Origin of the sequence: Streptomyces sp. BK208 (assembly GCF_004364245.1) — a bacterium.
In the GTDB taxonomy this organism is placed as follows: Bacteria; Actinomycetota; Actinomycetes; order Streptomycetales; family Streptomycetaceae; genus Streptomyces.
This window is the reverse complement of the sequence record NZ_SOAV01000015.1, coordinates 1-57671: the sequence shown is the minus strand read 5'-3', so window position 1 is coordinate 57671 and position 57671 is coordinate 1. Positions and strand designations below refer to the sequence as shown.

Annotated in this window: 48 protein-coding genes, 1 tRNA gene and 1 rRNA gene (1 of these 50 running past the window's edge); 18 read left to right on the top strand and 32 right to left on the bottom strand. The window is 72.4% G+C overall.

Features of this window, described 5'->3' with window-relative positions; translation table 11 throughout:
• The 5 genes from EV562_RS30660 to miaA form a co-directional block, all read right to left on the bottom strand.
• A protein-coding gene (locus tag EV562_RS30660) for a M1 family metallopeptidase (RefSeq protein WP_243860266.1) crosses the window boundary here: on the bottom strand, positions 1–796 show its 5' portion. 764 nt of this gene lie to the left of the window's left edge; only the first 796 of its 1560 coding nucleotides appear in the window; it begins with the start codon at positions 794–796; its stop codon lies off the left edge, out of view.
• A gap of 84 nt (positions 797–880) precedes the next feature.
• Positions 881–3052, bottom strand: coding sequence for an HD domain-containing protein (locus EV562_RS30655; RefSeq protein WP_133890211.1), 2172 nt, complete (start codon positions 3050–3052; stop codon positions 881–883).
• Between the two features lie 231 nt (positions 3053–3283).
• Positions 3284–4189 carry a diaminopimelate epimerase gene (gene dapF / locus EV562_RS30650; protein WP_133890111.1) on the bottom strand — a complete coding sequence of 302 codons (906 nt, stop codon included), beginning with the start codon at positions 4187–4189 and terminating at the stop codon, positions 3284–3286.
• 86 nt (positions 4190–4275) lie between these two features.
• Positions 4276–4776: a hypothetical protein gene (locus EV562_RS30645; RefSeq protein ID WP_166662082.1), complete on the bottom strand. Its 501-nt coding sequence runs from the start codon at positions 4774–4776 to the stop codon at positions 4276–4278.
• Between the two features lie 107 nt (positions 4777–4883).
• The gene (gene miaA / locus EV562_RS30640; protein WP_133890109.1) at positions 4884–5822 is read right to left on the bottom strand and encodes a tRNA (adenosine(37)-N6)-dimethylallyltransferase MiaA; all 939 of its coding nucleotides are present in this window, start codon (positions 5820–5822) and stop codon (positions 4884–4886) included.
• Positions 5823–6004: 182 nt separating this feature from the next.
• Here miaA and EV562_RS30635 point away from each other — a divergent pair, with 182 nt between their 5' ends.
• Together EV562_RS30635 and EV562_RS30630 are read left to right on the top strand one after the other, a co-directional pair.
• Complete coding sequence (locus tag EV562_RS30635) at positions 6005–6289, top strand: hypothetical protein (RefSeq protein WP_133890108.1); 285 nt, start codon at positions 6005–6007, stop codon at positions 6287–6289.
• 24 nt (positions 6290–6313) lie between these two features.
• Positions 6314–6631 (top strand): antitoxin, encoded by a 318-nt coding sequence (locus EV562_RS30630; protein ID WP_133890107.1) that lies wholly within the window; start codon positions 6314–6316, stop codon positions 6629–6631.
• Positions 6632–6761: 130 nt separating this feature from the next.
• Here the strand turns inward: EV562_RS30630 and EV562_RS30625 are convergent, their stop codons facing one another.
• Positions 6762–7478, bottom strand: coding sequence for a class III extradiol dioxygenase subunit B-like domain-containing protein (locus EV562_RS30625; protein WP_133890106.1), 717 nt, complete (start codon positions 7476–7478; stop codon positions 6762–6764).
• Positions 7479–7528: 50 nt separating this feature from the next.
• Positions 7529–9046 carry a tRNA (N6-isopentenyl adenosine(37)-C2)-methylthiotransferase MiaB gene (gene miaB, locus EV562_RS30620; RefSeq protein ID WP_133890105.1) on the bottom strand — a complete coding sequence of 506 codons (1518 nt, stop codon included), beginning with the start codon at positions 9044–9046 and terminating at the stop codon, positions 7529–7531.
• 138 nt (positions 9047–9184) lie between these two features.
• On the opposite strand from miaB, the gene EV562_RS30615 reads away from it, so the two are divergent.
• Positions 9185–10357 carry a cellulose-binding domain-containing protein gene (locus EV562_RS30615; RefSeq protein WP_133890104.1) on the top strand — a complete coding sequence of 391 codons (1173 nt, stop codon included), beginning with the start codon at positions 9185–9187 and terminating at the stop codon, positions 10355–10357.
• A 248-nt stretch (positions 10358–10605) separates the two neighbouring features.
• Here the strand turns inward: EV562_RS30615 and EV562_RS30610 are convergent, their stop codons facing one another.
• Complete coding sequence (locus EV562_RS30610) at positions 10606–11265, bottom strand: response regulator transcription factor (protein WP_133890103.1); 660 nt, start codon at positions 11263–11265, stop codon at positions 10606–10608.
• Complete coding sequence (locus tag EV562_RS30605) at positions 11265–12347, bottom strand: HAMP domain-containing sensor histidine kinase (RefSeq protein ID WP_133890102.1); 1083 nt, start codon at positions 12345–12347, stop codon at positions 11265–11267. The genes EV562_RS30610 and EV562_RS30605 overlap by 1 nt, the downstream gene beginning before the upstream one ends.
• A gap of 102 nt (positions 12348–12449) precedes the next feature.
• On the opposite strand from EV562_RS30605, the gene EV562_RS30600 reads away from it, so the two are divergent.
• From EV562_RS30600 to EV562_RS30590, 3 genes are all read left to right on the top strand, one after another.
• Positions 12450–12935, top strand: coding sequence for a TrkA C-terminal domain-containing protein (locus tag EV562_RS30600; protein WP_133890101.1), 486 nt, complete (start codon positions 12450–12452; stop codon positions 12933–12935).
• 4 nt (positions 12936–12939) lie between these two features.
• Positions 12940–14166 carry a cation:proton antiporter gene (locus EV562_RS30595; RefSeq protein WP_133890100.1) on the top strand — a complete coding sequence of 409 codons (1227 nt, stop codon included), beginning with the start codon at positions 12940–12942 and terminating at the stop codon, positions 14164–14166.
• Between the two features lie 345 nt (positions 14167–14511).
• The gene (locus EV562_RS30590) at positions 14512–15507 is read left to right on the top strand and encodes a TAXI family TRAP transporter solute-binding subunit (RefSeq protein ID WP_133890099.1); all 996 of its coding nucleotides are present in this window, start codon (positions 14512–14514) and stop codon (positions 15505–15507) included.
• Here EV562_RS30590 and EV562_RS30585 read toward each other — a convergent pair.
• Positions 15486–16931 carry a HAMP domain-containing sensor histidine kinase gene (locus tag EV562_RS30585; RefSeq protein WP_133890098.1) on the bottom strand — a complete coding sequence of 482 codons (1446 nt, stop codon included), beginning with the start codon at positions 16929–16931 and terminating at the stop codon, positions 15486–15488. The genes EV562_RS30590 and EV562_RS30585 overlap by 22 nt on opposite strands.
• 9 nt (positions 16932–16940) lie before the next feature.
• Positions 16941–17627 carry a response regulator transcription factor gene (locus EV562_RS30580; protein ID WP_133890097.1) on the bottom strand — a complete coding sequence of 229 codons (687 nt, stop codon included), beginning with the start codon at positions 17625–17627 and terminating at the stop codon, positions 16941–16943.
• A 302-nt stretch (positions 17628–17929) separates the two neighbouring features.
• On the opposite strand from EV562_RS30580, the gene EV562_RS30575 reads away from it, so the two are divergent.
• The 8 genes from EV562_RS30575 to EV562_RS30545 all read left to right on the top strand — a co-directional run bounded on the left by EV562_RS30575 (position 17930) and on the right by EV562_RS30545 (position 24405).
• Positions 17930–18706, top strand: coding sequence for an amino acid ABC transporter ATP-binding protein (locus EV562_RS30575; protein WP_133890096.1), 777 nt, complete (start codon positions 17930–17932; stop codon positions 18704–18706).
• 143 nt (positions 18707–18849) lie between these two features.
• The gene (locus EV562_RS30570) at positions 18850–19686 is read left to right on the top strand and encodes a glutamate ABC transporter substrate-binding protein (protein WP_133890095.1); all 837 of its coding nucleotides are present in this window, start codon (positions 18850–18852) and stop codon (positions 19684–19686) included.
• A gap of 84 nt (positions 19687–19770) precedes the next feature.
• Positions 19771–20439 carry an amino acid ABC transporter permease gene (locus tag EV562_RS30565; protein WP_133890094.1) on the top strand — a complete coding sequence of 223 codons (669 nt, stop codon included), beginning with the start codon at positions 19771–19773 and terminating at the stop codon, positions 20437–20439.
• On the top strand, positions 20436–21323 hold the full coding sequence (locus EV562_RS30560) for an amino acid ABC transporter permease (protein ID WP_133890093.1): 888 nt from the start codon (positions 20436–20438) through the stop codon (positions 21321–21323). Before EV562_RS30565 ends, EV562_RS30560 begins: the two co-directional genes overlap by 4 nt.
• Before the next feature lie 196 nt (positions 21324–21519).
• Positions 21520–23136 carry an FAD-dependent monooxygenase gene (locus tag EV562_RS30555; protein WP_133890092.1) on the top strand — a complete coding sequence of 539 codons (1617 nt, stop codon included), beginning with the start codon at positions 21520–21522 and terminating at the stop codon, positions 23134–23136.
• Between the two features lie 160 nt (positions 23137–23296).
• Positions 23297–23383, top strand: a complete 87-nt coding sequence (locus tag EV562_RS36030) for a putative leader peptide (RefSeq protein WP_313960178.1) — start codon at positions 23297–23299, stop codon at positions 23381–23383.
• Positions 23384–23464: 81 nt separating this feature from the next.
• Positions 23465–24010: a cysteine dioxygenase gene (locus EV562_RS30550; protein WP_133890091.1), complete on the top strand. Its 546-nt coding sequence runs from the start codon at positions 23465–23467 to the stop codon at positions 24008–24010.
• A complete protein-coding gene (locus tag EV562_RS30545) occupies positions 24007–24405 on the top strand; it encodes a rhodanese-like domain-containing protein (protein ID WP_133890090.1) in 399 nt (132 codons plus the stop codon). The genes EV562_RS30550 and EV562_RS30545 overlap by 4 nt, the downstream gene beginning before the upstream one ends.
• 148 nt (positions 24406–24553) lie before the next feature.
• On the opposite strand, the gene recX is transcribed toward EV562_RS30545, so the two are convergent.
• The 4 genes from recX to EV562_RS30525 form a co-directional block, all read right to left on the bottom strand.
• Positions 24554–25336, bottom strand: coding sequence for a recombination regulator RecX (recX, locus tag EV562_RS30540; protein WP_133890089.1), 783 nt, complete (start codon positions 25334–25336; stop codon positions 24554–24556).
• A gap of 3 nt (positions 25337–25339) precedes the next feature.
• Positions 25340–26464 (bottom strand): recombinase RecA, encoded by a 1125-nt coding sequence (gene recA, locus EV562_RS30535; RefSeq protein WP_133890088.1) that lies wholly within the window; start codon positions 26462–26464, stop codon positions 25340–25342.
• A gap of 378 nt (positions 26465–26842) precedes the next feature.
• Positions 26843–28126 (bottom strand): AI-2E family transporter, encoded by a 1284-nt coding sequence (locus tag EV562_RS30530; RefSeq protein ID WP_208298462.1) that lies wholly within the window; start codon positions 28124–28126, stop codon positions 26843–26845.
• A gap of 60 nt (positions 28127–28186) precedes the next feature.
• Entirely contained in the window at positions 28187–28381 is a 195-nt protein-coding gene (locus tag EV562_RS30525) for a DUF3046 domain-containing protein (RefSeq protein ID WP_007445009.1), read from the bottom strand.
• Positions 28382–28461: 80 nt separating this feature from the next.
• On the opposite strand from EV562_RS30525, the gene EV562_RS30520 reads away from it, so the two are divergent.
• Entirely contained in the window at positions 28462–29475 is a 1014-nt protein-coding gene (locus tag EV562_RS30520; protein ID WP_166662073.1) for a hypothetical protein, read from the top strand.
• Positions 29476–29496: 21 nt separating this feature from the next.
• On the opposite strand, the gene EV562_RS30515 is transcribed toward EV562_RS30520, so the two are convergent.
• From EV562_RS30515 to EV562_RS30505, 3 genes are read right to left on the bottom strand one after another with little or no spacing between them, the layout of a single operon-like run.
• Entirely contained in the window at positions 29497–29805 is a 309-nt protein-coding gene (locus EV562_RS30515) for an AzlD domain-containing protein (RefSeq protein ID WP_133890086.1), read from the bottom strand.
• Positions 29802–30572 carry an AzlC family ABC transporter permease gene (locus tag EV562_RS30510; RefSeq protein WP_133890085.1) on the bottom strand — a complete coding sequence of 257 codons (771 nt, stop codon included), beginning with the start codon at positions 30570–30572 and terminating at the stop codon, positions 29802–29804. Before EV562_RS30510 ends, EV562_RS30515 begins: the two co-directional genes overlap by 4 nt.
• Complete coding sequence (locus tag EV562_RS30505) at positions 30569–31435, bottom strand: AraC family transcriptional regulator (protein ID WP_133890084.1); 867 nt, start codon at positions 31433–31435, stop codon at positions 30569–30571. Before EV562_RS30505 ends, EV562_RS30510 begins: the two co-directional genes overlap by 4 nt.
• Positions 31436–31703: 268 nt before the next feature.
• Between EV562_RS30505 and EV562_RS30500 the strand changes: the two genes are divergently transcribed.
• Positions 31704–36734 (top strand): ATP-dependent helicase, encoded by a 5031-nt coding sequence (locus EV562_RS30500; protein WP_133890083.1) that lies wholly within the window; start codon positions 31704–31706, stop codon positions 36732–36734.
• An 18-nt stretch (positions 36735–36752) separates the two neighbouring features.
• Positions 36753–37598 carry a DNA-formamidopyrimidine glycosylase family protein gene (locus tag EV562_RS30495; RefSeq protein WP_133890082.1) on the top strand — a complete coding sequence of 282 codons (846 nt, stop codon included), beginning with the start codon at positions 36753–36755 and terminating at the stop codon, positions 37596–37598.
• Between the two features lie 164 nt (positions 37599–37762).
• Here the strand turns inward: EV562_RS30495 and EV562_RS30490 are convergent, their stop codons facing one another.
• The 11 genes from EV562_RS30490 to EV562_RS30435 all read right to left on the bottom strand — a co-directional run bounded on the left by EV562_RS30490 (position 37763) and on the right by EV562_RS30435 (position 53391).
• Positions 37763–38251 carry an SRPBCC domain-containing protein gene (locus tag EV562_RS30490; protein ID WP_133890081.1) on the bottom strand — a complete coding sequence of 163 codons (489 nt, stop codon included), beginning with the start codon at positions 38249–38251 and terminating at the stop codon, positions 37763–37765.
• A complete protein-coding gene (locus EV562_RS30485; RefSeq protein ID WP_243860265.1) occupies positions 38248–38559 on the bottom strand; it encodes a hypothetical protein in 312 nt (103 codons plus the stop codon). Before EV562_RS30485 ends, EV562_RS30490 begins: the two co-directional genes overlap by 4 nt.
• 6 nt (positions 38560–38565) lie before the next feature.
• Positions 38566–39036 (bottom strand): DNA starvation/stationary phase protection protein, encoded by a 471-nt coding sequence (locus EV562_RS30480; RefSeq protein WP_133890080.1) that lies wholly within the window; start codon positions 39034–39036, stop codon positions 38566–38568.
• A gap of 228 nt (positions 39037–39264) precedes the next feature.
• Positions 39265–39645, bottom strand: a complete 381-nt coding sequence (locus EV562_RS30475) for a helix-turn-helix transcriptional regulator (protein WP_031037941.1) — start codon at positions 39643–39645, stop codon at positions 39265–39267.
• Between the two features lie 109 nt (positions 39646–39754).
• Complete coding sequence (locus tag EV562_RS30470; RefSeq protein ID WP_133890079.1) at positions 39755–40300, bottom strand: CinA family protein; 546 nt, start codon at positions 40298–40300, stop codon at positions 39755–39757.
• Positions 40297–41130: a CDP-diacylglycerol--glycerol-3-phosphate 3-phosphatidyltransferase gene (gene pgsA / locus EV562_RS30465; protein ID WP_133890078.1), complete on the bottom strand. Its 834-nt coding sequence runs from the start codon at positions 41128–41130 to the stop codon at positions 40297–40299. Before pgsA ends, EV562_RS30470 begins: the two co-directional genes overlap by 4 nt.
• Positions 41127–42608: a 30S ribosomal protein S12 methylthiotransferase RimO gene (gene rimO / locus EV562_RS30460; RefSeq protein WP_133890077.1), complete on the bottom strand. Its 1482-nt coding sequence runs from the start codon at positions 42606–42608 to the stop codon at positions 41127–41129. Before rimO ends, pgsA begins: the two co-directional genes overlap by 4 nt.
• Positions 42609–42699: 91 nt before the next feature.
• A complete protein-coding gene (locus EV562_RS30455) occupies positions 42700–43557 on the bottom strand; it encodes a helix-turn-helix domain-containing protein (RefSeq protein ID WP_133890076.1) in 858 nt (285 codons plus the stop codon).
• Positions 43558–43816: 259 nt separating this feature from the next.
• The gene (locus tag EV562_RS30450) at positions 43817–46582 is read right to left on the bottom strand and encodes a DNA translocase FtsK (protein ID WP_208298461.1); all 2766 of its coding nucleotides are present in this window, start codon (positions 46580–46582) and stop codon (positions 43817–43819) included.
• 191 nt (positions 46583–46773) lie between these two features.
• Positions 46774–47448: a response regulator gene (locus EV562_RS30445; protein WP_133890074.1), complete on the bottom strand. Its 675-nt coding sequence runs from the start codon at positions 47446–47448 to the stop codon at positions 46774–46776.
• 450 nt (positions 47449–47898) lie between these two features.
• A complete protein-coding gene (locus EV562_RS30435; protein WP_133890072.1) occupies positions 47899–53391 on the bottom strand; it encodes a HAMP domain-containing protein in 5493 nt (1830 codons plus the stop codon).
• Positions 53392–53781: 390 nt separating this feature from the next.
• Here EV562_RS30435 and EV562_RS30425 point away from each other — a divergent pair, with 390 nt between their 5' ends.
• Positions 53782–56532 carry a SpoIIE family protein phosphatase gene (locus EV562_RS30425; RefSeq protein WP_133890071.1) on the top strand — a complete coding sequence of 917 codons (2751 nt, stop codon included), beginning with the start codon at positions 53782–53784 and terminating at the stop codon, positions 56530–56532.
• 120 nt (positions 56533–56652) lie between these two features.
• Here the strand turns inward: EV562_RS30425 and EV562_RS30420 are convergent.
• From EV562_RS30420 to rrf, 3 genes are all read right to left on the bottom strand, one after another.
• A tRNA-Thr gene (locus EV562_RS30420) sits at positions 56653–56725 on the bottom strand.
• 82 nt (positions 56726–56807) lie between these two features.
• Positions 56808–57470: a DegT/DnrJ/EryC1/StrS family aminotransferase gene (locus EV562_RS30415; RefSeq protein WP_166662081.1), complete on the bottom strand. Its 663-nt coding sequence runs from the start codon at positions 57468–57470 to the stop codon at positions 56808–56810.
• Positions 57471–57583: 113 nt separating this feature from the next.
• Positions 57584–57671 (bottom strand): 5S ribosomal RNA (gene rrf, locus EV562_RS30410); the annotation flags it as partial.

Here is a 57671-nt window from a genome sequence, read left to right as displayed (position 1 = left end):
ACGGTTCGAGCGCCGCGCGGTGCTGGGTCGGCACGACGTCCCGGACGGGGAGCCCGTGCGGTCCCGCGCGGTGCAGGACCGTGGAACGGCCGATGGACACCTGGGCCAGTTCGGTGGCCATGGGGTGCCCTCTCCGGTAGGTCCAGGTGGTCGCTCCGGCCTCCCGCTCCACGTCCGTCGGCAGGCCGTTCGCGACGGCCGTGAGCCCGTCGGGGGCCGTGATGCGGAAGGTGAACCGCGCCTTGTCGGAGGGGTGGTCGTTGCAGGGGAAGACCAGGTGGGCGACGTCGGCCTGGTTGGCCATGGCGAGGCCGTCGGCGGTGCGCACCCAGCCGCCCTGGCGGTCCTCGGGATACACGGGGTCGCTGCTGTGCCGCACCGTGATCCGCGTCCACTCGCCCTCGTCCAGCGCGTCCTCCGGCGTGACGACGAGGTCCTCGCCGGCCGCGGTGAAGCCCGCGGGGTCGCCGTCGACCTCGACGGAGTCGACCTTGCCGTGGGCGAAGTCGAGGTTGATCCGGTCCAGGTCGGTCGTTGTGCGGGCGTCGATGGTGGTGACGGCCTTCAGCGGCTTGCCGTTGTCGCCGGAGTAGGTGAAGGAAAGGTCGTACGCCGCCACGTCGTAGCCGGGGTTGCCCAGGTGCGGGAAGAGGCGGTCGCCGAGCCCAAGCGGGGCCGGCGGGGCGCTCGCCGCGACCAGGCAGACGGAGACGGCGCAGGCGAGCAGCGCCGCGGCTCTGAGCCGCCGGGGGCGTGCGCGGGGGCGTGGCGGCGGGAGGTGAGGGGAGTGCAGCATCCCTCACCGCTATCAGCGCGCGCGTGTCCCGCGACGACGGCGCGCGCCCGGGGCACCCGAACGGGTTCGGTGCGGCGCGCCGGGTCAGGCGCCGGTCGGCTGCGGCTGGGCGCGGCTGACGTCGTACACGCCGGCCACGTCGCGCATGGCCCGCATGAGGGCGGGCAGCCGGGCCGCGTCCGGGAGCACGACGGTGTAGCTGTGCCGGACCCGCTGGCGGTCCGGGGGTTCGACGGTCGCGGAGACGATCTCGGCGCCTTCGAGGGCCATGGCCTCGGTGAGGTCGGCCAGCAGGTGCGGGCGGCCGAACGATTCGGCGAGCAGGGTCACCCGGCACCCGGTGCTCTCGCCCCAGCGCACCCCTACCTCCGCGCGTCCGGTGCTCTTCATGCGCGCCACCACGGCGCACTGGGCGCGGTGCACGGTCACCACTCCGCCGCGCACGGCGAATCCGGTGATCTCGTCCGGCGGTACGGGGGTGCAGCAGCCCGCCAGCCGCACCGTCGCGCCCGGCGGGTCGACGAGCACGTCGGCGGAGGCGGGGCGCACGGGCGGAGCGTCGGCGGCCGGACGCGGGGCGTCGGGGTGGGCGTCGGGTGCGGCGGCGCCGCGGGCCGGCTCCGCCGCTTCGGGCGCCGGTTGCGGGGAGGCCGCCAGCCGGCGCTGGATGGCGATCCGCGCGGCGGGGGTGTGGGCGTGCTCCAGCCACTCCCTGGAGGGCTCGGAGGCGGGGTCCTGTCCCATCAGCAGCTGCACGGTGTCGCCGTCCCGCAGCACCGTGCTCATGGTCGCCAGCCGGCCGTTGACCCGCGCGCCCATGGTCGCGTGCGCGTCCTCGCCGTACTGGGCGTATGCGGCGTCGACGCACGTCGCGCCCTCGGGGAGGCCGAGGGTGCCGCCGTCGGGGCGGAAGACGGTGATCTCGCGGTCCTGGGCGAGGTCCTCGCGGAGGGTAGACCAGAAGGTGTCGGGGTCGGGGGCGCCGCGCTGCCAGTCGAGCAGCCGGGACAGCCAGCCGGGGCGGGTCGGGTCGGCGCGCTCGCCGTCGCCCGCGCTCTGCTCCTCGGACGGCTGGGCGTACGGGTTGCCGAGCGCGACGACGCCGGCCTCGGCGACCTTGTGCATCTGGTGGGTGCGGATGAGGACCTCGACGACCTGGCCGTCCTGCGCGCGGGCCACCGCCGTGTGCAGCGACTGGTACAGGTTGAACTTGGGGACGGCGATGAAGTCCTTGAACTCCGAGACGACGGGGGTCATACAGGTGTGCAGTTCACCGAGGACGGCGTAGCAGTCGGCGTCCTCCTGCACGAGCACCAGGAGGCGGCCGAAGTCCGCGCCGCGGAGCGTGCCGCGCTTGCGGGAGACACGGTGCACGGAGACGTAGTGCCGGGGGCGGATCAGGATCTCGGCCTGGATGTCGGCCTCGCGCAGCACTCCCCGTACCTCGTCGGCGACGGCGGTGAGCGGGTCGTCCGCGCGGGCGGCGTTCTCCTGGACCAGCTCCCGCGTGTGCGCGTACTCCTCGGGGTGCATGACCGCGAAGACGAGGTCCTCCAGCTCGGACTTGAGCGCCTGGACGCCGAGCCGTTCGGCGAGCGGGATGAGGACGTCGCGGGTGACCTTGGCGATGCGTTCCTGTTTCTCGCGGCGCATGACGCCGAGGGTGCGCATGTTGTGCAGCCGGTCGGCGAGTTTGATCGACATCACCCGGACGTCGTTGCCGGTGGCGAGGAGCATCTTCCGGAAGGTCTCGGGTTCGGCGGCGGCCCCGTAGTCGACCTTCTCCAGCTTGGTGACGCCGTCGACGAGGTAGCGGACCTCGGCGCCGAACTCCTCGCCGACCTGGTCGAGCGTCACGTCGGTGTCCTCGACGGTGTCGTGGAGGAGCGAGGCGGTCAGCGTGGTGGTCTCCGCGCCGAGTTCGGCGAGGATCAGGGTGACGGCGAGGGGGTGGGTGATGTACGGCTCGCCGCTCTTGCGCATCTGGCCGCGGTGCGAGGACTCCGCCAGTACGTAGGCGCGGCGCAGCGGGTCGAGGTCGGCGTCGGGGTGGTGGGCGCGGTGGGCCTCGACGACGTGGCCGATGGCGTCGGGCAGGCCCCGGCTGCGGGTGGTGGCGCCGAGCAGGGCGGCGCGGCCGAGCCGGCGCAGGTCGATCCGGGGGCGGGCCTTCCTGCGGGGTGCCGGCGCGACGGCACCGGTGGCCGCGGGCGGCACAGGGCCCGGGGTCGCTGGGTTCACGGCCTCCGCGTTCATGGGCACCTCCGGCTGCGCGGACCGGCGGACGGGGAATCCCAGGGCGGACACGGCTCAGGGGATGGTGTCGGTCCCCCGTCCGGGCCGGTGCTTGATGCTATCGAGCCCATCACGTGCGGCCGACCGCCTCTCGCCGAGCGTGAAACGGATCACCCATTCGAGCGATGGTCCGAGGGTTTACGTTTTCGCACTGAGTGTCTTGGACCGGGCTGTGGTTCACCGCGGCCGTGCTCACCGGGTCGTGATGCAGCCGAGCACCCCCTCCAGCCAGGCGGAGTCGAACTCGCCCTCCGCGACGATCACGGCGGGTCCCGTCATCTCGATCTCGCCGTCGGGGTGCTCGGTGATCACCAGGGTGCCGCCGGGCACGTCGACGGTGTAGGTGGCCGGGGTGCCGGTGACCGCCGGGTCGGCGCCGTCCCGGCGGGCGGTGGCCACGGCGACGGCGCACGCGCCGGTACCGCAGGAGCGGGTCTCACCGGAGCCGCGCTCGTGCACGCGCATCGCGACGTGACGCGGGCCCCGGTCGACCACGAACTCGACGTTGACCCCGTCGGGGTAGACGTCGGCGGGCTCGTACGGCGGCGGACTGTAGAGGTGGCCCGCGTGGGCCAGGTCGGCGACGAAGGCGACCGCGTGCGGGTTGCCCATGTTCACGTTCCGCGCGGGCCAGGTGCGCTCGCCCACGCTCACCTCGACCTCGCCTTCGGGGAGCCGCGCGCGTCCCATCCCGACGGTGACGTCACCCGGCGCGGAGCTGCCGGAGACCGGCTTGGCGATGTGCACGCGCTTCACGCCGCCGCGTGTGGCGATGGCGAGGTCGCCCTCCGCGACGTGCCCGGCGTGCTGGAGGTAGCGCGCGAAGACCCGCACGCCGTTGCCGCACATCTCCGCGACCGAGCCGTCGCCGTTGCGGTAGTCCATGAACCACTCCGCCTCCGGGGCCATGTCCCTGGCCTCGGGGTGCGCCTCGGACCGCACCACGTGCAGCAGTCCGTCCCCGCCGACACCCGCGCGGCGGTCGCACAGGACGGCGACGGCGGCGGGGCTCAGGTCGAGGGCGTTGTCCGGGTCGGGAACGATCACGAAGTCGTTCTCGGTGCCGTGTCCCTTGAGGAAGGCGATCCGCGTGCTCATTCCTCGATCGTACGGGGTGGGCGCACGGTGCCGACGGGGGGCGGAGGCGGGAAGGGCGTGGACCCGGAGGTCACCGGGGCGCTCCGTCAGCCCCGCAGGCGGGCGACCCGCCACACGGCCAGCACGACGACCGCGGCGACCGCGATCACGTACACCAGGACCGTCCGCCAGTCGGGGCGACGCCCCGACCCGCGCTGCGGCAGGCCCGGCCACGTGTAACCGACCCGGCGGGCGGCCATCATGCCCCAGCCGGCCGCGCAGGAGCAGATCAGCAGGCCCAGCATCGCGATCACGGCGCCGCTGTCGCCGAAGTCGAAGGCGAGCGGGAAGGCGAACATCAGGGAGCCGAGCGCGGCCAGGCACACGATGGGCGCGAGCTGCCAGATGCGCAGCCGGCGCTGGGGACGCAGCTCGACCTCGACCTCGTCCCCGTACATCTCCTCGGGCTCGGGCCCGTCCGCTGCGACACCGTCCGGCGTCGCGTCGGGCCCGTCGGAGCTGAGGGAACCGTCCTCCGGGTCCGGTCCGCCGCGGTCGGCGGTGCCGTGCTCGGTGCTCGGTGCGGTGTCGCGAGGGCCGGCCTCCATCGCCACGCGCCCTCCCAACTAGGACTCACTCGGTCGATCGAAGCTCGATGATGGCACGCCACCGGAGGCCCGGATGACGGGCGGGGCGTCCCGATGCCATCACGTGATCAGGCTGTAACCGGTCGTTCGACCAACGACAGAGCGAGCCGCGGAAGTTCCGTGCGGTCCGCCACGCCCCCACTCAGCCAGTGCACCCGTGGGTCGCGCCTGAACCACGAATCCTGGCGGCGCGCGAAGCGTTTGGTGGCACGGACGGTCTCGGCGCGCGCCTCGTCCAGGGTGCACTCGCCGGCCAGCGCCGCGAGGACCTGCTGGTAGCCGAGCGCACGGGACGCCGTACGCCCCTCGCGCAGCCCCTGCGCCTCCAGTGCCCGCACTTCTTCGACCAGTCCGGCCTCCCACATCCGGTCGACCCGCAGGGCGATGCGCTCGTCCAGTTCCGGGCGGGCGACGTCGACGCCGATCTGCACGGTGTCGTAGACGGAGTCGTGACCGGGGAGGTTGGCGGTGAAGGGCCGGCCGGTGATCTCGATCACCTCGAGGGCGCGCACGATCCGGCGTCCGTTGCTGGGGAGGATGGCCCGCCCCGCCTCCGGGTCGGCGGCGGCCAGGCGGGCGTGCAGCGCGCCGGGACCGTGCCGTTCGAGTTCGTCCTCCAACCGGGCCCTGACCTCGGGGTCGGTGCCGGGGAACTCCAGGTTGTCGACGGCCCCGCGGACGTAGAGGCCGGAGCCGCCGACGAGGACCGGCCAGCGCCCCTGGGCGAGCAGGGCGTCGATGCGCTCCCGCGCGAGGCGCTGGTACTCGGCGACGGACGCCGTGACGGTCACGTCCCAGATGTCCAGCAGATGGTGCGGGACGCCGCCGCGCTCCTCGGGCGTCAGCTTGGCGGTGCCGATGTCCATCCCACGGTAGAGCTGCATGGAGTCGGCGTTGACGACCTCGCCGCCGAGCCGCTCGGCCAGGAAGACGCCCAGATCGGACTTTCCGGCCGCGGTGGGTCCGACTACGGCGATGACGCGGGGTGCGGAAGGTGCGCTGCTCACCGCACCAGTCTCGCAAACCTCTCACCCGGCCCTCGAACGAGTTACGTGACGCTCCGCGGCGGGGGTCGTTGCCCGTTGCGAGGTTCCCGCTCCCCGGACCACCGGGTCATGGCCCCGGCCACGCAAACGGACGCACCGGACGCCGCGGGATTTCGCCCGCACGAGTAACGTATGGAGTTGATATGGGCGTTTTTGCACGGCTTCTTCGGAGGTCGAAGGGCACCGAGGAGGTGTCGGCCGCCGAGGCGCGGACCGACACCCCGGACACCGAGGGCGCGGCGGAGGCCGGCACGGCCGAAACCGAGGCCGCGGAGACGGTCGACACCGGCTCCCGGGACACGGCGGAGGCCGGCGAGGCCGCGGGTTCCGCCACCGAGGGCGGCGACCCGGAGAGCGTCGGCATCCCCAAGCAGCAGTCCGCGGAAGAGGCCGTCGACAACGAGGCCGACAAGGGCGCCCGCACCTGACTGCCCCGTGAGGGAAGGCGAACCATGGGTCTCCTGGACAACTTGAAGGCCAGACTCGAACCGGCGAAGGGCAAGGTCTCCGACCTCGCACAGCAGCACGGCGACAAGATCGACCGCGGTATCGACAAGATGGCGCGGACCGTCGACGAGCGGACCAAGGGCAAGTACAGCGACCGGATCCAGACGGGCACCGGCAAGGCAAAGGGCGCCATGGACCGCCTCGCCCACAAGGACGACGAGGGCAGGGAAGGAGGCGGCGGCACGCCTGGCGGAGCGCCCGGTGGCACGCCTGGCGGCACGCCCGGTGGCCCTCCTCCGGCCGGACCGCCTCCGGCTTCCTGACTCGGCACGTCGTCGGACGGCACGGAGCCGGATCGGGTGATCCGCTCCGGGCCGTCCGCGGGCGCCGGGCGGGCCGCCACCCGGCCGCCGGGATCGGCTGCGCGGTCGCCGGGATCACGCCGCCCGGCCGCTACGACCAGGCGGCCACGACGTATCCCACCCCGTACGGGGCGTCCTCGTAGAGCAGCGTGCCGGTGAGGTCCGCGTGCTCGGCCGCGCCCGCGAGGACCTGCCAGGGAGCCCGGCCGGACACCTTGAGCTCACGCGACAGTGCCACGTCCAGCGCGGCCAGGGCGGCCCGGTCCGCCGCCCCCAGGGCACGCCCCACCGCCGCGTCGAAGGGCGCCGCCCGCTCGTCGAGGTACCCGGGCGCCTTGACCGTGCGGCACGCACTGGCGTCGCCCAGCACCAGCAGCGCCGTCCGCCCGGCTCGCGCGGCGAACTCCCGGCCGACGGCCGCACAGCGCTCGGCGGGCAGCGTCTCCCCCACACCCACGGCGTCCACGGGGGCGTCGGCCCACGCCGTCCGTTCGAGCAGCCAGGCGCCCACGGCGAGCCCGTAGGGCAGATGCGTCCCCCGCTCATCGTCGCCGTCGGCGGCGCCCAGGGAAACGTCCACGTCCACGCCGAAACCGCGGAAGGAGCCCCGCGCGCCCGGCGGGTAGGCCTCGGGTCCGGCGGAGTCCGCGGGGCCGACGACCACGAGCCGGTCGGGACGGGACGCGGCGAGCACGCCCAGCGCGTCCGTGCACGCGGCGCGTGCGGCGTCCAGTTCGGGCGCGGCACCCGCGGCGACCTCGGGTACGAGGAGCGGCGGGCAGGGGCAGACGGCGGCGGCGACAAGCATGATCGGCAGCGTAACCCCGTACCGCCGTCCCCCGGCGGCGCCCCCCGCGGTCAGTCGCAGCCGCAGCCGCTCGCCACCGCCGGCATGGGCTCGGGCACGCCGATCTTCGGCAGGCCCAGCAGGACGCCCGCCGGCTTGGCCTGCTCGGCCGTGTTGCGCTTCTCCCAGGCGTCCCCCGCGCGCGTGCGGCGCACATCGAGCACCGCGCCCTCGGCGAGGAGGTGGTGCGGAGCGGCGTAGGTGATCTCGACCGTCACCACGTCGCCGGGACGGACCTCCTGCTCCGGCTTGGTGAAGTGCACCAGGCGGTTGTCGGGGGCGCGGCCGGAGAGCCGGTGCGTGGCGCCGTCCTTGCGGCCCTCCCCCTCGGCGACCATCAGCTCCAGGGTGCGCCCGACCTGCTTCTTGTTCTCCTCCCAGGAGATCTCCTCCTGGAGGGCGACCAGGCGCTCGTAGCGCTCCTGGACAACCGCCTTGGGGATCTGGCCGTCCATCTCGGCGGCCGGGGTCCCGGGCCGCTTGGAGTACTGGAAGGTGTACGCCTGGGCGAAGCGGGCCTCGCGCACCACGTGCAGGGTCTGCTCGAAGTCCTCCTCGGTCTCCCCGGGGAAGCCCACGATGATGTCGGTGGTGATCGCCGCGTGCGGGATGGCCGCCCGCACCTTCTCGATGATCCCCAGGTAGCGCTCCTGCCGGTAGGAGCGGCGCATCGCCTTGAGCACCGGGTCGGAGCCGGACTGGAGCGGCATGTGCAGCTGCGGCATCGCGTTCGGCGTCTCGGCCATGGCGGCGATGACGTCGTCGGTGAAGTCGCGCGGGTGCGGGGAGGTGAAGCGGACGCGCTCCAGCCCGTCGATGGTCCCGCAGGCCCGCAGCAGCTTGCTGAACGCCTCGCGGTCGCCGATGTCGGAGCCGTAGGCGTTGACGTTCTGGCCGAGCAGGGTGATCTCGCTGACGCCCTCGGCGACCAGGGCCTCGACCTCGGCGAGGATGTCACCGGGACGACGGTCCTTCTCCTTGCCGCGCAGGGCGGGGACGATGCAGAAGGTGCACGTGTTGTTGCAGCCGACGGAGATGGAGACCCACGCCGCGTACGCGCTCTCGCGCCGGGTGGGGAGGGTGGACGGGAACGCCTCCAGGGACTCGGCGATCTCGACCTGCGCCTCCTCCTGCACGCGGGCGCGCTCCAGCAGCACCGGGAGCTTGCCGATGTTGTGGGTGCCGAAGACGACGTCCACCCAGGGGGCCCGCTTCACGATGGTGTCGCGGTCCTTCTGCGCCAGGCAGCCGCCGACCGCGATCTGCATGCCGGGGCGGCTCGCCTTCTTCGGGGCGAGGTGACCGAGGTTGCCGTACAGCTTGTTGTCGGCGTTCTCCCGTACGGCGCAGGTGTTGAAGACGACGACGTCGGCGTCGCCGTCGGCGCTCTCGGGGGCGCGGACGTAACCCGCGTCCTCCAGCAGACCGGACAATCGCTCGGAGTCGTGGACGTTCATCTGGCACCCGTAGGTGCGTACTTCGTACGTGCGCGTGCCGCCCACTGACTGGCTCCGGTCGATGCTGCTCATGGCAACAAGGGTAGGCGGTCGCGATCGTGGTGAACGCCGCCCCGCATCTTGACAGTACACCGTCACCCTCGGTGTGATGCATGGGAGCGCTCCCACTCTACCGGTCCCCTGTTCCGTTTCCCTCCCTGGAGGCACCCTGTGCTCACCCGAGTGCTGCGATTACTGCGCCGGCCCTGGACCGCGGCGGTGGCCGCCGCCGCGCTGGTGGTGTCGGTCCTGGTGACGATCCCCGCGAGCGGTGCGGCGGCCGCCGCCTGCCGCGTCGACTACACCGTCAACGCGTGGGCGGGCGGCTACACCGCCCAGGTGAAGATCATCAACCTCGGTCCCGCCGCGAGCGGCTGGAAGCTGACCTGGACCTACGCCGGCGATCAGCAGGTGACGTCGGCGTGGAACGCGGCGGTCACCCAGACCGGCACCTCCGTCGTCGCCGTCGACGCGGGGTGGAACGGCGCGCTGTCCACGGGCGGCACCGCCGAGTTCGGGCTGCAGGGGACCTGGCGGTCCGCCGACCCCGTGCCGAGCGACTTCGCGCTCAACGGTGTCTCCTGCGGCGACGACGGCGGCACACCGCCCACGACGCCGCCGACCACACCGCCCGGGACGACTCCGCCCCCGTCCGCGGAGTGCGGTGACGCCGTGATCTGTTCGGGCTTCGAGGACCAGGCGGGCTCGGAACCGTCCGGCGACTGGCGGTTCACCGCACCCGACTGCCGGGGCACGGGCGCGGTCGCCGTCGACTCGGCGGTGGCGCACGAGGGGGGCAGGTCGCTGCGGGTCGACGGCAGGGCCGGTTACTGCAACCACGCCTTCGTCGCCCATGCCGCGGACCTGTCGGCGGTCGGTCCGGTGATGTACGTACGCATGTGGGTGCGGCACTCCACCGCGCTGCCGACCTCCCACGTCACCTTCGTGTCGATGCCGGACTCGGCCCAGGGCGGCCGGACGCTGCGGGTGGGCGGCCAGAACGGCGCGCTGCAGTGGAACCGGGAGAGCGACGACGCCACCCTGCCGGCACAGAGCCCGGCCGGGGTCGCGCTGAGCCGGCCGCTGCCGACGAACGGCTGGCAGTGCCTGCGGTTCGCGATCGACACCTCGGCGGGCGACCTGGACACCTGGCTCGGCGACGAGCAGGTCCCGGGCCTGCACGCCGACGGGGTGCCGACCCAGGACGTCGACCAGCAATGGCTCGCCCGCGGTTCCGCACCCCGGCCGACCGCCCTGCGGCTGGGCTGGGAGAGCTACGCGACGGGCGACGACACGGTCTGGTTCGACGACGTGGCCGTGGGCTCCTCCCCGATCGGCTGCTGACCGCCGGGGCGGCGCGCGGGGCGCGGGCGGCGGGCGCGGGCACGGGCGCCTCTGACCGTCACCTCCGCCCCGTCGTCCGCCCGGCCGCCCCGCCCCCTCCGACCGGGCGGCTGCGCAAACGCGGCGGGCGCCGCGGGCGTACGCACCCGGCCGTCGCCCGGGGCGGGGCGGATGACCCGTCAGCGGCGCCGGGCTCCCCGCGGAGCGCGCGGCTCACGGCTCACGGCCCGCGGCTCACGGCTCACGGCTCACGGCTCGATGAGCCCCGCGCGGATCGCGTAGCGGGTGAGTTCCAGACGGTCGCGTACGCCCAGTTTCTGCAGGAGGTTCGCGCGGTGGCGTTCGACGGTCTTGGCGCTGATGAACAGCAGCTCGCCGATCTCCTTCGAGGTGTGCCCCTCGGCGACGAGCTTGAGGATCTCCTCCTCGCGCTCGGTGATGGGCCGCTCGGGCAGGCCACCACCGCCCTGCACACGGTCCAGGTAGGAGCGGACGAGGGCCCGCTCGGCGCCGGGGTAGATGAAGGGCTCGTCGCGCACGGCGGCGCGGCACGCCTCGACCAGGTCGCGGTCGGCGACGGATTTCAGGACGTAGCCGCAGGCGCCCGCCTTGAGGGCCTCGAAGAAGTACTGCTCGTTGTCGTACATGGTCAGGATGAGGATGCGCAGCCCGGGCAGGCGGCGGGAGAGTTCACGGGCCGCCTGGAGGCCGGTCATACGGGGCATGGCGACGTCCAGGACGGCCAGGTCGACCTCGGTGGCCCGCGCGGCCGCGACCGCTTCGGCACCGTCCCCGGCCTCGGCGACCACCGTCAGGTCGGGTTCGCCGTCGAGGATCAGGCGGACCCCGCGGCGTACGAGGGTGTGGTCGTCGGCGAGCAGGACGCGGATCAGGGGCCGTGCTGACATCAGGGGCTGTCTCCGGTTCGGTCTGCGGAACGGTCCCCGGGCGGCGCGGGGACGCGCAGGCGTACGTCGGTGCCCCCTCCAGGGGCGGATTCGAAGTGGATCTCGGCTCCGGTCAGCAGGGCCCGCTCCCGCATCCCGCGGATGCCGGCGCCCTCGGCTGCCGTCCCGAGGCCGGTGCCGTTGTCGCGGACGAGCAGTTCGACACCGCCGCCCTCGGCCGGCGGCAGCGGGCGCAGCGTGAGGACGGCGCGGTCGGCGGCGGCGTGGCGGGCGGTGTTGGTCAGACTCTCCTGGGCGACCCGGTAGAGCACGAGCTCGGCCTCCGGGGCGAGCGGGGGCAGGTCACCGGGGACGTGGTGCTGGACGGTCAGGCCGTGGTGGGTGAATTCGGCGGCGAGCGAGCGCAGGGCGCTGGCCAGGCCGAGTTCCTCCAGGACGCCGGGACGCAGGCGGCGGGCGATGCGGCGGATCTCGTCGAGCCCGGCCCGGGTGGCCTCCTGCGCCAGGGTCACGTCCTCGCGCAGGTCCCCGGGGACCCGGTCGGCGACGCGTTTGAGCTGGAGGAGGACGGCGGTGAGGGTCTGGCCCACCTCGTCGTGGAGTTCGCGGGCGATGCGGTGGCGCTCGCGTTCCTGGGCCTGCAGCGCCCGGCCGGCGCCCGCGGCGCGTTCGGCCTGGAGCCGGTCCAGCATCGTGTTGTAGGTCGCGATCAGCTGTGCCGCCTCGGCCGGTCCGGAGACCGCGGGCCGGGTGCCGGGCACCAGCAGGTCCGCGGTGGACATGGCCCGGCCCAGCCGCTGCAGCGGGGTGAGCCCGATGCGCAGGACGACCGCGTTGCCGGCCAGCAGGGCCACCAGGCCGGCCAGCAGGACGAGGGCCTCCCCGGCCAGCACGGGCGTCGACACGGTGACCGGTCCCAGCAGCAGTGCGGTGGCGACGACCAGGCCGGCGGCGTTGAGCGAGAAGATCCGCCAGAACAGCGACACGTTCCTCTTTCCGCTCCTCCCGGCCTTCGCGCACGACACCCCCGCGGGCAGTCTCGCCGCCCGCGACCGGCTGCGTATATCCGTCACGACACCCATATCGCCACCGTACGTGCGGATGGCAGCATGGCGAGGCCGCGAGCACGTCACCCACGTGGGCGAAGCACGGCGTCAGACGCAGGACGAGTGAGGGGAAAGCACGTGTCAGCTCCACGCCTGAGGGCGACTCCGCTCCCGGGTATCGGGGTCCAGTACGACCTGGTGACCCGCGAACACCGCCACCTGTCGGTGGTGGCGCACCGCGACGGCGCCCGCACGGTGAACGTGTACCGGTCGGACGACCCCGACTCCTGCGCCCACTCCCTGCGGATGACCGGCCCCGAGGCGGGCGCGCTGATCGACGCGCTGAAGCCCACCCACCACAGTGCGAGCCTGCTCTACACGACCGATCTGGGTCTGGTCGCCGAGCGGATCGAGGTCGCCGCCACCTCCCGCTGGAACGGGCGGCTGCTGGGCGACACCCGGATGCGGACCGACACGGGTGCCTCGATCGTGGCGGTGCTGCGGCGGGCCGAGGCGATCCCCTCGCCGGCGCCGGACTTCCGGCTCGTGGGTGGTGACACCTTGATCGTCATCGGCACCCGTGAGGGCGTCGACGCCGCCGCGGCGATACTCGGGCAGGAGTGAGCCGGTGCACTCCGCGGTTCTGCTGATCGAGTTCGGTTCCATCATCCTGGGGCTGGGGCTCCTCGGCCGGTTCGCCGGCCGGTACCGCCTCTCCCCCATCCCGCTGTACCTCCTCGCCGGTCTGGCCTTCGGCGAGGGCGGCCTGCTCCCGCTCGGCGCGAGCGAGGAGTTCGTCGCGACCGGTGCCGAGATCGGTGTCATCCTCCTGCTGCTGATGCTGGGCCTCGAGTACTCGGCCAGCGACCTGGTCACCAACCTCAAGTCCCACTACCCGGCCGGCCTCGTCGACTGCGCGCTCAACGCGGTGCCGGGCGCGGTGGCCGCCCTGCTGATGGGCTGGGGCCCGGTGGCCGCCGTGGTCCTCGCCGGCGTGACGTGGATCTCGTCGTCCGGTGTCATCGCGAAGGTGCTCGGCGACCTGGGCCGGGTGGGCAACCGCGAGACGCCGGTGATCCTGAGCGTGCTGGTGCTGGAGGACCTGGCGATGGCGGTGTACCTGCCGATCGTCACGGCCCTGGTCGCCGGCGCCGGTCTGATGACCGGGAGCATCACCCTGGCGATCGCGCTGGCCGCGGCGGGCCTCGTGCTCTTCGTCGCGGTGCGCTACGGGCGGCTCATCTCCCGCTTCGTCTCCAGCGACGACCCCGAGAAGCTGCTCCTGGTGGTGCTCGGGCTGACGATCCTGGTCGCCGGTGTCGCCCAGCAGCTCCAGGTGTCGGCGGCGGTGGGCGCCTTCCTGGTGGGCATCGCGCTGTCCGGGGAGGTCGCCGAGGGGGCGCACACCCTGCTGAGCCCGCTGCGGGACCTGTTCGCGGCGGTCTTCTTCGTCTTCTTCGGGCTGCACACGGACCCGGCCAGCATCCCGCCGGTCCTGCTGCCGGCCCTGGTGCTGGCGCTGCTGACCGCCGTGACGAAGATCGCCACCGGGTACTGGGCGGCACGGCGGGCCGGGATCTCCGTCAAGGGCCGCTGGCGGGCGGGCGGCGCGCTGGTGGCCCGCGGCGAGTTCTCGATCGTCATCGCCGGCCTCGCGGTCTCGGCCGGCATCGAGCCGTCCCTGGGCCCGCTGGCCACGGCGTACGTGCTCATCCTGGTCGTCCTCGGGCCGCTCACCGCCCGCTTCACCGAGCCGCTGGCGATGCGCCTCTTCCGGCGCCGCGTCGATCCCGACCGCCCAGCAAGCCCCGCGGAGGAGGCACCCCGGGCGGCGGAGGCCTCGGTGGGCGACTGAGCGGGCCGCGGTCACCGCTCGGCCCCGGCGGCCCCGGCACGCCGGTGCCGGGGTCGTGGGCCGCCGGGACCGGCCGCCCGACGTCCCGTACCGGGGCGCCGCACGCCGGGACCGGTCGGCCGACGTCCCGTACCGGGTCGTCCCACCCCGGGACCGGCCGCCCGACGTCCCGTACCGGGTCGTCCCACGCCGGGACCGGGCGCCCGGCGTCCGCTCGGTCTGCGGGCCCCGTGCGCCCCCCACCCCCCGGTGGCGCGGTCGCCGGGCACGTCGGGACCGGTGCGGTGCGTCGCCGTGTGAGTTCGGCCCTGGTCAGTGCGGGTGCGGGCTGGCAGGATCGGCCCCATGTCCACGCTGCTCCCCCGTATCGGCAGGCGCCGCGCCGTCCAGGGCGCGCTCGCCGGCTTCGTCGTGCTGGGGCTGCTGCTGTGGTGGCTGCTGCCGTTGGGCGAGAAGCCGCCGAGCGGGACCATCACGTTCAGCACGGGCACCCGCGCGGGTGTCTACCAGAAGTACGGCGAGCTGCTGCGCGCCGAGCTGCGCAAGGACATGCCGGACCTGGACGTGCGGCTGACGACCAGCGCGGGCTCGCAGGAGAACGTCGAGCGGGTGGCGTCCGGGAAGGCCGACTTCACGATCGCCGCGGCCGACGCGGTCGAGACGTACAAACTGGCCGGCAACCCGGGCGCCGAGGAGCTGCGCGGGGTCACCCGGCTCTACGACGACTACGTCCAGTTGGTGGTGCCGAACGGCTCGGACATCCAGTCGGTGGCCGACCTGCGCGGCAAGCGGGTGGCCATAGGGCTGCCCAACTCGGGGGTCCGGCTGATCGCCACCCGGCTGCTGAAGGCCGTGGGCATCGACCCGGAGACGGACATCACGCCCCGGGCGGACGGGATCGACACCGGTCCCGGACGGCTGGGCGACGAGCTGGACGCGTTCTTCTGGTCGGGCGGGGTGCCGACGGACGGTCTCCGGAAGATAGCGGAGACCTCCGCGTTCCGCTTCGTGCCGATCGGCGACGACCTCGTGACCAAGCTGCACGAGTCCGGCGGCGCGACCCGCTACTACCGCACCACCAACATGCCGGAGTCGGCCTACCCCACCGTGCAGAACGGTGCCGTGGTGCCCACCATGGCGGTGTCCAACCTGCTGGTGACCCGCGCAGACGTCGATCCGCGGCTCACCGAGTGGCTGACCAGGACCGTGCTCGACAGCCGCGACGGCATCGGTGCGCATGTGCACTCCGCGCAGCTGGTGGACCTGCGCACCGCGATCTACACCGACCCGCTGGAGCTGCACGAGGGCGCCCGGCGCTACTACCGCTCGGTCAAGCCGTAGGGCGGATCCGGCTCCTGGGGTGCGGTGCCGGTCCTCGGCACGGTGACCGTGACCTGAAGGCCGTGCGGGTCGTGGTGGCCGAAGGAGATCGACCCGTCGCCCGCCGCGAGCAGCGCCCGGCAGATGGACAGGCCGAGGCCGGAGCCGTTGACGTTCTGGTGCCGTCCACTGCGCCAGAAACGGTCTCCCACGCGCGTGAGCTCCTCGTCGGTGAGTCCGGGACCGTTGTCGGTGACGACGACCGTGGCGGTGTCCCCGGCGGAGGCGACCTCGACCCGCACGGTCTCGTCGGGGGGCGTGAACTTCACCGCGTTGTCGATGACCGCGTCCAGGGCGCTGGACAGCGCCACCGGGTCGGCCCAGCCCGTGGTCGGCGGGCAGTCGCCGACCAGCCGTACGCCCTGGGCCTCGGCCGTCGGCGCCCACGCGGCCACCCGCTCGGCGGTCAGCGCGCCGACGTCGGTGACCTGGAGGTCGGCCTGGCTGTGCTCGGCCAGGGCCAGGTCGAGCAGGTCGTCGAGGACCCGGGCCAGACGCTTGCCCTCGGTCTGGACGGAGGCGATCTCCTCGTTCCCCTCGGGCAGCTCCAGGGCCAGCAGCTCGATGCGCAGCAGGAGCGCGGCGAGGGGGTTGCGCAGCTGGTGCGAGGCGTCGGCGACGAAGGCGCGCTGCTGCTCCAGCACGTCCTCCACGTGGTCCGCCATCTCGTTGAAGGACCCGGCCAGGCGTCGCAGCTCGGGCGGCCCCCCGGACGGCGCGACACGGGACTTGAGCCGTCCGGTGGCGATGTCGTGGGTGGTGGCGTCGAGCACCCGCACCGGCCTGAGCACCCAGCCGGTGAGCCGGAGCGCGGCGCCGACGGCGAGCAGCATGGCGGCGAACTCCCCGGCACCGATCACCAGCCAGCCGCGCAGGGTGCTCGTGCGCATCGAGTCGGTCGGCGACTCGGTGACCACGACCGCGACCACGTCGCCGTCCCGGATGACCGGTGAGGCCACCACGAGCCGGCCGTCCTGCCAGGGCCACACCTGCGCGGGGTCGTGGCTGCGGCGGCTGAGCAGCGCTTCGTCGAAGGAGTCGCGGACTTCTCCGGTCTGGGGCAGGAACCACGTCGTGGGCGCGTTGGCCATCGGGATGTGGTTGCGGTAGAAGACGCCCGCCTTGATGCCGTAGACCTCGTAGTAGCTGGTCAGCTCGGTCTGCAGGGTCTCCAGGCGCTCGTCCGTGGTGGTCGGGGGCGCGCCGCCCGGCACGTCCTCCGTGACGAACTGGGCGAGCGCGGCGAAGCGCGCCGTGTCGTCGATGCGGTCGATGACGACCTTCTGCTGCTCGGCGCGGGCGACGCTGACGCCGAGCGGCACACCGAGCGCGAGCAGGACGGCCGCCATCAGGACGATGAGCAGCGGGAGCAGGCGTGTGCTCACCGGGCCCCGCTAACCCGCGGGGGCGACGAGGCGGTAGCCGACGCCGCGGACGGTCTCGATGAGCGCGGGCATGTGCAGCTTGGAACGCAGGGAGGCGACGTGCACCTCCAGGGTGCGCCCGGTCCCCTCCCAGCTGGTGCGCCAGACCTCGCTGATGATCTGCTCGCGGCGGAAGACCACTCCGGGGCGCTGGGCGAGCAGGGCGAGCAGGTCGAACTCCTTGCGGGTGAGCTGGACGACCGAGCCGTCCACGCTCACCTGGCGGGTCGGCAGGTCGATCCGCACGGCGCCGAGGCGGACCACGGTCTCGGTGCTCCCGGTCGCGTCCTCGTGGGCGGTTCGCCGGCTGACGGCGTGGATCCGGGCGAGCAGCTCCCCGGTGTCGTACGGCTTGACCACGTAGTCGTCGGCGCCGAGGTTGAGGCCGTGGATGCGGGAGCGTACGTCGGAGCGCGCGGTGACCATGATGACCGGGGTGCTGGTGCGCTTGCGGATCTTGCCGCAGACCTCGTAGCCGTCCTGGTCGGGCAGGCCCAGGTCGAGCAGGACCACGCCGAAGCCGTCGCCCTCGGGGACGAGCGCCTGGAGTGCCTCCTCGCCGCTGCGCGCGTGGGTGACGTCGAAGCCGTGCCGTGCCAGGATCGCGGACAGGGCGGCGGCCACGTGGTTGTCGTCCTCGACGAGCAGCAGTCTCATCCGGGCTCCCTTCGGTTTCGTGTCGGCAGCGGGTGGTGGTCGGGGTGTCGGGGCGGCTGGAACCGCGGGCACGCGCGCGTGCGTCCTGTGCAGTGACGCCGATGTAAGGGGACGGCGTCAAGAGGCTTCCGGTTGCGGCCGCTCGAAGTTACCCGGCCGATATGCGCCCAGCTCACAAGTGCTACGACCAGTGTCCGATTGCTATCGGATCGTGATGCTCAGATCTCGCTCAGATGTAGAGACGCGGAGTGTCCCGGGTCACTACTGTCCTCCGAAACCCAGGAGGACGGAGCCCGAGAGCGATGACCGAAGTATCGGTGGCCAAGGAAGACAAGGCTGCGACCGGCGAACTGGTCGTCCTGAAGAGTGTCAACAAGCACTTCGGCGCGTTGCACGTGCTCCAGGACATCGACCTGACCATCCACCGCGGCGAGGTCGTCGTGGTCATCGGCCCCTCGGGGTCCGGCAAGTCCACCCTGTGCCGCACCGTCAACCGTCTGGAGAGCATCGACGACGGTTCGATCACGATCGACGGCAAGCCGCTGCCCGCCGAGGGCAAGGAGCTGGCCCGGCTGCGGGCCGACGTCGGCATGGTCTTCCAGTCCTTCAACCTCTTCGCGCACAAGACGGTGCTCGAGAACGTGACCCTGGGCCAGGTCAAGGTCCGCAAGGTCGACGCCAAGAAAGCCGAGGAGAAGGCCCGCGCCCTGCTCGACCGGGTCGGTGTGGGCGCCCAGGCGGACAAGTACCCCGCGCAGCTCTCCGGCGGTCAGCAGCAGCGTGTCGCCATCGCGCGGGCGCTGGCCATGGACCCGAAGGTCATGCTCTTCGACGAGCCGACGTCGGCCCTCGACCCCGAGATGATCAACGAGGTGCTCGAGGTGATGAAGCAGCTCGCCCAGGACGGCATGACCATGGTCGTCGTCACGCACGAGATGGGCTTCGCCCGCTCGGCGGCCAACCGCGTGGTGTTCATGGCGGACGGCCGCATCGTCGAAGAGGCCACGCCCGACCAGTTCTTCAGCAATCCGCGCAGCGACCGTGCCAAGGACTTCCTGTCGAAGATCCTGCACCACTGATGTCCCGGGGCGGCTCCGGCGTCCCGCATCGCCCGCCCCTGGCGGCCACCGTCGACGGCCGCGCCTGATCACCTGATCGCCTGATCCTCTGATCGTCCGATCGCGCTCGATCGGAGCTCGATCACAGCCAAAGGATGTTCACCATGAAGCTCCGCAAGGTCTCCGCCGCCTCGGCCGCCGTGCTCGCCCTCGCCCTGACCGCCACCGCGTGCGGCGGCGACGACAAGGACAGCGGCTCGTCCGGCGGCGACGGCAAGAAGATCACCATCGGCATCAAGTTCGACCAGCCCGGCCTCGGCCAGAAGACCCCGGACGGCTACGCGGGCTTCGACGTGGACGTCGCCACGTACGTCGCCAAGAAGCTCGGCTACACCGAGGACCAGATCGAGTGGAAGGAGTCGAAGAGCGCCGACCGCGAGACCATGCTGCAGCGCGGCGACGTCGACTTCATCGCCGCCACCTACTCGATCACCCCGCAGCGCCAGGAGAAGGTCGACTTCGCCGGCCCCTACCTGCTCGCCCACCAGGACGTGCTGCTCCGTGCCGACGACGACAAGGTCAAGTCGCCGGAGGACCTGAACAACGCGAAGCTCTGCTCGGTCACCGGTTCGACCTCGGCCCAGAACATCAAGGACAAGCTGGCCCCCAAGGCGCAGCTGCAGCCGTACCCGACGTACTCGGCCTGCCTGCCCGGCCTGCAGAACGGCGCCATCGACGCGCTGACCACCGACGACTCGATCCTCGCCGGTTACGCCTCCCAGTCGCAGTTCAAGGGCAAGTTCAAGCTCGGCGGCTTCAAGCTGACGAACGAGAACTACGGCATCGGCGTCAAGAAGGGCAGCGACCTCAAGGACAAGATCAACAAGGCCCTTGAGGACATGGTCGCGGACAAGTCCTGGGACAAGGCCGTCAAGGACAACTTCGGCCCGGCCAACTACAAGAACGAGCCCGCGCCGAAGATCGGCGACATCAAGAGCTGAGGCCGGGCCTGACAGGGTGCGCCGCCCCACACCAGGGGCGGCGCACCGGGGCGGGCATCCCTACACCCGGAAGCGCGGGAGATCGTGTTCGACTTTCTTCAGGATTACGACCTGGCGGGTGCCGTCTGGACGACAGTGCAGCTCGCTGTGCTCTCGGCCGTCGGCTCCCTGATCTGGGGCACCATGCTGGCCGCCATGCGGGTCGGCCCGGTTCCGTTGATGCGCGCTTTCGGAACCGCGTACGTGAACATCGTGCGGAACATTCCGCTGACGGTGATCATTCTGTTCGCGTCGCTGGGACTGAACCAGACGCTCGGGGTCACCCTCGGCGGGGGCAACGACTTCGAGACGATCAACTTCCGGCTCGCCGTCCTGGGCCTGATCCTCTACACGTCGTCCTTCGTGTGCGAGGCGCTGCGCTCCGGCATCAACACGGTGCCGGTCGGCCAGGCGGAGGCGGCCCGGGCCCTCGGGCTGAGCTTCGGGCAGGTGCTCCGGCTGGTGGTGCTGCCGCAGGCGTTCCGCTCGTCCGTCGTTCCGCTGGCGAACGTGCTGATCGCGCTGATCAAGAACACCACGGTCGCCGCCGCCATCGGTGTGGCGGAGACGGCGCTGCTGATGAAGGAAATGATCGAGAACGAGGCGCAGCTGCTGCTCATCTCCGCGGTCATCGCTCTCGTGTTCGTGGTGTTGACGCTGCCGACCGGCCTGATCCTCGGCTGGGTGGGCAAGAAGGTGGCGGTGAAGCGATGAGCTCGGTCCTCTACGACGCACAGGGCCCCCGCGCCAAGCGTCGCAACATCCTCTTCACGGTCGTCTTCCTGGTCGCCTTCGCCGCCCTGCTGTGGTGGGTGTTCAGCACCCTCGACGACAAGGGGCAGCTGGAGTGGGCCCTGTGGAAGCCGTTCTTCACCGGCACCGAGGCGTGGTCGACGTACATCTGGCCGGGTCTGCAGAACACCCTGAAGGCCGCGGTACTGGCCGTGGTCATCGCCCTGCCGCTGGGGGCCGTGCTGGGCATCTCCCGGCTCTCCGACCACCGGTGGGTCCGGGTGCCGGCCGCGATCGTGGTCGAGTTCTTCCGGTCCATCCCCGTGCTGGTCCTGATGATCTTCGGTCTCGCGCTGTTCGCCGAGTACACGAACGTCAGCTCGGACGACCGCCCGCTCTACGCCGTCGTCACCGGTCTGGTGCTGTACAACGCCTCCGTCCTCGCCGAGATCGTCCGCTCCGGCATCCTGGCCCTGCCCAGGGGCCAGGCGGAGGGCGCCATGGCGATCGGGTTGCGCAAGGGCCAGGTCATGCGGCTGATCCTGCTGCCGCAGGCGGTCACGGCGATGCTGCCGGCCATCGTCAGCCAGCTCGTGGTGATCCTGAAGGACACCGCGCTCGGCGGCGCCATCCTCACCTTCCCCGAGCTGCTGGCTTCGGCCAACACGATGAGCGGCTACTACGGCGCCAACGTGATCGCCAGCTACACCGTGGTCGCCGTGATCTACATCGCGCTCAACTTCGCCCTCACCTCCTTCGCGAGCTGGCTGGAGCGCCGGCTGCGGCGGGGGAAGAAGTCGACCGGTGCGGTGCTCAGTGCGGACGACGTGGAGACCGCCGACGCCGGGACGGTCGGCAAGGTCTGACCACACCCGAGCACAGCTGACACTCGGTCATCTCGTATGACCATCAACGGAGGTCGTGGCATGATCGCCACGGCCTCCGTCGCTTGACGCAAGCTGCGGCAATAGGTTGCATACGTTCTGTGACCGTGCACCCTGCTCCAATGTCCTGTTCACCCACGTCCTCCGGGACACCGCCACGGGCAGGGGGCGCCGCACCGTGGACCCGGTGATCATCACCGGAGCGGGGCCCGTCGGGCTCACGCTCGCCCTGGCGCTGGCGCGGCAGGAGGTGCCCTGCGTCGTCCTCGACGAGGGGCCGGGCAAGGACGAACCGCGCCCCGCGCGCACCGTCGTGCTGCGCGAGGAGGCCGTCGCCCTCGTCGAGCGGCTGACCGGCACCCCGCTGACGGGGCTCGGTGCGCGTTGGGCCGGATGGCGGTCGATGCGGCGCAAGCAGGTGACGCGCGAGGTCGTGTTCGGCGACGCCGATCCGGCCCCGCTGCACATCGCCCAGCACGAGCTGACCGGGGTGCTGCGCACGGCGCTCACCGGTGAGCGGCTCGTCCGGATCGCCGTGGACAGCCGGCTGGACGGCGTCGAGCAGGAGAAGTCCGGCGTCACGGCCCACACCCGCGGCCCGGCCGGCACCTGGTGGCGCGGCAGTTACCTGATCGGCTGCGACGGCCCCCGCTCCACCGTCCGCAAGCTCCAGGACATCCGCTTCCCCGGCCGTACGGCGGTGGAACGATACGCCGTCGCCGCCCTGCGCACCGAACTCCCGTGGACCGACGAGGCACTGCTCCACCGGATGCCGCCGTGGCGCACGACCGGCCCGTCGGCCGGAGAGGTCGTCGCCCGCCCGCTGCCGGACGGCGTGTGGCGCCTGGACTGGCTGTTGCCGCCCGGCAAGGACCTGGTCACACCGGAACTCCTGGTGAACCGGGTCCGGGAGACCCTGACCGGCTGGGCCGACGGTGCGACCCCGGCGTACGAGCTCCTCGACACCGGCGTCCACACGGTCCACCACCGCCTGGCCCGCCGCTGGCGGGTGGGCCGGGTGCTGCTCGCCGGGGACGCTGCGCACCTGCTGGGCGCGCTGGGCACGCAGGGCCTCGAGGAGGGGTTGCTGGACGCCGACAACCTCGCCTGGAAGCTGGCCCTGGCCTGGCACCACGGTCCTCGCGAGGCCCTGCTGGACAGCTACCAGGAGGAGCGCCGGGCGGCGATCTCGGCGCGACTGCGCGCCGCCGACCAGGTGCTCCCGCTGCTGCGCGGCGGCGGCGGACTGCGTTCCTACGTCCCCGGCTCCTCCCGCGGCAACGACGCGCTGCTGACGGACGGTCACCTCGGCCGCGGGACGCTGGGCGCGCCGGGGACGTACGCCGACTCGTCCCTCGCGCCCGACGCCCTCGACGGGGACGTGTCGGTCGGCACCGCGCCCGGGGCGCCGGTCGCCGATGTGCGGGTCACGGCGGAGGACGGCACCTTCGTACGGCTGCGCGACCGGCTCGGGCGCGGGGCGCTGCTGGTGGTGCTGATCGCGCCGGGCACCGGGGTGTGGGAGCGCAAGCACTGGGTGACGGCCGGGATCATGCCCCGGCTGGCGGCCGCGGTCACGGCGCTGCCCCACCGCGCCGAGTTGCTGGTCGCCGAGAGCTACCCGGGGGCGGCGGCGCACACGGTGCTGCTGGTGCGGCCCGACGGCCATCTGGTCACGGCCCTGAACGGGGTGCGTCCGGCCGACCTCTACGCGGCCGCGGAGAGCGCGCTGGGCGGGACGGCGGCCGGAGCGCAAGCCGGCGAGGGGGCGGGAGCGGCGGCCGGGACGCGCTGAGACGCCCCGAGCGGCCCCGGACCGCACGGCCCGGGGTCCGCGCCCCGGCCCCGGGGCGGTCCGCCGACGGTTCCCGGCCGTCGGTCGCCCGTCGGTCCGTCGGTGTCCGCATGGTGACGGCGAGTTGACCGGTCCGCACCGTCATGGTCTACTCCGGATCGTGACCGACACCTGTGTGCGCCTGTGGCGGAGGGTCCATATGGACCTCGTCCGCTATGCGGGCTGCGTGTGTCGCCCGTCCTGCTGATTCGCACCCCTTCTGTCACGCGCGCGCCGCCGCTCGGACGTGCCGCCGCGCGCTTCCTCGCGAACTCCCAGGACGGTACCCGTGTCCCTCCCCTCCCTCTCTCCCGTCTCCCCCTCCGCCTCCGCCTCCGCGGCCGCCCCTACGCAGGCCGAGCTTTTCGACTTCGTACGGCGTGCGGCGGCCGACACCGATCTGATCGACTCCCTGCCGCTCGACCCCGAGGGCCGCACCTGGGTGCGGCTCGCGGGTCCCGGCGGCAGCGAGGCCTGGCTCATCGGCTGGCCGCCGGGCACGGGCACCGGATGGCACGACCACGCCGACTCCGTGGGCGCCTTCGTGACCGCCGTGGGCGAACTCAAGGAGAACGCGCTCGCCGCCCGGCTGCCCACCGACGGCTGGAAGACCCTGGAACTCAGCGACGGTGTGGACCGGCAGCGCCGGCTGACCGCCGGCAAGGGGCGCGCCTTCGGCCGGCACCACGTGCACGAGGTCCTCAACGAGTCCTCCGGCCACCACGCGGTGTCGGTGCACGCCTACTACCCGCCCCTGCCGCAGATCCGCCGCTACAGCCGCAGCGGGCAGACCCTTCGGCTGGAGCAGGTCGAGCGCCCCCAGGACTGGCAGTGAGCGAACCCACGGGAATCGACGCGCTGCTGGAACGCGTACGCGCCGGCTACCGGCGGATCGCACCGCGGGATGCCTATGACGCCGCCGAGGCCGGCACCGTGCTCCTCGTCGACATCCGGTACGCCGCACTGCGTGAACGGGACGGCGTCATTCCCGGCGCCCTGGTGGTCGAACGCAACGAACTGGAATGGCGTCTGGATCCGCAGGGCAGCCACCGTCTCCCCGAGGCGAAGGACCACGACGTGCGGGTGGTCGTGGTGTGCAACGAGGGTTACGCCTCCAGCCTGGCGGCGGAATCACTGCACCGTCTGGGGCTGCACCGGGCCACCGATCTGGTCGGCGGCTTCCAGGCCTGGCGCGCGGCGGGCCTGCCGGTGACCCTGCCGTCTCAGTAGTCGGCGGGGCAGTACGGGGGCGCCGTGTCCGCGTTGGCCTCGGTGATCAGGCGGATCCCTTCGGGGAGCGCAGGGCGATCCTGCGCGGTGCGCTCCTCGACCGCCTTGTCTGCCCGGCCCGCCCTCGCGCCCTCGGGTTGACGGAGCGTCAGAAGCCCTCGCCGTCGAGGTACTCCGTGTCCTCGCCCTCCTCCTCCAGCGCCCGGCGGACCACCCGAAGGGCCATGCCCTCGGGGTAGCCCTTGCGGGCGAGCATGCCGGCGAGGCGGCGCAGCCTCTTGTCCCGGTCGAGACCCCGGGTGGCTCGCAGCTTGCGGGCGACCAGGTCGCGCGCGGTCTCCTCCTCCTGCTCGCTGTCCAGGTGGGACACCGCCGCGTCGATGAGGGTGGCGTCGACGCCTTTGGTGCGCAGCTCGCGGGCGAGGGCGCGTCTGGCCAGCCCGCGGCCGTGATGGCGGGACTCCACCCAGGCCTCCGCGAAGGCACTGTCGTTGATCAGGCCGACCTCCTCGAACCTGGACAGCACCTCCTCCGCGGCCTCGTCGGGGATCTCCCGCTTGCGCAGGGCGTCCGCCAGCTGTCTGCGGGTGCGCGGGGTCCCGGTCAGCAGGCGCAGGCAGATCGCCCGTGCCTGCTCGACCGGGTCCCGCGGAGGCTCCCCCTTCTCGGCCCTCGACGAGGAAGTGGCACCTCCGTCCTCGGCGGACGGCTCCGCGCGCGTGTGCCGCCGGCGCCCGCGTGTGCCGCCGGCAGCACGGCCCCGTCCTCCGCCGCGGCGCGCCTCGCCGTCACCGCGGCGCGCCTCACCGTCCTCGCGGGAGTCCCCGGCGGAAGGGTCCGTCCCGTACGGGGCCGCAGCCGCCCCGTACGCGTCGTCGTCCGGCCCGGCGGAGCCGCTCGCGTACTCGGCCCAGTCGGTTCGTCGGGTCACGGATCAGCTCTTGGCTGCCGCGGCCTTGGACTTGGTGGCCTTGGCGGTCGCGGGAGCGGGCACCGCCGGTGCGGCGTCGGCCGTGGCGGCGGAGGCGGCGTCCGCGCCGGACTCGGTGGCCGGCTCCTCGGGACGCACGCCGACGCCCAGCTTCTCCTTGATCTTCTTCTCGATCTCGTTCGCCAGGTCGGGGTTGTCCTTCAGGAAGTTGCGCGCGTTCTCCTTGCCCTGGCCGAGCTGGTCGCCCTCGTACGTGTACCAGGCGCCGGCCTTGCGGACGAAGCCGTGCTCCACGCCCATGTCGATCAGACCGCCCTCACGGCTGATGCCCTGGCCGTAGAGGATGTCGAACTCGGCCTGCTTGAAGGGCGGCGCGACCTTGTTCTTGACGACCTTGCAGCGGGTGCGGTTGCCGACCGCGTCCGTGCCGTCCTTGAGCGTCTCGATGCGGCGGATGTCGATGCGCACGGAGGCGTAGAACTTCAGCGCCCGGCCACCGGTCGTGGTCTCCGGGGAGCCGAACATCACGCCGATCTTCTCGCGGAGCTGGTTGATGAAGATCGCGGTGGTCTTCGACTGGTTGAGCGCGCTGGTGATCTTCCGCAGGGCCTGGCTCATCAGACGGGCCTGCAGACCGACGTGGCTGTCACCCATCTCGCCCTCGATCTCCGCGCGCGGGACGAGCGCGGCGACGGAGTCGATGACGATGAGGTCGAGGGCGCCGGAGCGGACCAGCATGTCCACGATCTCCAGGGCCTGCTCGCCGTTGTCCGGCTGGGAGAGGATCAGGTTGTCGATGTCGACGCCGAGCTTCTTGGCGTACTCGGGGTCGAGGGCGTGCTCGGCGTCCACGAACGCGACCTGGCCGCCGGCCTTCTGCGCGTTCGCCACCGCGTGCAGGGTCAGGGTCGTCTTGCCGGAGGACTCGGGGCCGTAGACCTCCACGACACGGCCGCGCGGGAGGCCGCCGACGCCGAGGGCCACGTCGAGCGCGGTCGACCCGGTGGGGATGACCTCGATGGGCTCGTTCGGCCGCTCGCCCATGCGCATGACCGCGCCCTTGCCGAACTGCCGTTCAATCTGTGCGAGCGCGGCGTCCAGGGCCTTCTCGCGGTCGGTTCCTGCCATGGGTTCCACCCGGTTTGCTTGATTCGATCGCTTCACGTCAAAGACGCTAATGCCTGCCACTGACAATGGGCCCCGATGCGGGTCCGGCCTGTGGATAACTCGGGGACTTATCTCCCTGAACCCACTCGAATCACCCGTCAAGAGCCCTGCCGGAGCCTCCATGAGAATGGATGTTCGATTTTCGTGTCAAGCGCGCCACACGGCTCTTCCGAGCGTACGTCTCCCCACCCTGCGGACCGGGCTCCCGGACGCGGAGGCGGGCCTCGGAGGAGCCCGGACCGGGCGGTGCGCCGCTACGGCGCTGCCGTCGTCGGCGCCTGGACCCGGGCCGCTCTCACCTGCGGGCGGGGCGCGCCCCCGGTCGGCAGGCGTCGCTCCTCAGGAGGATCCGCCGTCCCCGGTCTCCTCCCGTCCCTCCACCTCCGGGCGCCCCTGTTCCGGGCGCCGGGACCACAGGGTGCGCAGACGCGTGGGCCTCCCTGTCCCCGGCCTGCGGGTCCGCCGCCCGTGGACGCGCGGGTCGTCCGTGACGTCGTAGCGCTTGACGTACGCCCCGAGGAACGCCTGCAGTGTGGCGACCGCCGGGATGGCGATCAGCGCGCCGACCGCGCCGAGCAGGGCGGTGCCCGCGATGACCGAGCCGAAGGCGACCGCGGGATGGATGTCCACGGTCTTGGAGGTGAGCTTGGGCTGCAGCACGTAGTTCTCGAACTGCTGGTAGATCACCACGAAGACCAGCACCCACAGCGCGTACCAGGGATTGACCGTGAACGCGATCAGCATGGGCAGGGCGCCCGCGAGGTAGGTGCCGATGGTCGGGATGAACTGGGACACCAGGCCCACCCACACGGCGAGCGCCGGGGCGTAGGGCACTCCGAGGATCTCCAGGAGGACGTAGTGCGCGACGCCCGAGACCAGCGCCATCAGCCCGCGTGAGTACAGGTAGCCGCCGGTCTTGTCCACGGCGATCTCCCACGCGCGCAGGACCTCGGCCTGGCGGGCGGGCGGCAGGACGGAGCAGAGGCCGCGCCGCAGCCGGGGGCCGTCGGCGGCGAAGTAGAACGAGAACAGCAGGATCGTCAGCAGCTGGAAGAGGCCGCCGAGGACCTGGGCCGACACGTCCAGGACGCCCGTCGCGCTGTTCTGCACGTAGTTGCGCAGCCAGTCGGAGCGGAGCAGGCCCTCCTGGATGTCCACCCGCCGCAGCTCGGTGTGGAAGTGGCCGTTGACCCAGTTGATGACGGAGTCGAGGTAGTCCGGGAAGTCCTCGACCATCTTGACGATCTGCCCGGCGAGCATGGAGCCGAGCAGGGTGACGAACCCGGCGGCGGCGACCAGCACGGCGAGGAAGACCAGGAACGTGGCGAACCCGCGGCGCAGGCCGCGCGCGGCCATCCAGCTCACCGCCGGTTCGATGGCCAGGGCCAGGAAGAACGCGATGAGGACGTTGATCAGCAGCCCGGTGAGCTGGTGGAAGGCCCAGCTGCCCAGCTGGAAGGCGGCGATGAGGGCGAGGGCCAGCACCATGGCGCGCGGCAGCCAGCGCGGCATGCGGGCGCCCTGCCCGGTGCCGGCGCCGTCGGCCGGGGGGCCGGCGGGCGGCGTCGTGCCCGCCGGGGTCGCGTGCCGGGTCGCCTGCCCGGTCTCGTCAGTGGATGCCACGGAGCAAGTCTCGCCCACGCCGCCGACGGGAAAGCCCCGTTCCCCGATCTTCCCGGACCGTCACCGCTGTTCCCGCGGCACGTTCATGACGGTGCACACCACCCGCCACACGTCCTTGGCGTCCCAGCCGGCGTCCAGCGCCTCGTGCACGGTACGCCCGCCCAGCTCCGCCATCACGTGATCGCGCGCGAAGGTGTCGGCGTACCCCGGACCGAAGTGATCCGTCATCCGCTCCCAGAAGACCGTCAACCGCATGCCCCCAGTATTGCGCCCCTGGGGTGGGCCCCGAGCCAAGGCCACCTGCGATGACCGCTTCCCGGCCTACGGTCTGTTCCATGGCCGAACCCGGAGCGTCCCCCCTCCCCGCGATCCCACCGCGCGCGACTCCCGACCGCGCGGTCCCCGGCCCCTCGGACCCGCGACTCCCGGACGCGCGCCCCTCCGGCCCGCGCTCACCGCTCGCGCGCGCGGAGCGCTTCGTGTGGCTCACCGCGCGCGTACTGGAGCAGCGGCTGTTCGCGTACCACTTCCGTGGCGGGGATCCCGACCCGGTGGAGACCGCTCTCGACGCGTACCGCAACGCGGACGGCGGGTACGGCCACGCCCTGGAGCCCGACGTGCGCGGTCCGGTCAGCCAGCCGCTGCACACCGCGTACGCCTTGCGCGTCCTGGACGCCGTCGGCCGCTGCGGCGGGCAGCGTGTCGAGCGGGTGTGCCGCTACCTGACCTCCGTGTCCACCCCGGACGGCGCCCTTCCGGTGGTCCGCGCGGACGGGCTCGGGCATCCGCTCGCACCCCGTGTGCCGGTCGTGGCCGACCCCCCGGGCGCGCTGCTCGTCACCGGGCCGGTGGTCGGGCTGCTGCACCGGAACGGGGTCTGGCACGCCTGGCTGTTCCGCGCCACCGACTTCTGCTGGCAGGCGGCCGAGTCCCTGGAGCCCTCGGACCCGTACGAGGTCGAGGCCGCCCTGGCCTTCCTGGACACGGCCGTGGACCGCCCGCGCGCGCGGGCCGCGGCCGACCGGCTGGGCCGCCTGGTGCGCGAGCGCCACCTCGCCGTGCCGGCCCCGGACGCTCCCGGCGCGGACCCGGACCTCAGCGGCTGCGCGCCGGGCGGGCGCCGCTTCCCGCACGACTACGCCGGGGACCCGCGTTCGCTCGCGCGCGCGTGGTTCACCGACGAGGAGATGGCCCGCTCCCTGGACTTCCTCGCGGCCCGGCAGGAGGAGGACGGCGGCTGGCCCGTCGGTCGGCACGGATGGGCGCCCGCCCCGGCGCTGGAGGCGCGCGCCAGGGTGACGATCGAGGCCCTGCGCACGCTCGGGGCGTACGGCCGCCCCCTCGGCTGACCCGGACGCCACCGTGCGCCCTTAGCCGCCCACGGCACGTACACCGGCGGTGACGGCCACGGCGGCGGCGACGACGAGCAGGAACGGCGCCCGCAGCAGCAGCGCGACCGCCGCCGCGGCGACGCCCGCGGCCCGCGCGTCCAGCACGAGGGTCCGGCCGTCGGCGAAGGTCTGCTGGGCGGTGAGCGCCGCGAGGAGGGCGACGGGCAGCAGCGCGGCGAGCCGCCGGACCAGGGGGCGTTCCAGAGCGCCCGCGGGCACCAGCAGCCCCAGGAGCTTGACGGCGTAGCAGCCCACCGCGGTCACGCCGATGGCGATCCACACGCTCATCGCCCGTCCTCCCCTTCGGCTCCCCCACGACCCATGTCCTCACCGGCGCCCCCTGCGCGGCGTCCGCGCGCCCAGAGCACGAGGGGTGCCGCCAGCGCCGCCACCAGGACGGGCACGCCGGCGGGCAGCACGGGCAGCAGACCGAGCCCCAGGAGGACGGCCAGCGCCGCGACCGTGCGCTCGGTGCTGTCCTTCAGCATCGGCGCGAGCAGCGCGAGGAAGACCGCGGGACCGGCCGCGTCCAGGCCCCAGGTGTCGGTGTCCCCGATGGCCTCCGCGCCCAGCGCGCCGAGCAGGGTGGTGAGGTTCCACAGGACGTACAGGGTGAGTCCGGTGACGGTGAAGCCGATCCGGACGCTGCGCCGGGTGGGCTGGGCGAGCGCCACGGCCGTCGTCTCGTCGATGACCCACTGCGCGGCGAACGGCCGTACCGCGCGCGGGAGGGCCAGCAACTGGGACAGACGCAGCCCGTAGAAGGCGTTGCGCACGCCGAGGAAGAAGGCCCCCGCCGCCGCGGTGAGCGGATTGCCGCCGGCCGCGAGCGCGCCGACGAGCGCGAACTGGGACGCGCCGGTGAACACCAGGAGGCTGAGCGCGCAGGTCTGGGCCAGGGTGAGTCCGCTGCCGGCCGAGGTCACCCCGAAGGCGAACCCGGACAGTCCGACGGCGACTCCCACCCCCAGGGCGTCGCGTACGACGGCGGCGTCCGGCTTGCCGCCGTCCGCATCGGCCCCGGACACGTCGGGAAGGGCTGTCTGTTCTCTCACGCCTCGAACGGTAGGAACAGCTCCCGCGGCGCGTCTTGTACGTTCTTGCGCTCGCGTTGGTAGGCACCGGGCGGCACCCCGACGATCCGCGCGAAGTGCCGGTTGAGGTGCGGCTGGTCGGTGAACCCCACGGCGACGGCGGCCTCGGCCGGGGCCGTCCCGGTGTCCAGCAGCCGCCGCGCCCGACGCACCCGGGCGTCCGTCAGCCAGGTGTGGGGCGGCATTCCGTAGGCGGCGCGGAAGGCCCGCAGCAGCGCGAACGGGCTGGTCCCGAGTTCCGCGGCGAGCCGCTCCAGGCTCGGCGGGTCGGCCATCCGCTCCTCCAGCACGGCACGCGCGCGTGCCGCCGTCCCGTCTCCGGCCGTGCGTACCGGGCGCCGTGGCAGCCGACCGCCGTTCAGACGCAGCAGCCGGGTCACCGCCACCCGCAGCAGGGTGTCGGCGGCGAGCGCGTTCCCTTCGTCGGCGGCCCGCAGCACGCGGTGCACCAGCTCGACGGTGTACGGGTCGTCGAGCACCGGGCGGACGAACCCCGGCGTCCCGCGCAGCGTCGTCGTCTCCGCCGCGATCGCGGCCACCAGCTCGGGCGCCGGGTAGACGGCCCCGTACCGCCACCCCTCCGGCACGCCGGCCCGCCCGGTGTGCGGCGTGTCCGGGTTGACCAGGGCGAGCGAGCCGGCCCCGGCGTACTGGTCGCCGCCGCCGTGGTGGAAGACCTCCACGCCGTCGGCGATGGCGGCGATGACGAAGTGCTCGTGCGTGTGGCGCACGAAGGTCTTGCGTATGTACTGGGCGCGGAGCAGGTCCACGTCCGGCAGCTCCGCGTACCGCCAGTGCCGTGCCCGCTCACCTGTTCCCGCCATGCCGTCCATTCTCCGCCACCCGCCCCGCCTCACCTCACGCCCGGGAGACCGCACGCGCCGGGCGACCGCACGGGCCGGACTCGACGGTCGGCCCCGGACTCGACGGGCAGGCGGCTGGCCGGCCCCGGACACGGCTCGGACACCCGCGCACGTCCGGCCCGCGCGAGCGGTCTCGACGCCCGGCCGGCCGGGCGCCCGGCACCGGCGAGGGCACGGCCCGTACGCCCGGCTCGGGCCGAATGTCAGTGGCCGGGTGCACGATGGATCCATGGTCAGCTCCGCACACCGAGCCCTGGACGGCTTCTCCCCCGCGACCCGCGGCTGGTTCACGGGTGCCTTCTCCGCGCCCACCTCCGCCCAGGCGGGCGCGTGGCAGGCCATCTCCCAGGGTTCGGACGTCCTGGTGGTCGCCCCCACCGGGTCCGGCAAGACGCTGGCCGCCTTCCTCGCCGCGCTGGACCAGCTGACCTCCACGCCTCCGCCCGCCGATCCCAAGAAGCGCTGCCGCGTCCTGTACGTCTCCCCGCTCAAGGCCCTCGCCGTCGACGTGGAGCGCAACCTCCGCAGTCCGCTGACCGGCATCCGCCAGGAGTCGGTGCGCCTCGGCCTGCCCGAGCCCGAGGTCAAGGTGGGCATCCGCTCCGGCGACACTCCGCCCGCCGAGCGCCGCGCCCTGTCCACCCGGCCGCCGGACATCCTGATCACCACCCCGGAGTCCCTCTTCCTGATGCTGACGTCGGCCACGCGCGACGCGCTGACCGGCATCGAGACGGTGATCCTGGACGAGGTGCACGCCGTCGCGGGCACCAAGCGCGGCGCACATCTGGCGCTCACCCTGGAGCGGCTGGACGAGCTGCTGCCGAAGCCCGCCCGCCGCATCGGGCTGTCGGCGACGGTCCGCCCCGTGGACGAGGTCGCCCGGTTCCTGGCTCCGCGCGGCAAGGTGGAGATCGTCCAGCCGGAGTCCGGCAAGGAGTTCGACCTGTCCGTCGTCGTCCCGGTCGAGGACCTCGGCGAGCTGGGCGGCTCCCCCGTCGCGGACGGTGACGAGGGCGCTGAGCGCCCGTCGATCTGGCCGCACGTCGAGGAGCGGATCACCGACCTGGTCCAGTCGCACCGCTCGACGATCGTCTTCGCCAACTCCCGGCGGCTGGCCGAGCGCCTGTGCAACCGGCTCAACGAGATCGCGTACGAGCGCGCGACCGGCGAGCCCCTGGACGAGCACCACTCCCCAGCCGAGCTGATGGGCGGCTCCGGCGCCGCCCAGGGCGCCCCCTCGGTGATCGCCCGCGCCCACCACGGCTCGGTCTCCAAGGAGCAGCGGGCCTTGGTCGAGGAGGACCTCAAGGCCGGCCGGCTGCCCGCCGTCGTCGCCACCTCCAGCCTGGAGCTGGGCATCGACATGGGCGCCGTCGACCTGGTGATCCAGGTCGAGTCGCCGCCCTCCGTCGCCTCCGGTCTCCAGCGTGTCGGCCGCGCGGGGCACCAGGTCGGCGCGGTCTCCACGGGTGTGGTCTTCCCCAAGTACCGCGGCGACCTGGTGCAGTCGGCCGTGGTCACCGAGCGCATGCGCAGTGGCGCCATCGAAGCGCTGAGAATCCCGGCGAACCCGCTGGACGTGCTGGCCCAGCAGCTCGTGGCGATGACCGCGCTGGACACCTGGCAGGTAGACGACCTCCTCACCACCGTCCGCCGCGCCGCGCCGTTCGCCTCGCTGCCGGAGTCGGCCTTCACCGCCGTCCTGGACATGCTCGCGGGCCGCTATCCCTCCGACGCCTTCGCCGAGCTGCGCCCGCGCGTGGTGTGGGACCGGATCGCCGGCACGGTCACCGGCCGCCCGGGGGCGCAGCGGCTCGCCGTGACGTCCGGGGGCACGATCCCCGACCGCGGGCTCTTCGGGGTGTTCCTCGCCGGTGCCGATCCGAAGAAGGGCGGCGGCCGGGTCGGCGAGCTGGACGAGGAGATGGTGTACGAGTCCCGGGTGGGGGACGTCTTCACACTGGGCACCAGCTCCTGGCGGATCGAGGACATCACGCGCGACCGGGTGCTGGTCTCCCCGGCGCCCGGCGTGCCGGGCAGGCTGCCGTTCTGGAAGGGCGACCAGCTGGGGCGCCCTCTGGAGCTGGGCCGCGCGCTGGGCGCGTTCCTGCGCGAGGTCGGTGCGCTCTCCAAGGAGGACGCCCGGCTGCGCCTGGTCGCCGCCGGCCTCGACGCCTGGGCCGCGGACAACGTGCTGGCCTATCTCGCCGAGCAGCGCGAGGCCTGCGGCCACGTCCCCGACGACCGCACCATCGTCGTCGAGCGCTTCCGGGACGAGCTGGGCGACTGGCGGGTCGTGGTCCACTCCCCCTTCGGCGCCCAGGTGCACGCGCCCTGGGCCCTCGCCCTGGGCGCCCGCCTGTCCGAGCGGTACGGCATGGACGCCCAGGTGATGCACGCCGACGACGGCATCGTGCTGCGGCTGCCGGACGCCGACCTGATGGGCATGGACTTCCTGGACGCGGACCCCGTGAAGCCCGGCCTGGAGTACGACGCCGAGAAGGCTCCCGTCGGTGCGGCCGACGTCGTCTTCGACAAGGGCGAGGTCGACCGGGTCGTCACCGACCAGGTGGGCGGCTCGGCACTGTTCGCGTCCCGGTTCCGCGAGTGCGCCGCCCGCGCGCTGCTGCTGCCGCGCCGCAGCCCCGGCAAGCGCACCCCGCTGTGGCAGCAGCGCCAGCGGGCCGCGCAGCTGCTGGAGGTGGCGAGCGAGTACGGCTCGTTCCCGATCGTCCTGGAAGCCGTCCGCGAGTGCCTCCAGGACGTCTTCGACGTGCCCGGCCTGGTGGAGCTGATGGGCGACCTGGAGGCCCGCAAGGTCCGCCTGGTCGAGGTCACCACCCCGGAGCCGTCGCCGTTCGCCCGCTCCCTGCTCTTCGGCTACGTCGCCCAGTTCCTGTACGAGGGCGACTCGCCGCTCGCCGAGCGCCGGGCGGCCGCCCTGTCCCTGGACTCGCGGCTGCTGGCCGAGCTGCTCGGCCAGGCGGAGCTGCGCGAGCTGCTGGACGCTGAGGTGCTCACCGAGCTGGAGCGCGAGCTGCAGTGGCTCACCGAGGACCGCCGGATCAAGGACGCCGAGGGTGTCGCCGACCTGCTGCGGGTGCTGGGTCCGCTGACGGACGAGGAGCTGGTCGTGCGGGGCGCCGAGCCGCAGTGGGCGCCGGAGCTGGCCCGGGCGCGCCGCGCGATCAGGGTGCGGATCGCCGGCGCCGACCACTGGGCGGCGATCGAGGACGCGGGCCGGTTGCGCGACGCGCTCGGCACGGCGCTGCCCGTCGGTGTGCCGGAGGCCTTCACCGAGCCGGTCAAGGATCCGCTCGGCGACCTCCTCGCCCGCCATGCCCGCACCCACGGCCCCTTCACGTCGGTCACCGCGGCGGCCCGCTTCGGTCTGGGCGTGGCCGTCACCGAGGGCGCCCTGCAGCGGCTCGCCGGGACGGGGCGGGTGGTGCAGGGCGAGTTCCATCCGGCCGGGATCGGCCAGGAGTGGTGCGACGCGACCGTGCTGCGCAGGCTGCGCCGCCGTTCCCTGGCCGCGCTCCGGCACGAGCTGGAGCCGGTGGCGCCGGCCGCGCTCGGCCAGTTCCTCCCCCAGTGGCAGCACATCGGCAAGGGACACGCGCTGCGCGGCATCGACGGCCTGGTGCGCGCGGTCGAGCAGCTGCAGGGCGCCTCCGTGCCCGCCTCCGCGCTGGAGAAGCTGGTCCTCCCCTCGCGCGTGGCCAACTACTCCCCCGCGATGCTGGACGAGCTGACGGCCGCCGGTGAGTTGGTGTGGGCCGGAGCGGGCTCTCTGCCCGGCAAGGACGGCTGGGTCTCCCTCTACCTCGCGGACGCGGCCCCCCTGCTCCTGCCGCCCCCGCATCCCCTGGAGACGACCGCCCTGCACGAGTCCGTCCTGACCGCTCTCTCGGGCGGGTACGGCCTGTTCTTCCGCCAGATCGCCGACCAGGTCCGCGCCACCACCCACCCCGAGGCCACCGATCCCCAGCTGGCCGACGCCCTGTGGGACCTCGCCTGGTCGGGCCGGCTGACGAACGACACGCTCACCCCCCTGCGCTCGCTGCTGGGCTCCGGACGCACCGCCGGATCCACCGCCCACCGTGCCAAACGCGCGGTGCCGCGCGGGCGGTACGGCTCGCTGACGGCGGCCGCCCGCCCGACGTCCCGCAGCGGCCCGCCGACGGTCGCGGGACGCTGGTCGCTGCTCCCGGCCCGCGAGGGGGACGGCACGGTGCGCGCCCATGCCCTGGCCCGTACGCTCCTCGACCGGCACGGTGTGGTCACCCGCGGCGCCGTCGCCGCGGAGGGCGTGGAGGGCGGCTTCTCCGCGGTGTACCGCGTCCTGGCCGCCTTCGAGGAGAGCGGCCAGGCCCGGCGGGGTTATGTCGTGGAGGGTCTGGGGGCGGCGCAGTTCGCCATGGAGGGAGCCGTGGACCGGCTGCGTGCCGTGGCGAACGCCCGCGAGCGCGGGGAGAGTGCGCCCGCGCAGGCGCAGCCCACCGGTGACGGCTTCGGGACCGGATCCGCGTCCGGCGCCTCCGACGGCCCGGCCGCCGACTCCCCCTACGGCTCCTTCGACGACGGCGTGTCCGGCGGGGCCGATGCTCCGGACCCCTTCGGCGGCTTCGGGCCCGAGGGCCGCGAGCACTCCGACGGCACAGCTCCCTCGGACGGCTTCGACGACGTCTTCGCCGACCCCGACGGCCTGGGCCGTTCCCCGTCCCGCGGGGACTACATCTCCCCGCGCGACTACGCCGAGCCGGGCGCCGGCGGTCCGCGCGGAGGTGGCGGGCACGGCGGCTTCTCGGGCCCCCGCGGCCCGTACGACAGCTCGTTCCCAGCCCGGCGCGACCGCACGACCGCCGGCCCCCGAGCCGTCGTCCTGGCGGCGGCCGACCCGGCGAACGCGTACGGCGCGGCCCTCGGCTGGCCTGAGCCACCGGCCGGTGCCACGCACAAGCCCGGCCGCAAGGCCGGCTCCCTGGTGGTGCTCGTCGAGGGCGAACCGGCGCTCTACATGGAGCGCGGCGGCAAGACGCTCCTGCTGTGGCCCTCCGACCCCGACCGGCTGCCCACCGAGGACCCGCGGCTGCGAGCCGCCGCGGAGGCCCTCGCGGAGGCCGCCCGCGCCGGCTCCCTCGGCACGGTCACCGTGGAGCGCGTCAACGGCGCCGCGGCCCTGACGTCCCCGTTCGGCCCCCTCCTGGAAGGGGCGGGGTTCATCGCCACCCCGCGCGGCCTGCGCATCAGGGCGTGAGCCTGTCACCCTTGAGCCATGCCCGAAGGAGACACGGTCTGGCAGGCGGCGCGACGACTGCACGACGCCCTCGCGGGGAAGGTGCTGACCCGCAGCGACTTCCGCGTCCCCCGGTTCGCCACGGCCGACCTCACCGGCCGCACGGTCCTGGACGTCACCGCGCGCGGCAAGCACCTGCTGACCCGGGTCGAGGGCGGTCTGACGGTGCACTCGCACCTGCGGATGGACGGCTCGTGGAAGGTGTTCGCACCCGGTCAGCGCTGGAGCGGCGGCCCCGCGCACCAGATCAGGGTCATCCTCGGCACCGGCGACCGGACGGCCGTCGGCTACCGCCTCCCGGTGCTGGAGATCCTGCGCACCGCCCACGAGCAGCGCGCCGTCGGCCATCTCGGCCCCGATCTGCTCGGCCCCGACTGGGACCCGGCGCGGGCCCTCGACAACCTGCGCGCCGACCCCTCCCGCGCGCTGGGCGAGGCCCTGCTCGACCAGCGCAATCTCGCCGGCATCGGCAACGTCTACAAGTGCGAGCTCTGCTTCCTGCTCGGCGTCACGCCCTGGCTGCCGGTCGGCGAGCTGTCCCCGGACCGCGCCGCGCAGCTGCCCGCCCTCGCGCAGAAGCTCCTGGAGGCCAACCGCGACCGGCCGATCCGGCGGACGACGGGCCTGCGCGGACAGGACCTGTTCGTGTACGGCCGCGCACCCCGCCCGTGCCTGCGCTGCGGTACGTCGGTCCGGGTGGCCGACCAGGGCGACGGCTCCCGCGACCGCCCCACGTACTGGTGCCCGACCTGCCAGGCAGGGCCCGCCCCGCGCCCGGCCGGCCCCGCGCGGACCCGACGCGGCGGCAACGGCCGAACCGGCTGAGGAAGCCGCCGGGAGCCGCTCGGGCAGCCGCCGGAAACCGCTCGCGGGCCTCGCGACGGCGGCGACGACTGACGCGCCCGCGACCACCCGTGACGCCTCGCCTCGCTGACGCCCGCGACCAGCGACGACCCGCGACCGCCAGCGGCGGCTCGGCCCGCAGCGGCTCAGCCCGCGGCGAGCAGGGTGTCCATCTGGCCGGCCGCCTCGCGCATGCCGTCGTCCATGCCCATCGCAATGAGCTGGTCCATCTGCTCCCTGGTGTCGAAGACCGACCTCAGCTCCATGCGGGTGCCGCCGTCGCGCCCGGTGAGCGTCACCCGGTTCGCGGTCGTCGGCATCGCGGCGTCCGGCACCCCGTGCTCGTCGGCGAAGCCGTCCGTGAACTCCAGCGACCTCGGTGCGTCGACCGTGGCCACCCGCCACCAGCCGCGGTACTTCTCACCCTGCGGGCCGGTCATGAAGTAGGTGACGTCACCGCCGGGGGACAGATCGTGCTCCTCCACCGTCGCCGGGTAGGACGGCGGTCCCCACCAGCGCTCCAGCTGCCGGGGGTCGGACCAGAGCCGCCAGACCCGTTCCGCGGGGGCGGCGAAGTCGGCGACCAGGGTGAGGGTCAGATGGTCGAGATCCTTGTCGACGCCGGTGACACTCATCGGCTCGGTCCTTCCGTCGCTCGGTGCGCTCCGTCTTCCGGCGGCGCCTCGCCGGGCCGGGCGCGCCGGCCCGCGTCCCGGGCCGTCCCGCGCAGGGCCCGCCGCCACCGTCCCGCCTCCAGCGCCCCCGCGGTCCGGCGTGGCGGCACGCAGTGCACCGGCAGCACGCTCAGCCCCCAGCCGCCGACCGCGACCGCCCCTTCAAGCACCCCGGCGCCGGGGTGCAGCGCCAGGCGCAGCACGGCCCACCACCACAGGACGCCGAGGCCCAGCGCGGCCGCCCGGCAGGCCGTCCGCGCCGCCGCCATCCCGCGTCATCCGTTCCCGGCCTGGAACATCCAGTGCTGCTTCTCCAGGTCGGCGGTGATCTGGATGAAGATGTCCTGGCTCACGGGATCCGGGTCCTCGCTCGCCGTGATCCGCTCACGCATCCGCCCGATCACCGCGCTCAGCGCGTCCACGATGGTCTGTACGGCGGTGGTGTCGTCGACCCAGCCCTCGGGGGTCACGTCGATGCCGCTGCCGACGGCGACGGTCGCGGCCCGCCCGTCCGGAGAGACGCCGAGCGCCGAGGCACGTTCCGCCACGGTGTCCGAGTGCGTGCGGGCGGTCTCGACGAGTTCGTCGAGCTGGAGGTGCACGGAGCGGAACCGTGGACCGACCACGTTCCAGTGGATCTGCTTGGCCACCAGGGCCAGGTCGACCAGGTCGACGAGGGCGCCCTGCAACGCCTCGGAGACGGTCTTCAGGTCCGCGTCGGACAACGGGCTCTTCACGACGTACATCCACGCCTCCGTCGGTTCTCCCCCGGCCATCTCCCTCCACGATGACCGCACCCGCACGGACCGGCAAACCGGCGAACACGGGCCTCTCGCGCCCACGGCCCGCCCCGTTCGTACGGATGCCGTCGCGCACGCGCCCACCCGGTCCGGGCACGCGAAAACCCCGGCACCGTCCCTCCGCACTTCCGGAGGGCCCCGGCCGGGGCCTCACACGCACATGTTCTCGGGCGCTCAGGCGGCGACGACGTCCACTGCCTCGGCGGGCGCCTTGATGGTGACCCGCTCCGGTGGCACGCCGGACACCGAGACGGAACCCAGCATCGGACGCACCGGCGCCGGCACGGTCTCGCTGGGCGTCGCCGCGGCGGACTGGGCCAGCTCGGCGAGGGCGAGTTCGTCGCTCACTTCCCGCATGAGCTCGGACATCCGTACGTCCAGCGCGTCGCAGATGGCGGAGAGCAGCTCGGAAGACGCCTCCTTCTGCCCCCGCTCCACCTCGGAGAGATAGCCGAGTGAGACTCGGGCGGACGAGGAGACTTCGCGCAGAGTACGGCCCTGGCGTTGGCGCTGCCGACGCAGCACGTCACCCAGCAGGCGACGGAGCAGAATCATCGGTGGCTCCCTCCTCGGACCGTGTAACCGCATCCTTCACGCCCCACCGTACCGCCTCGCGCCGCGGCCGTGCGGGGAGCGATGTCGTGTTCACTCAGGGCTGCAAACATCAAAACCCCCCGTTCCGTTCCGTATCCTGTGCCCGCTCATTCCCGGTCTGTTCGCTCGCAAGCTCCCTCAAAAGAAGTGCGAGTACGCTCCGTACACTCTCCATACGAATTTCCGCGCGGTCGCCGTTCAACCGCAGCGCCTCCACTTTTCCGCCATCGGCGCAACCCCGGCCGGGTCCGAAAGGCCCGTCCACGGCCACGAAGACCGTTCCCACGGGCTGCCCGTCCTGCGGTTCAGGGCCGGCGACTCCGGTCGTCGCGATGCCCCAGTCGGCGCCCAGCACGGTACGCACGCCTGCCGCCATCTGGGCGGCGACCTGCGGGTCCACCGCTCCCCGCGCCGCGAGCAGGTCGGCGTCGACGCCGAGTACCTGCCGCTTCAGCTCCGTCGCGTAGGCGGTGACCGACCCCCGGAACGCCTTGGAGGCCCCGGGGACGGCCGTGAGCGCGGAAGCGACCATTCCGCCGGTCAGGGACTCGGCGACCGCGAGGGTCTCGCCCCTCACCGTGAGTAGTCGCACCACGTCGGCGGCCGTGGAAATCAAGCTTCCGTCTCCTTCAACGCCGCTCTGCGTTCGGCGATTCCCCGGCGGCGCAGCACAATGGCCTGCTTCACATAGTCGAGGCCGGTCACCACGGTCAGGACGACCGCCGCGGCCATCACCCAGAACCTCAGGGTGGCCAGGGGCCCCGTCAGCGCCAGGACGTACATGCCGACGGCGATGCCCTGGGTGAGCGTCTTCAGCTTGCCGCCCCGGCTCGCGGGGATGACGCCGTACCGGATGACCACGAAACGCAGGACGGTGATCCCGAGTTCCCGGCCGAGGATGACGGCCGTCACCCACCACGGCAGGTCGCCCAGCGCGGACAGGCAGATCAGCGCCGCGCCCATGATCGCCTTGTCGGCGATGGGGTCGGCGATCTTCCCGAAGTCCGTGACGAGGTTGTAGGTGCGCGCCAGGTGCCCGTCGAAGAGGTCGGTGATCATGGCGATGGCGAAGGAGGCCCAGGCGAACGACCGCCAGGCCGGGTCGTACCCCCCGTTGCCGAGCATCAGCGCGACGAAGGCCGGTACGAGGAGCAGCCGGAGCATCGTCAGCAGATTGGCGACGTTCCAGACGCTCGCCTGGTTGACGGCGGCGGCAGCGATCTTGCCGCCGCGCAGGTGGGCACCGCCCTCGGTCGCACCCCGGTGCGCCGCGCCCCGTTCCGTCGCACCGTGGTCCGTCGCCTCCCGGTCCTGCGCATCCCGTTCCACGGCGCCCCCCGGAGTCGTACGCTCGGCCGGTCCGTGCGCCGCACCGGCGGCGCCCAGCGAGCCGGTCCTGCCCGCACGGGAGGAGCCGCCCGCGGCGGACGCCGGGACTCCGCTCATCTGCCGGCCTCCTCACTCCGCTCGGGCGATCCCGGCAGCGGTTCGGCCACCAGGTCGACACCCTCCGTACCGACCACCTTCGCGTCGACCATACGACCCACACTCAGGCCCTCGCCGCTCGTGAGCAGCACCTGGCCGTCCGTCTCCGGCGCCTGGTGCTCCGCACGGCCGCGGACGCCGTCGCCGTCGCCCGCGCTGTCCACGGACTCGACGAGCACCCGCACGGTCGAGCCGACGCGCTCGTCGGCGCGCTGCGAGACCAGCTCTTCGGCCAGGCGCGAGACACGAGCCAACCGCTCGGCCACGACGTCCTCGTCCAGCTTGTCACCGTAGGTCGCCGCCTCGGTGCCCTCCTCGTCGGAGTATCCGAAGACGCCGATGGCGTCCAGCCGGGCATGGTTCAGGAAGCGCTCCAGCTCGGCGAGATCGGCCTCGGACTCGCCGGGGAAGCCGACGATGAAGTTGGAGCGCACACCCGCCTCGGGTGCCTTGCTCCGGATGGTGTCGAGGAGCTCCAGGAAGCGGTCGGTGTCGCCGAAGCGGCGCATCGCGCGCAGCACGTCCGGAGCGGAGTGCTGGAAGGACAGGTCGAAGTAGGGCACGACCTTCTCGGTGGAGGTCAGCACGTCGATCAGGCCGGGGCGCATCTCGGCGGGCTGGAGGTAGCTGACGCGCACGCGCTCGATGCCGTCGACGTCGGCCAGGTTCGGCAGCAGCGACTCCAGCAGACGGATGTCGCCGAGGTCCTTGCCGTAGGAGGTGTTGTTCTCGGAGACCAGCATGACCTCCTTGACGCCCTGCTCGGCCAGCCACCGCGTCTCGTTCAGCACGTCGCTGGGGCGGCGCGAGATGAAGGAGCCGCGGAAGGAGGGGATGGCGCAGAAGGAGCAGCGCCGGTCGCAGCCGGAGGCGAGCTTCACCGAGGCGACCGGGGAGCCGTCCAGCCGGCGGCGCAGGGGCGCGCGCGGACCCGAGGCGGGGGCGACGCCTTCGGGCAGGTCGGTCGGGCCGTGCCCCGGCAGGGCGACCGCGGCGCCGGCCTCCTGGCGCTCGGCGGGGCTGATCGGCAGCAGCTTGCGCCGGTCGCGCGGGGTGTGCGCGGCGTGGATGCCGCCGTTCAGGATGGTCTGGAGCCGGTCGGAGATGTCGGCGTAGTCGTCGAAGCCGAGGACGCCGTCGGCCTCCGGGAGGGCCTCGGCCAGCTCCTTGCCGTACCGCTCGGCCATGCAGCCGACCGCGACCACGGCCTGCGTTCTTCCGTGGCCCTTGAGGTCGTTGGCCTCCAGGAGGGCGTCCACGGAGTCCTTCTTGGCGGCCTCGACGAAGCCGCACGTGTTCACGACGGCGACGTCCGCTCCCTCGGCGTCCTCGACGAGCGTCCAGCCGTCCGCCTCCAGACGGCCTGCGAGCTCCTCCGAGTCCACCTCGTTACGGGCGCAGCCAAGGGTGACGAGTGCGACGGTACGGCTTTCAGGCATGGGCTCAAGACTACTTCGTCCCGCCGACGCCCCATGTCGACGGGGTTGGCCGATCCCGGCCGACCCCGTGGCGACAGGCTTCCCGGATCCGCTAACCGACCTGCGGATCGCCCTTCGTGTACGTCAGGCGCTCGACGGCGCCGGGCTGGAAGTCGTCCTCGATCTTCTTGCCGTTGACGTAGAGCTCTATGGCACCGGCGTCTCCGAGGACGAGCTTGACCTTCTCGTTGTCCTGGAAGGTCTTGGAGTCGCCCTGCTGGAGCGTGCCATCGAAGAGCTGCCTGCCGTTGTGGTCCTGGGCGGAGATCCAGCTGCGGCCCCCGATGGCGCTGACCTTGACGGTCACCTTGTCCGCGGGCGCGGCGGCGATGGCGCTGTCGCTCGGCTTGGGGGCGGCGGGCTTCTTGGGCTTGGCGCTCGGCGAGGCGGACTCGCCGGACGAGGGCTGGGCCCCCTCGGCGACGCTCGCCTCGTTGCCGCCGCTGTCGCCGCCCTTGACGAAGCTGAAGCCCACGAACCCGATCACGGCGACGATGGCGGCGACCATGGCGGCGGTCCAGTTGGGTCCGCGCCGCTCGGGACGGATGCGCTCCGCCTCGAACAGCGGCGCGGTGGCGGTCGGCGCCGGGCGCCCGCCGTGCTCGGCGTCGAACTGCGCGAGCAGCTCGGCGGGATCGAGTCCGACGGCCTTGGCGAGGGTGCGGATGTGCCCGCGCGCATAGACGTCGCCGCCGCAGGGCGCGAAGTCGTCCGCCTCGATGGCGTGCACGATGGCGATGCGGACCCGGGTGGCGGTGGTGATGTCGTCGACGGTCAGCCCGGCGGCGATCCGTGCCTGCTGCAGGGCACGGCCGACGGTGGGGCGGGCGTCCTCGGAAACGCTTTCGGGGACGTCGTGGGACACGTCTTCGACCGGACGCTCGTCTTCGGGAGAGTTGCCGTTGGACACGGGGGCGCCTTTCGAGCGTGAGCCGCCTGTGCTGGGCGTTCAGTCTAGGGGGGGTACAAACGGGTGGGGCAACCGGGCGGTACGACCTTTACGCCATCGGAATGGCCCGGCACACCGATGGTGGACTACCTGTTTGTACTTTCCTCAACTTGACGTAGAGCACGAGGAAACGGTTGCTCAATGATCCCTAACGGGTGAGTCACGATCGGCCGGCCGGCCGTCGTGACCTCCTTCGGCGGAACCCTTCGCTCACCCGTCCCTACCCTTCAGACTCCCCCCGGATCACCGCGAGCACGCCGTCCAGTTCGTCGGGCTTCACGAGAACGTCACGCGCCTTCGAACCCTCGCTCGGTCCGACGATGCTCCGGGACTCCATCAGGTCCATCAGCCGCCCGGCCTTGGCGAAGCCGACGCGCAGCTTGCGCTGGAGCATCGAGGTGGACCCGAACTGCGTGGAGACGACCAGCTCGGCCGCCTGGCACAGCAGGTCGAGGTCGTCGCCGATGTCCTCGTCGATCTCCTTCTTCTGCTTCGTCCCGACGGTGACGTCTTCGCGGAAGACCGGCGCCATCTGGTCCTTGCAGTGCTGGACGACGAGCGCCACCTCCTCCTCGGTCACGAACGCGCCCTGCATGCGGGTCGGCTTGTTCGCGCCCATCGGCAGGAAGAGTCCGTCGCCCTTGCCGATGAGCTTCTCGGCGCCGGGCTGGTCGAGAATGACCCGTGAGTCGGCGAGCGAGGAGGTGGCGAAGGCGAGCCGCGAGGGCACGTTGGCCTTGATGAGGCCGGTGACGACGTCCACGGACGGCCGCTGGGTGGCGAGCACGAGGTGGATGCCGGCCGCCCGCGCGAGCTGGGTGATCCGGACGATCGCGTCCTCGACGTCGCGCGGCGCGACCATCATCAGGTCGGCCAGCTCGTCCACGATCACCAGCAGGTACGGGTAGGGCTGGAGTTCACGCTCGCTGCCCTCGGGCGGCTTGACCTTGCCCTCGCGCACCGCGCGGTTGAAGTCGTCGATGTGCCGGTAGCCGTAGGCGGCGAGGTCGTCGTAGCGCAGGTCCATCTCGCGCACGACCCACTGGAGCGCCTCGGCGGCCCGCTTCGGGTTGGTGATGATCGGCGTGATCAGGTGCGGGATGCCCTCGTACGCGGTCAGCTCGACGCGCTTGGGGTCGACGAGGATCATCCGGACGTCCTCCGGGGTCGCCCGCATCATGATCGAGGTGATCAGGCAGTTGATGCAGGACGACTTGCCGGAGCCGGTGGCGCCGGCGACCAGCATGTGCGGCATCTTCGCCAGCGAGTGCATGACGTAGCCGCCCTCGACGTCCTTGCCGAAGGCGACCAGCATCGGGTCGTCGTCCTCGGCGGACTCCGCGAGCCGCAGCACGTCGCCGAGGTTGACCATCTCCCGGTCGGTGTTGGGGATCTCGATACCGACCGCGGACTTGCCGGGGATCGGGCTGATGATCCGTACGTCGGGGCTGGCGACGGCGTACGCGATGTTCTTGGTCAGCGCGGTGATCCGCTCGACCTTCACGGCGGGGCCCAGCTCGACCTCGTACCGGGTGACCGTCGGGCCGCGGGTGAAGCCGGTGACGCGGGCGTCCACCTTGAACTCGGTGAAGACGGTGGTCAGCGAGTCCACTATGGCGTCGTTGGCGGCGCTGCGCGCCTTGCCGGGGCCGCCGCGCGTGAGGGAGTCGAGGGACGGCAGCGAGTAGGTGATGTCGCCGGAGAGCTGGAGCTGCTCGGCGCGCGGCGGCAGGTCCCGCTCCTTGGGCAGCGGGGTCTTGGTGAGGTCGGGGACGCTCCCGCCTGCCGGCTCCTCCTCGGGCGCCTTGGCGGCGTCCTTCCTGAGCTTCCCCGGCTGCGGCCGCGCGGCGGGTACGGGTGTGGGCGTGGGGGTCGTCGACTCGCGGTCCCCCGTGCCGACGCCCTGGGTGAGGTCGGCGACCACCGGCGAGGGCGGCATGCCGTGCAGGACCGCGCCGTCGAGCGCGGCGGCGGCCGCCGCGGCCACGTCGACGGCGTCCATCGGGCGGTTCATCTCCGGCTGCGGCACGGCGGACCGGCGGGGCCTGCCGCGACGCCGGCCGAGCGCCTCCTGCTCGGCCGTGTCGTGATCGTACGGCTGCTCCACGGCGGCCGGTGTCCCGCGTCTGCGGGACCGGGCGGGCAGCGCCTCGCGCCACTGTTCGTCGTAGCGCTCGTCGTCGTCCGTGAAGTCCGCGTAGGCGTCCGCCTCCGGGTCGCCGACCACGCCGAGCCGCACCCCGAGCTGCCGCAGCCGCTGGGGGATGGCGTTGACCGGGGTGGCGGTGACGACGAGCAGCCCGAAGACCGTGAGCAGCACGAGCAGCGGCACGGCCAGCACGTCGGTCATCGTGGCCGACAGCGGGGTCGCCGCGGCCCAGCCGATGAGGCCCCCGGCATCCCTTATGGCCTGCATGCCGGCGCTGCGGGCGGGTGAGCCGCAGCCGATGTGCACCTGCCCGAGCACGCCGACGACGAGCGCGGACAGGCCGATCACGATCCGTCCGTTGGCCTCGGGCTTCTCGGGGTGCCGGATCAGGCGTACGCCGATGGCGCCGAGCAGGATCGGCACGAGCAGGTCCAGGCGCCCGAAGGCTCCGGTCACGAGGATCTCGACGAGGTCGCCGACGGGACCCTTGAGGTCGGCCCAGGTGCCCGCGGCGACGATCAGCGCGACGCCGAGCAGCAGCAGGGCGACACCGTCCTTGCGGTGGGCCGGGTCGAGGTTCTTGGCACCCTGCCCTATGCCGCGGAAGACGGCGCCGACGCCGTGCGCGAGGCCCAGCCAGAGCGCCCGCACCAGCCGGTAGAGGCCCCCGGTGGGGCTGGGAGCCGCTTTGGGCGCGGGCTTCCTCGCCACGGCCTTCCTGGCGGGCACCTTCTTCGCGGGCGCCTTCTTCGCGGGGGCCTTCCTGACCGGACCCTTCGCGGGAGCGGCCGCCTTCTTCGCGGGCTGCTTCTTGGCTGCGGAGGGACGTGAGGCCATAGGTGTGAGGTTACCGGGGGAGACGGCGGTCGACACGTGTGCCCACCGCTTCACCCGTTCGTGTCGCTCATGCGAGGCACCGGAACTGACGCTTCCGGTACAGGCCCTGACAAGCCCTCACAGATCGTCCTCCTGACGGCCGCTCGGTCCGCCGCGGCAGACCTGACGGGTCGGCGGACGCGTCCGGGGCGTCAGTTGACCGCGGGCTGGCCTCCGGACGTGCCCGGCTCCAGGGCGTCCAGCGCCCGCCGCAGCCCGGTGAGCTTGCGCTCCAGGTGAGCGGCCGTCGCCACCGCCGCGGCGTCCGTCGACTCGTCGCCCAGCTGCTTGGACAGCGCCTCCGCCTGCTCCTCCACGGCCGCCAGCCGTGCCGACAGCTCGGCGAGCAGCCCGGCGGGCTCCTTGACCTCGCCGGCCTCGGCCTTGCCGTTGCCCTCCAACTGGAGGCGCAGCAGCGCCGCCTGCTCGCGCAGCTGGCAGTTCTTCATGTACAGCTCGACGAAGACCGAGACCTTGGCGCGCAGCACCCAGGGGTCGAACGGCTTGGAGATGTAGTCCACCGCTCCCGCCGCGTAGCCGCGGAAGGTGTGGTGGGGGCCGTGGTTGATCGCGGTGAGGAAGATGATCGGGATGTCCCGGGTCCGCTCCCGCCGCTTGATGTGCGCGGCGGTCTCGAAACCGTCCATGCCCGGCATCTGGACGTCCAGCAGAATGACCGCGAAGTCGTCCGTGAGCAGTGCTTTGAGCGCTTCCTCCCCGGACGATGCCCGCACCAGCGTCTGATCGAGCGCCGAGAGGATCGCCTCCAGCGCCAGCAGATTCTCCGGCCGGTCATCGACCAGGAGGATCTTGGCCTTCTGCACCATGGCCCGCCCTCCTCGCCCCGGCGTGGGGCCTCCCCTGTCCACAGGACTCGACGCGGCACCGGCTGGTGCCGCCCCGGCGGACGGCTCCCTTGCGCCGCCCGTCCTTGTGCCGGTCATCGTAGCCGCACCCCGCCCGTCGCCACACCCTGTCACCGTGATGTCACTGTGCTCGTAGCAGAAACGCGGCGGGGGACCAGAAGGTTCCCCGGATCCCGCACTTCTACCCGACTCCGAGCACGCTGAGTCAGCGACCGCGTGGACGGTGAAGGTTCCCGCCAGCACACACTCCACGTTCGCACACCGCCCGAGCGGGCCGCACGGAAGGTGCCCCCGCGTACGCGGACACCGTGCCCGAAGGTACTACGGTCACGGTGTCCGGACGTACGGGTCACGTCCCGCCGGCGCCCGGCCGCGCCCGGCGACGCCAACCGGAAGCGCGGCTCCGGGTGCTCACTCCTCGTTCGTGTCGTTCATCCACTGCTGCATCACCGTCAGCAGGTGGTCAGGGTCGACCGGCTTCGTCACGTAGTCGGAGGCACCGGACTCGATCGCCTTCTCCCGGTCGCCCTTCATCGCCTTCGCGGTCAGCGCGATGATCGGCAGGCCGGCGAACTGGGGCATCCGGCGGATCGCCGTGGTCGTCGCGTAGCCGTCCATCTCGGGCATCATGATGTCCATCAGGACGACCGCCACGTCCTCGTGCTGCTCCAGGACCTCGATGCCCTCCCGCCCGTTCTCGGCGTACAGCACGGACAGGCCGTGCTGCTCCAGGACGCTGGTGAGGGCGAAGACGTTGCGGATGTCGTCGTCCACGATCAGCACCTTCTGCCCGCCGAACCGGATCCCCCGGGTCGACTGGTGCGACGGCTCCTGCTCGGCGTCCGACTGCCGCTCCCGCACCGCGGGCAGCTCATCGGTCGCGGCCGGCCGGCGGCGGCGCCGGAACAGCGCGGTCGCGCCGTTGTGCGCGTCCTGGTGCGGCTTCGCCTCGGCCGGGATGTCGGCCTCCGCCTGCGGCGCCTCGGCACGCGCCAGGGCCGCCGGCCGCGGGCCCGCCTCGGAGCCGGGCAGGGCCTGCGGGTAGCCGTTCGGGGGCAGCTCGCTCGGGTGCAGCGGCAGGTAGAGCGTGAACGTCGAACCGCGGCCGGGCTCGCTCTGCGCCTGGATCTCGCCGCCCAGCAGCTGCGCGATCTCCCGCGAGATGGACAGTCCCAGGCCCGTACCGCCGTACTTGCGGCTGGTCGTGCCGTCGGCCTGCTTGAACGCTTCGAAGATCACCTGCATCTTGCTGGCCGCGATCCCGATGCCCGTGTCGCTGACGGAGAACGCGATCAGCTCGGCGTCCGGGTCGTTCATCGAACCGGCCTCCAGCAACTGCTCCCGGATGGCCTGCGGCACCTCGTCCCGGGCCGGGCGGATGACCAGCTCGACGGAGCCGGAGTCGGTGAACTTCACCGCGTTGGACAGCAGGTTGCGCAGCACCTGGAGCAGCCGCTGCTCGTCGGTGTGCATGGTGGCGGGCAGTCCCGGCGAGACCCGCACCGACAGGTCCAGGCCCTTCTCCGCGCTCAGCGGCCGGAAGGTGGCCTCCACGTAGTCCACGAGCTGGACGAGTGCGATGCGCGTCGGGGAGACGTCCATCTTGCCCGCGTCGACCTTCGACAGGTCCAGGATGTCGTTGATGAGCTGCAACAGGTCCGACCCCGCACCGTGGATCGTCTCGGCGAACTCGACCTGCTTCGGCGTCAGGTTCGCGTCGGCGTTGTCGGCGAGCAACTTGGCCAGGATCAGCAGCGAGTTGAGCGGCGTACGCAGCTCGTGCGACATGTTGGCCAGGAACTCGCTCTTGTAGCGCATGGAGACCGCGAGCTGCTCGGCGCGCTCCTCCAGGACCTGGCGGGCCTCCTCGATCTCGGTGTTCTTCACCTCGATGTCGCGGTTCTGCTGCGCCAGCAGCTCGGCCTTCTCCTCCAGTTCGGCGTTGGAGGACTGGAGCGCCTTCTGCCGCTGCTCCAACTCCTCCGACCGCTCACGCAGTTGCTCGGTCAGCTCCTGCGACTGGCTCAGCAGCACCTCGGTCTTGGTGTTGACGGAGATGGTGTTGACGCTGGTCGCGATCATCTCGGCGATCTGGTTGAGGAAGTCCTTCTGGATGTGCGTGAACGGCGTGAACGACGCCAGCTCGATCACGCCGAGCACCTGCCCCTCGAAGAGCACCGGCAGCACGATCACCTGGGCGGGCGGCGCCTCGCCGAGCCCGGAGCTGATCCTCAGGTAGCCGCTCGGCGCGTTCTCCACGAGGATCGTGCGCTTCTCCTTGGCCGCGGTGCCCACCAGCGCCTCGCCCGGCCGGAACGAGGTCGGCATGGACCCCATCGAGTAGCCGTACGACCCGAGCATCCGCAGCTCGTACGCGTCGCCCTCGGCGCCCGCCTGTTCCTGGCCGTCGACCAGCGGCATCGCGAGGAAGAACGCCCCGTGCTGCGCGGAGACCACGGGCGTCAGCTCGCTCATGATCAGCGAGGCCACGTCCTGGAGGTCCCGGCGGCCCTGCATCAGGCCGGAGATCCGGGCCAGGTTGCCCTTGAGCCAGTCCTGCTCCTTGTTGGCGATCGTGGTGTCGCGCAGGTTGGCGATCATCTTGTTGATGTAGTCCTGCAGCTCCGAGATCTCACCGGAGGCGTCCACGTCGATCTTCAGGTTCAGGTCGCCGCGCGTCACGGCGGTCGCCACGCGCGCGATGGCCCGCACCTGCCGGGTGAGGTTCCCGGCCATCTCGTTCACGGACTCCGTCAGGTCCCGCCAGGTGCCGTCGACGTCACGCACGCGTGCCTGACCGCCCAGCTGCCCCTCCGTGCCCACCTCACGGGCGACGCGGGTGACCTCCTCGGCGAAGGACGACAGCTGGTCCACCATCGTGTTGATCGTCGTCTTCAGCTCCAGGATCTCGCCGCGCGCGTCGATGTCGATCTTCTTGGTCAGGTCGCCCTTCGCGATCGCCGTGGTGACCATGGCGATGTTGCGCACCTGACCGGTCAGGTTGGACGCCATCTGGTTCACCGACTCGGTGAGGTCCTTCCACGTCCCCGACACGCCCGGCACCTGCGCCTGGCCGCCCAGGATGCCGTCGGTTCCCACCTCGCGGGCCACCTTGGTCACCTGGTCGGCGAAGGACCGCAGCGTCCGCACCATGGTGTTGAAGGTGTCGGCGAGCTGCGCGACCTCGCCGCGCGCCTCGATCGTCACGGTCCGCGTCAGGTCGCCGTTGGCGACGGCCGCGGCCACCTGGGAGATGTTCCGCACCTGGACCGTGAGGTTCTTGGCCATCAGGTTGACGTTGTCGTTGAGGTCCTTCCAGATGCCCACGACGCCGGGCACGCTCGCCTGGCCGCCGAGGATGCCCTCCGTGCCCACCTCGCGCGCGACCCGCGTCACCTGCTCGGCGAAGGACGACAGCTGGTCGACCATGGTGTTGACGGTGGTGACCAGTTCGAGGATCTCGCCCTTGGCGTCGACCGTGATCTTCTTCGACAGGTCGCCCTTGGCCACCGCCGTGGTGACCTCGGCGATGTTGCGCACCTGCATGGTCAGGTTGTTGGCCATGCCGTTCACGGACTGCGTGAGGTCCTTCCAGGTGCCGGAGACGCCCTGCACCTCCGCCTGCCCGCCGAGGATGCCCTCGGTGCCCACCTCGCGCGCGACGCGGGTGACCTCCTGGGCGAACGACGACAGCTGGTCCACCATCGTGTTCAGGGTGTTCTTCAGCTCCAGGATCTCCCCGCGCGCGTCCACGGTGATCTTCTGGGACAGGTCACCGCGCGCCACCGCCGTCGCGACCTGCGCGATGTTGCGCACCTGCGCGGTGAGGTTGCCGGCCATGCCGTTCACGGAGTCCGTCAGGTCGCGCCACACGCCCGCGACCCCCGGCACCTGCGCCTGACCGCCGAGTCGGCCCTCCGTGCCCACCTCACGGGCGACCCGGGTGACCTGCTCGGCGAAGCTGGAGAGCTGGTCGACCATCGTGTTGATGGTGTTCTTCAGCTCCAGGATCTCGCCGCGCGCGTCGACGTCGATCTTCTGGGACAGGTCACCGCGCGCCACGGCCGTCGTCACCTGCGCGATGTTGCGCACCTGGGAGGTCAGGTTGCCGGCCATGGAGTTGACGGAGTCCGTCAGCTCCTTCCAGGTCCCCGACACGCCGTCGACCCGCGCCTGACCGCCGAGGCGCCCCTCCGTGCCCACGTCCCGGGCCATCCGCGTCACCTGGTCGGCGAAGGACGACAGCTGGTCGACCATCGTGTTCACGGTGTTCTTCAGCTGGAGCATCTCGCCGGAGACGTCCACGGTGACCTTCTGCGACAGGTCGCCGTTGGCCACCGCCGTCGTCACCTGGGCGATGTTCCTCACCTGACCGGTGAGGTTGCGGAACGCGGTGTTGACGGAGTCGGTGAGGTCCTTCCAGGTCCCCGCAGCCCCCGGCACCTGCGCCTGACCGCCCAGCTCGCCCTCGACCCCGACCTCACGCGCCACCCGCGTGACCTCGGCACCGAAGGCGGACAGCTGGTCCACCATCGTGTTGACGGTGTTCTTCAGCTCCAGCATCTCCCCGGCCACGTCGACGGTGACCTTCTGCGACAGGTCACCGCTGGCCACCGCCGTCGTCACCGTCGCGATGTCACGCACCTGGGTCGTCAGGTTCCGGAAGACCGTGTTGACGGAGTCCGTCAGGTCCTTCCAGATGCCGGCGGCGCCCGGCACGTTCGCCTGCCCGCCGAGCTGCCCCTCACCACCGGTCTCGTTGGCCACGCGCGTGACCTCGTCCGCGAAGATCCGCAGCGTCTCGGTCATCTGGTTGATCGTCTCGGCGAGCTGCGCGACCTCGCCCCGGGCCGGCACCGTCACCTTCTTCGACAGGTCGCCGTTGGCGACCGCCGTCGTCACGTGGGAGATCTCCCGCACCTGGGCCGTCAGGTTCCCGGCCATGGTGTTGACGGAGTCGGTCAGCTCCTTCCACACCCCGGCCACGCCCGGCACCTGCGCCTGCCCACCCAGCGCGCCCTCGGTGCCCACCTCACGGGCCACGCGCGTCACCTCGGAGGAGAACGCGGAGAGCTGGTCCACCATCGTGTTGACGGTGTTCTTCAGCTCCAGCATCTCCCCGGCCACGTGCACCGTGACCTTCCGGGACAGATCGCCCTTGGCCACCGCCGTCGTCACCAGCGCGATGTCCCGCACCTGGGCGGTGAGCCGGTACGCCATGGTGTTGACGGAGTCCGTCAGGTCCTTCCAGGAACCGGACATACCGCGCACCCGGGCCTGACCGCCCAGCTTTCCCTCGGTGCCGACCTCGCTGGCCACCCGCGTGACCTCGTCCGTGAACGTCGACAACTGGTCGACCAGGTTGTTCACGGTCCGGCCGACCTTCAGGAACTCACCGCGCAACGGCTGCCCGGTGCCCTCGTCGTTCTGCGTCCGCAGCTCCATACGGGGCGACAGGTCACCGTCCGCGACCGCCGACAGCACCCGGCTCACCTCGGAGACGGGCCGCACGAGGTCGTCCACCAGCGCGTTCGAGTGGTCGATCGCGGCCGCCCAGGACCCCTCGCAGGCCCCGGTCTCCAGCCGCTCCGTGAGTTTTCCCTCACGTCCGACCACACGCCGTACCCGCGCCAGCTCACCCGTGAGGTGGAGATTGCGGTCGGCCACCTCGTTGAAGACCGCCGCGATCTCCGACATCACACCGTCGCCGGACACGGTGAGCCGCCTGCGGAAGTTGCCCTCCCGCATCGACACCAGCGCCGCCAGCAGCCGGTTCAGCGCGGCCGTGTCCACCGTCGTACTGCCGCTGCGCGCACCGCCGCCCCGCGATGTGCCCTGGTTGCTCAGGGACTGTCCGCCTTTCGCGCGCGTCCTCGTGGCCCGCGCCGCTGCGCCAGACTCCACTGTGTCCCTCCCGCAAGGGTCGACCGATACCGCTGTGCCCGGTCCCCGCCGCATGGCGGACCGGATCACTGCCGCTCACTTCCGTACTGCCGCACGATCCGGCCCGGTGACCGGACCGCTTCCAGGGCTGCTGCCCACCCGACTCGGCGCGCATTCACCTGCCCGGACCTTCACAAGCAGCCTGCCCAGTGTTTCACCCCGGCCGAACCAGGCCATAACAGTTCGGCAGCTTCGCACATCGTCCGCACACCCTCTGGGCGGAAACACTGCAGACCGGCATCCGAATGGACGGCGAAGGTAAGTAACCTGGCATACGGCTGTCCAGCCATACCGGTCCGTCCGGTCTGGGCGGTGACACGGAGACGAGCGGGCATCGGAGGGGCGGCCGGAATGACCACCGGACTGATCCCGGGGGAGCAGCCCCCGGATCCCGGACCGACGGGCGGACTGCCGCAGCAGCGGGGCGAGCCGGCCGGCCAGGAGGCCGTGTACGGGGAGAGAGGGTCGAGGAGTTCTGTGATCACCGCGCGCGCGGCCGCCAGCTTCGAGCCCGTCGGGCGATCCGTGGCCAGTGCCCGGTCCTTCGTCCGCGACACGCTCCAGGGCTGGGGCCACGCCGACATCGTCGACGACGCCGTGGTGCTCACCAGCGAACTGGTGACCAATGCCGTGGTCCACGCCGGCACCACCGCCGACGTCGTGTGCCTGCGCAGCGACGACGGCGTCCGGATCGAGGTCGCCGACCACTATCCGGAACGCGAGGTCCCGCTCCAGGGCTCCCCCGCCACCATGGGCAGCCTCGACCGCGAGGGCGGCCGCGGCCTCCAGCTGTGCGCGGCACTGGCCGACCGCTGGGGCGTCGAGTACACGCCGACGCTGAAGAACGTCTGGTTCCACCTCCACCTGCCCGAGCGCCCGGTCGGCACCCGCGCCGCCGGCCCCTCCCTCCCCGCCGCCCTGCTGCCGCTCGCCGACGGCAGGGTCCGCGTCGCCGTCGTACAGATCGACCGCTCCGGCGCCATCTCGTCGTGGAGCGAGGACGCCGAGGACCTCTTCGGCTACTCCGCCGACCAGGTCACCGGCAAACCGCTGACCGACCTCGCCGCCTGGCCGCACACCCCCGGCACCAGCACCGGCATCGCCGAGGCCCTGCAGCTCTCCCGCTGGGAGGGCAGCTACGGCATGCGGGGCGCCAACGGCCGCGTCACCCCGGTCTACGCCTCCCACCTGCGCGTCCGCGACCCCGACGGCGAGCCCTCCACGGTGTGTCTGCTCGTCCGCGACCACGAACGCGCGGTGCTGCAGACCCCGTTGCGCGTGCCCGCCTCCGACTCCCCGTCCTCCGAGGGCCAGAGCGCGGACCCCTTCGAGGTGTTCATCGGCTCCCCCGCCCCGGACGACCTCGACGGCCTGCTCCAGCGCACGGTCGAGCGCGCCCGCGACATGCTCGACGCCGACGCCGCCTTCCTGCTCCTGGCGACCGACGACGAAACCGAGTTGGAGGTCCGCGCCTCCACCGGCCTGCCCTCCGCCCGCCAGCGTTTCGCCCGCGTCCCCGTCGAGGCGGGGCCCGGCCGCTACGGCTCGGCGCGCATGCCCGCCGTCCACGACGACCTGGAGGCCGTCCCCGGCGCGGTCCCGCTCCTGGACAGCACCGGCATGCGCTCGGTCGTCACCGTCCCCCTCAAGGTCGAGGGCCGCCTCACCGGTTCCCTCGGCGTCGCGGCGGAGGCCGCCGGCCGGTACTCCAACGAGGAGGCGCTGCGCCTGCAGTTCGCGGCCGACCGCATCGCGCTGGCCGTCGAGTCGGCGCGTCTCGGCGAGCTGGAGCGGCTGCGCCGCGGCTCGCTGAGCTTCCTGGTCGAGGCCTCCGACCTGCTCGCCGGCACCCTCGACCGCGACCAGACGCTGGCCCTGATGGCCCAGATGACGGTCCCGACGCTGGCCACCTGGTGCGCCGTCTACACGATCGCCGACCAGTCCTCGGACCCGTACCTCTCCTACGTCCTGCACGAGGACGAGGAGCTCATCGACGGCATCAAGTCCCTCCTGTCGAAGATCGCCCCGCCCGACCCGGTGCCCACCCCGGGTGCCCGCGTCTGGACGGCGCCCGCCGAGATGGCCCACCAGGCGGCGCTGCGCACCTCCATGCGCGACCTGGGCCTCAGCGGCGGCGTCGCCCAGCCGCTGAGCACCGGCCTCGGCCCGACCCTCGCCACCGCCTCCGCGGTCGGCGGCGAGACCGTCGTCCTCCCGCTGGTCGCCCGCAACCGCGTCATCGGCATGCTCACCCTCGGCAAGCCCACCGACGACCACTTCCGCCAGGAGATCCTCGAACTGGCCGAGGACCTCTCCCGACGGGCCGCCCTGGCCCTGGACAACGCCCGGCTGTATTCGGAACGCACGGCCATCAGCCAGTCCCTCCAGCGCAGCCTCCTGCCCCCGGAACTGCCCGTCATCGACGGCGTCGAGGTCGAGGTCATCTACCGCGCGGCCGGCGAGGGCAACGAGGTCGGCGGTGACTTCTACGACCTCTTCCCCATCAGCGACGACGCGTACGGCTTCGCCATCGGCGACGTCTGCGGTACCGGCCCGAACGCCGCGGCCGTCACCGGCCTGGCCAGGCACGCCCTGCGCCTGCTGGCCCGCGAGGGCCTGAGCGGCCCGGCGGTCCTGGAGCGTCTCAATTCGGCCATCCTCGACGAGGGCGCCCGCAGCCGCTTCCTCACTCTCCTGTACGGCGAGATGCGTCCCCAGGAGGACGGCAGCGCGGAGCTGAAGGTCGTCTGCGCCGGCCACCCGCTCCCGCTCCGCCTCCGTCAGGACGGCACGGTCGAGCCGGCCGCCGAGCCCCAGCCCCTCCTCGGCGTCATCGAGGACCTGGAGCTGTACGAGCAGACGGTCACCCTCGACCCGGGCGACGTCCTGCTGTGCGTCACGGACGGCGTCACCGAGCGCCGTGAGGGCACGCGCATGCTGGGCGACGACGGCCTCGCCGACGTCCTCACGTCCTGCACGGGCCTGACGGCGGGTGCGGTGGCCGCGCGCATCATGCGCGCGGTGGAGCGCTTCGCGTCCGACGCCCCGTCCGACGACATGGCGATCCTCGCGATGCGCGTCCCGGAGCCCCACGCGGACTAGCGTTCCGGCCCCGGGACTTGGCCCGGGGCCCGGGCCGTCTCCGGCTTCGGCTTCGGCTTCGGCTTCGGCTTCGGACATGCGAAAGGCCCCGCCCGAATCGGGCGGGGCCTTTCGTGAGGGAGCCCCCAAACGGAATCGAACCGTTGACCTTCTCCTTACCATGGAGACGCTCTACCGACTGAGCTATAGGGGCCTGTCGCTTTCGAGGTTTCCCTCGCGGCAACGGAATAGATCATACCCCGAACAACCCGGTGCTCCCAACCACGGACTTGCCGTCAGTACGCGGGCTGCAGCAGCCCGCCGAGCGCATTGCAGGCGGACACGATCCGCTGCATGTCCCGCTTCGTCAACGCGGCCTCGACCGGCAGCGCGAGCGTCTCGTCGGCGGCCCGCTCCGTCTCCGGCAGCGACACGCACCGCCGGAATCCGGGCATCCTGTGCACGGGTGTTCTCACCGGCACCCGGCACTCGACTCCCCTGCCCCGTACCGCCCGGGCGAACGCGTCCCTGTCCGGCCGCCCGTTCCCCGGCACCCGCACCACGTACTGCTGATAGGTGTGCCCGTCACCCCAGTCCGGGGTCCGCACTCCCCTCAACTTCCCGTCGAGATAGGCCGCCCGCTGCCGGCGCCGTGCTATCTCGTCGTACGGCGCCTCGGACTCGCCGTGCTCCAGTACGAGCAGCCCGTGCCGCTGCCCCGTCCTGTGCAGGGGGCCCATGTCCGCCGGCCGCCCGAAGCGGTGCACGACGACCACGGCCGCGGTCCGAGACGTCAGCGCCCCCTCCACCAGCGCGGGATCCAGGCAGTACGTCGCCGGATCTATGTCGGCGAAGACCGGTGACGCGCCCACCAGGGCCACGGCTTCGGCGACTTCCACGTTCCCGAAGGCAGGTACGACGACCTCGTCACCGACGCCTATGCCGGCGGCCCTGAGCAATGCTGCAGTACCCATACCTGGGATGGTCGGCGCACAACGTGAACTCGAAGTGACGGAAAACAAAAAAGGGCTGGTCCCGGAACCGAAGTTCCGGGACCAGCCCTCTAATAATTGTTCGGCGGCGTCCTACTCTCCCACAGGGTCCCCCCTGCAGTACCATCGGCGCTGTAAGGCTTAGCTTCCGGGTTCGAAATGTAACCG

What these genes read in the sequence shown, in the direction of transcription:
- EV562_RS30450 (WP_208298461.1), bottom strand. Translation starts at nt 46,582, where the DNA reads ATGGCCTCACGTCCCTCCGCAGCCAAGAAGCAGCCCGCGAAGAAGGCG.
- EV562_RS30575 (WP_133890096.1), top strand. Translation starts at nt 17,930, where the DNA reads ATGACCGAAGTATCGGTGGCCAAGGAAGACAAGGCTGCGACCGGCGAA.
- EV562_RS30505 (WP_133890084.1), bottom strand. Translation starts at nt 31,435, where the DNA reads ATGGCGGGAACAGGTGAGCGGGCACGGCACTGGCGGTACGCGGAGCTG.
- EV562_RS30445 (WP_133890074.1), bottom strand. Translation starts at nt 47,448, where the DNA reads ATGGTGCAGAAGGCCAAGATCCTCCTGGTCGATGACCGGCCGGAGAAT.
- EV562_RS30475 (WP_031037941.1), bottom strand. Translation starts at nt 39,645, where the DNA reads ATGATTCTGCTCCGTCGCCTGCTGGGTGACGTGCTGCGTCGGCAGCGC.
- EV562_RS30590 (WP_133890099.1), top strand. Translation starts at nt 14,512, where the DNA reads ATGTCCACGCTGCTCCCCCGTATCGGCAGGCGCCGCGCCGTCCAGGGC.
- rimO (WP_133890077.1), bottom strand. Translation starts at nt 42,608, where the DNA reads ATGCCTGAAAGCCGTACCGTCGCACTCGTCACCCTTGGCTGCGCCCGT.
- EV562_RS30480 (WP_133890080.1), bottom strand. Translation starts at nt 39,036, where the DNA reads ATGTACGTCGTGAAGAGCCCGTTGTCCGACGCGGACCTGAAGACCGTC.
- EV562_RS30520 (WP_166662073.1), top strand. Translation starts at nt 28,462, where the DNA reads ATGGCCGAACCCGGAGCGTCCCCCCTCCCCGCGATCCCACCGCGCGCG.
- miaB (WP_133890105.1), bottom strand. Translation starts at nt 9,046, where the DNA reads ATGAGCAGCATCGACCGGAGCCAGTCAGTGGGCGGCACGCGCACGTAC.
- EV562_RS30580 (WP_133890097.1), bottom strand. Translation starts at nt 17,627, where the DNA reads ATGAGACTGCTGCTCGTCGAGGACGACAACCACGTGGCCGCCGCCCTG.
- pgsA (WP_133890078.1), bottom strand. Translation starts at nt 41,130, where the DNA reads ATGAGCGGAGTCCCGGCGTCCGCCGCGGGCGGCTCCTCCCGTGCGGGC.
- EV562_RS30515 (WP_133890086.1), bottom strand. Translation starts at nt 29,805, where the DNA reads ATGAGCGTGTGGATCGCCATCGGCGTGACCGCGGTGGGCTGCTACGCC.
- recA (WP_133890088.1), bottom strand. Translation starts at nt 26,464, where the DNA reads ATGGCAGGAACCGACCGCGAGAAGGCCCTGGACGCCGCGCTCGCACAG.
- EV562_RS30500 (WP_133890083.1), top strand. Translation starts at nt 31,704, where the DNA reads ATGGTCAGCTCCGCACACCGAGCCCTGGACGGCTTCTCCCCCGCGACC.
- EV562_RS30625 (WP_133890106.1), bottom strand. Translation starts at nt 7,478, where the DNA reads ATGCTTGTCGCCGCCGCCGTCTGCCCCTGCCCGCCGCTCCTCGTACCC.
- EV562_RS30560 (WP_133890093.1), top strand. Translation starts at nt 20,436, where the DNA reads ATGAGCTCGGTCCTCTACGACGCACAGGGCCCCCGCGCCAAGCGTCGC.
- EV562_RS30495 (WP_133890082.1), top strand. Translation starts at nt 36,753, where the DNA reads ATGCCCGAAGGAGACACGGTCTGGCAGGCGGCGCGACGACTGCACGAC.
- EV562_RS30610 (WP_133890103.1), bottom strand. Translation starts at nt 11,265, where the DNA reads ATGTCAGCACGGCCCCTGATCCGCGTCCTGCTCGCCGACGACCACACC.
- EV562_RS30570 (WP_133890095.1), top strand. Translation starts at nt 18,850, where the DNA reads ATGAAGCTCCGCAAGGTCTCCGCCGCCTCGGCCGCCGTGCTCGCCCTC.
- EV562_RS30485 (WP_243860265.1), bottom strand. Translation starts at nt 38,559, where the DNA reads ATGGCGGCGGCGCGGACGGCCTGCCGGGCGGCCGCGCTGGGCCTCGGC.
- EV562_RS30630 (WP_133890107.1), top strand. Translation starts at nt 6,314, where the DNA reads ATGGGTCTCCTGGACAACTTGAAGGCCAGACTCGAACCGGCGAAGGGC.
- EV562_RS30425 (WP_133890071.1), top strand. Translation starts at nt 53,782, where the DNA reads ATGACCACCGGACTGATCCCGGGGGAGCAGCCCCCGGATCCCGGACCG.
- EV562_RS30635 (WP_133890108.1), top strand. Translation starts at nt 6,005, where the DNA reads ATGGGCGTTTTTGCACGGCTTCTTCGGAGGTCGAAGGGCACCGAGGAG.
- EV562_RS30655 (WP_133890211.1), bottom strand. Translation starts at nt 3,052, where the DNA reads ATGAACGCGGAGGCCGTGAACCCAGCGACCCCGGGCCCTGTGCCGCCC.
- EV562_RS30525 (WP_007445009.1), bottom strand. Translation starts at nt 28,381, where the DNA reads ATGCGGTTGACGGTCTTCTGGGAGCGGATGACGGATCACTTCGGTCCG.
- EV562_RS30645 (WP_166662082.1), bottom strand. Translation starts at nt 4,776, where the DNA reads ATGGAGGCCGGCCCTCGCGACACCGCACCGAGCACCGAGCACGGCACC.
- dapF (WP_133890111.1), bottom strand. Translation starts at nt 4,189, where the DNA reads ATGAGCACGCGGATCGCCTTCCTCAAGGGACACGGCACCGAGAACGAC.
- EV562_RS30605 (WP_133890102.1), bottom strand. Translation starts at nt 12,347, where the DNA reads ATGGGTGTCGTGACGGATATACGCAGCCGGTCGCGGGCGGCGAGACTG.
- EV562_RS30490 (WP_133890081.1), bottom strand. Translation starts at nt 38,251, where the DNA reads ATGAGTGTCACCGGCGTCGACAAGGATCTCGACCATCTGACCCTCACC.